The organism is Kitasatospora sp. NPDC023118 (assembly GCF_055560875.1).
Genome location: NZ_JBVHHW010000005.1, coordinates 1 through 53,190, shown reverse-complemented (window position 1 = coordinate 53,190; position 53,190 = coordinate 1). Strand labels below are relative to the sequence as shown.

The following is a 53,190-nucleotide window of genomic DNA, read 5'->3' as shown; positions in this document are numbered from 1 at the left end:
AAGGTGGCGACACCGCCGCGGATCTCGCGCGGCAGGGTGGAGCCGCGCTCGCTGATCCGGAAGTAGCGGTCCAGTGCACCCGTGGGGGGCTGGGGTGCGACGTCGGCGGGCTCGGGCGACTCGGTGGTCGGCTGGACCACTGGCATGGCTGGGCGTCCTCTGTGGGGGAGCTGAGGAGGGGGGACCGCCCGTGGCGACGGTGGCCGGGCGTGGACCTTCAAGTATGGTTTCCGGATCGCACACGCGCTATCTTCGCGCGTAGAGCCCGCAGGGAGTCCCGGAGCGCCCCCAGGGGCCCCGCCGGGCCCGCACCGCACCGTACGCTAGGCCCCATGCCCAAGACGCCGCCGCACCCCTCACCCCCTCCGCTGGAGGCCAACGACGTCGCCATCGTCGGCGGCGGCACGGTGCTGTGGTTCGTCGCCTTCCTCGCCCTGCTCCCCTTCCAGGGCACCCTCTCCGACCACAAGCACGGCAGCTGGCCCTGGATCTGCCTCTCCGGCGGCCTGCTCGGCCTGATCGGCCTCTGGTACTGCCGCGCCCGGCGGGACGCGATCGCCCGCAGCCGCGCCGCCGAGGCCGCCCTGCGCGAGGCCGACGGCGACGGCACCGGCAGCGGCACCGGCGGCGGCACCGGCGACGACATGGGCCCGGCCGCCCAGACGGACTAATAGTCCCTTAGTAACACGCATCGGACATAAGGCGCCCGTAGAGTCGGTGCCATGACGCAGCCTGCCCAACCCCCGGAAGAGCAGCCGGCCGACGGAGACCGCCGCGACGGCGCGCACCCCCTCGGGCTGCTGCCCGGGCGGCGCGGCGGACTGACCACCGCCGAGGTGGCCGAACGCGTCGCGAACGGCCAGGTCAACGACGTCCCGGTGCGGTCCAGCCGGTCCGCCAAGGAGATCGTCCGGGCCAACGTCTTCACCCGGTTCAACGCGATCATCGGCATCATGTTCGGGATCATCCTGATCGTCGGACCGATCCAGGACGGCCTGTTCGGCCTGGTCATCGTGGCCAACACGGCGATCGGCATCCTCCAGGAACTGCGCGCCAAGAAGACCCTGGACAGCCTGGCGCTGATCGGCGAGGCCCGCCCCCAGGTCCGCCGGGACGGCACCGTCCAGCAGATCACCGTCTCCGAGATCGTCCTCGACGACACCGTGCTGCTCGGCATCGGCGACAAGGTGATCGTGGACGGCGACGTCACCGAGGCGGACGGCCTGGAGATCGACGAGTCGCTGCTCACCGGCGAACCCGACCCGGTCCTCAAGCAGCCCGGCGATCCCGTGATGTCCGGCAGCTTCGTGGTGGCCGGCGCGGGCGCCTTCACCGCCACCAAGGTCGGCCGCGAGGCCTACGCGGCCCAGCTGGCCGAGGAGGCCAGCAAGTTCACCCTGGTGAGGTCGGAGCTGCGCAGCGGCATCAACAGCATCCTGCGGTTCATCACCTACCTGCTGATCCCCACCGCGCTCGGCCTGATCATCAGCCAGCTGGCCGTCGAGGACCGGGACTGGCGCGAGGCCGTCCGGCGGATGGTGGCCGGCATCGTGCCGATGGTCCCCGAGGGCCTGGTGCTGCTGACCTCGGTGGCCTTCGCGATCGGCGTGATCCGGCTCGGCCGCAAGCAGTGCCTGGTCCAGGAGCTCCCGGCGATCGAGGGCCTGGCCCGGGTGGACACCGTCTGCCTGGACAAGACCGGCACCCTCACCGAGGGCGGCATGGACGTGATCGACCTGCGGGTAATCTCCGACGGCGACCCCGCCCCGGTCGAGCCGGACACCATCGAGCACGCGCTCGCCGTGATGGCCGGCGCCGACGCCCGCCCCAACCCGTCCATACAGGCCGTGATCGACGCGTACGGGCGCGGCGACGGCGCGGGCCCGGGTGGCAACGGCTGGCGGGTGATCGAGGCGATGCCGTTCTCCTCCGCCCGCAAGTGGAGCGGCGTCCAGCTGCTGGAGCCGCAGGGCGGCGAGGCCAGCTGGCTACTCGGCGCCCCCGACGTGCTGCTGCCCGCCGGGCACCCGGCGCTCGCCGAGGTGGACGAACTGGGCGCCCAGGGCCTGCGGGTGCTGCTGCTCGGCCGTACGCCCGTCCCGCTGGACTCCCCCGACCCGGCGGCCGGCCTCACCCCGCTCGCCCTGGTGGTGCTCCAGCAGCGGCTGCGCGCGGACGCCGCCGACACCCTGCGCTACTTCGAGAGCCAGAACGTCCGGGCCAAGGTGATCTCCGGGGACGCGGCGGTCTCGGTCGGCGCGGTGGCCGGCCACCTCGGCCTGCCCGGCGCGGACCGCCCAATGGACGCCCGCACCCTGCCGGACGACCCCGAGCAGCTCGCCGAGACGGCCGACCGGACCAGCGTCTTCGGCCGGGTCACCCCGCAGCAGAAGCGTCGGCTGGTCGGAGCGCTGCAGTCCCGCGGCCACACCGTGGCGATGACCGGCGACGGCGTCAACGACGTGCTCGCGCTCAAGGACGCCGACATCGGCGTGGCGATGGGCACCGGCTCGGACGCCACCAAGGCGGTCGCCCAGATCGTGCTGCTCAACGACTCCTTCGCGACCATGCCCTCGGTGGTCGCCGAGGGCCGCCGGGTGATCGGCAACATCGAGCGGGTGGCCGGGCTGTTCCTGGTGAAGACGGTCTACTCGGTGCTGCTGGCGCTGCTGGTGATCTTCGCCCACTCGCCGTACCCGTTCCTGCCCCGGCACTCCACCGTGCTGTCCACCCTCACCATCGGCGTGCCGGCGTTCTTCCTGGCCCTGGCCCCCAACAACGAGCGGGCCCGCACCGGCTTCGTGAAGCGCGTCCTGCGCCTGGCGATCCCCGGCGGCGTCATCGCCGGCACCGGCACCTTCGTCGCCTACGCGCTGGCCCGCGCCGACCACGCGACCGACCTCAAGGCCGACACCAGCGTGGCCACCCTGACGCTCTTCCTGATCGCCATCTGGGTGCTCGCCATCGTCGCCCGCCCGTACAACTGGTGGCGGCTGCTGCTGATCGCCACCATGGGCGGCGCGTTCGCCCTGGTCCTGCTGATCCCGACGCTGTCCGACTTCTTCCAGCTTTCCCTGGTCGGCGGGCGCGACCCGTGGACGGGCGTCGGCATCGCGCTGATCTGCGGCGTGGCGCTGGAGTCCGCCTGGCGCTGGATGAAGCGCCGCGGCATGGAATGACCGACCCCTCCGCTTAGCATCTCCCCGAGAGGGGGTGCCGAATGGCGCGCAGGGGTGGGGAGTTGGAGGCGTTCATCGCCTTCCTGGGCGGGCTGCTGGCCGCCGGGCTGACGGCGCTGGCGATGGCGGGCGTCGGCCTGGCGGTCAGGCCCACGCCCGCACTGAAGGCAGCGGCGATGGTGACGCTCGGCGCGGTCTGGCTGACCGCCACCACCACCGTCTACCTGCGGCTCAAGCCGCGCAACGGCTGAAACTCAGCCCTCGAAGTCGCGGGCCGCGGACAGCTCGTACGCCCGGTCCGGCTCGCTGAGCGCGGCCAGCACCTCGAAGCGCCGGTGCCACTGCCCGACCGACCAGGCGAGCCCGGCCGCCAGACCCTCCGGGGTGGCCGCGTGCAGCAGTCCGGGCACCGGCGGGATCTCGAACTCGTCGTCCTCGTCGGCGGCTTCGGCCAGCTCCGGGTCGTACGGCGGCTCCGGCGCGTCCGCCTCCAGGTCCCAGCGCCAGTCCACCGCGGCCTCGTTGCCGTCCGGGCCGACCACCAGGAGCTCCTCGTGCTCCTCGTAGGCGACCGGGCAGCCGGGCAGCAGCTCCCGCACCACGGCCGGCACCCGGTGCAGCACACCCTCGGAGAGCACCCGGCCGCCGGCCACCTCGCTGGCCAGCGACACGTGCAGCCGCTCGGCGAGGTCCGCGGCGAGCGCCGGGGCGACCGGCAACAGCGGGTACGGGTGCAGGAGTTGGACCAGGTCGGGGGCGTCGGCGACGACCGCCTCGGTGGCGTCCACCACCACCGTGCGGGCCGGGCGGCGCCCGGTGTCCGGGTCCAGCGGCGGCAGCGCCCGCACCACGTCCAGCGGTTCGATCCGCTCACGCTCGACCCGGGCCAACGCGCTGTGGATGCCGTGCAGTTGGCGGTGCCCGACCTCGGCGTCCGGGTCGGTGAGCCGGTCCAGCACCTCGTCCGGGCCGTGGGTCTCGGCAAGCAGCGCGGCGAGCGTGGTGCGCACCCCGAGCGCGTGCAGGAACTGCTCGTCCAGAGTGGTGCGCGCCTCGTCGTACAGGCCGCGCAGCAGCGGGTCGGCCCCGGCGGCGCGCAGCCCGGCGGGCTCGCGGCCGGCCAGCACCGGGTGGTCGCGCAGCCACCAGGCGGTGTACGGCGGCAGGTCGGCGTAGGAGCCGTCCGGCAGCAGGGTGCGCACCGGGTTGACCACGGCGTCCCGGTACGGCGGGCGGGCCAGCGCGGCCAGCGCCTCGGGCCAGGCGTCGTCGTCCACCAGGTCGAGGTCGCGCACGGCCAGCAGCTCGGCGGCCACCGGCGGCACGCCGACCACCTCGTCCGCGTGCAGCGTCTCCAGGACGTCCTCGGCCCAGTCGGCGAGCCCGTCCGGCGCCTCGTCCAGCAGGCCGGTGGGGCGGCCGCCGGCCGCCCGGTCGGCCGGCGCGGTCGGGTCGAGGCGCTCCAGGTCGTCCGGGTCGAGCACCACGTCCTCGGCGCGCACCAGCACGAAGTCGGCCAGCACGCCGACGGCCGTGAGCACCTCGGGGCCCCAGCGCTCCAGCACCTCGTCGTCCACCCAGCCGGCGTCCTCCTCGCGCGCGAGGGCGGCGAACGGGCTGCCGGGCAGCACGAGTTCGCCCGCGCGGGCGGGCTCGCCCTCGTCGTCCAGCAGCGCCAGCCGGGCCAGCCACGGGTGCTCGTCGGGCGCCGGGGCGGCGGCCTTCACCAGGGCCAGGACGGCGTCGGCCAGTTCGAGCGCGGCGTCCAGGTCGTCCTCGGCCAGCTCGTACGAGCGGGCGACGGCGGCCCGCACCTCGGGGGTGTCCAGCACCCCGGCGGGCGTGGCGGTGCCGGCCCCGAGCTTGGCCAGCAGCGGGTGGGCGGCCTCCGGGTGGGCCAGCCGCAGGTCCAGCGCGGCGAGCGCGCCGGCCAGCGTCTCGGGGTAGCCGGGGAAGGCCGCCCAGTCGGCGTCCTCGGAGGGCAGCAGCACCCGCCGGGGCCCGGTGACGGTCCGCCCGTCCGCGAGCGGCACGGGCAGCGCGCCGAGCGCCTCCGGGTCGGCCGCGCCGAGCGCCGCGTACAGGTTGCGCCACCAGGCCGGGTCGCGGTCCAGGCCGCCGAGCTGGTCGACCACCTCGGCCAGCGGCACCCGGCGCACGTTCAGCACCCGCAGCTCGGTGCGGCGCTCCAGGCCGGCCGGCAGCAGCCCGGGGAAGATCGGCGCCAGCGCCTCGACCACTGAGCCGTCCGCGCCCTCCAGCAGCGTCGCGTCCCGGGGCCGCAGCGCGGGCGTGCCCTCCTCGACGACGCCGGGGTGCGGCAGGAACGGCGTGCCGGGCAGCCGGGACAGCACGGCCGCGCGCAGCGCGTTGTCCAGCGCGCCCTGCCCGAGCGGGCCCGGCACCAGGCCGAGTGAGCCCAGGTCGGCGCCGCGGGCGCGCAGCAGCTCGGCGTAGCTGTCGGCGGCGCGCTCGGTGAGGAAGTCGGCGAGCGGGCCGGGGGCGAGGTGTCGGCGGGTGGAGTCCAGCGGGTAGGAGGCGATCAGCAGCGCGGGCAGGCCGATCGGCTCGTCGCTGGGGGTGGGCGCGTGCAGCACCGGCTCGATCGCGGGCCGCTGCGGGGCGCCGTCCTCGGCGACCGGGACGGCCCAGGTCACCGTCCAGTACGGGCGGGCGCGCTCCTCGGTGGGCCGGTCGGCGAGCAGCTCGGCGTCCAGCCGGCCGGAGGCGCCGACGGTCTGCCAGACCGTCTGCCGCGACAGCCCGCCCGCGTCGTCGGTGACGGTGACCTCGGTGACGCCGTCCGGGCGCGGCTCGGCGGCGCTGCGGGTGAGCGTCCGGGTGCCGTCCGGGGTCTCCACCACCACCTCGGCCAGGCCGGGCAGGGTGAGCAGCAGCGCGTCGTCGATGCCGGCCAGCAACCGGCGGGTCAGGTCCTCGGCGGCGACGTCCCGCAGCGGCAGCACCACCACGGTGTCGTAGCCCTCAGGGGCCGGGCCCTCGGCGGCGAACGGCAGCCGCAGCAGTGGCACGTGGCCCTCCCGGCGGCGCAGCTCGTCGGTCAGCGCGGGCTGTGCCTCGGCCAGCGCCCGGGCCTCGCCGAGCGACCAGCGCACCCCGCCCGCGGCGCCCAGCACGGCGGGCTCGTCGGTGACGGCGAGGACGGCGGCGAAGCCGACGCCGAACCGGCCGACGGCGGGCGTCTCACCGCGCTTGGAGGAGGCCCGCAGGGTGGACAGCGACTCGACGGCGGCCGCGTCCAGCGGGGCGCCGGTGTTCGCGGCGGCCAGCACGCCGTCGGCCAGGGTCAGCCGCAGCCGCCCGGGGCCGCGCCCGGCCCGCATCGCCGCGTCGGCCGCGTTCTGCGCCAACTCGACGACCAGGCGGTCGCGGTAGCCGCCGAGCGCCAGCTCCTCCTCGGCGTTGGCGTCCTCCCGGAACCGGGCCGGCGAGGCGGCCCAGGCGTCCAGCACCCGACGCCGCAGCGCGGCACTCCCGAACGGGTCCGCGAGGTGCTCGTCCGTGCCGCTGCCGATGATCCGAGGTTCCACTGGACCTGCCGCCTTCCGCCGCCCTGTACGTCGTAGGGGCATTCTTCCCTGCCCCACCGACTGCTCCCGACCACGGCCCGGCCCGGCGGCGCCCGTACCCGAAAGATCCGCAGGTCAACGCCCCCCGACCCGCAGCGGCCGGCGAGGTGGCGGGAGAAGGCGCGGGGCTCTGCCACCCGCGGCACGGGGGAATACCCGCGGGGCGACGGGAACGGTGGGGTCCCACGTCGGGCACCCCCGCTCCCGGGAACGTCGCGGCCCGCCCCACCGGTTCAGTGGGACGGGCCGTCAAGCGACGCGGGCTCAGGAGCGCCCGGGCTCAGGACAGCGCCGGCTCAGGAGTGCCCGAGCTCCTCCGCCGGGGCGTCCGGCTCGACCGAGCCGGAGGCGCGGTCCGGGTGGAGCTGCAGCGGCTCGACCACCAGCTCGTCCAGGATCAGCTCGGACGGCGCCGGCGGGGCCGGGATGACGGCCGCCTCGGAGTGCCCGCCGCAGCCGTACGCGAAGGAGACGATCTGCCCGTCGGCCGGGCCGAACTCGTTGCCGCACACGCCGAAGGCCTGCCCGAGCGAGCCGCCGATCGGGATCAGGAAGCCGCAGCTGCTGCACGCGGCGGGCGCCGCCTGGGCCATCGGGGTCTGCGGGCCGTGGGCCTTCTCCCAGCGGTCGGCGGCCAGGTGCAGCCCGAGCCGGGAGAGCACCCGGCTGCGGCCCATGCCGAGCTCCTCGGCGACGGCGTTGATCTGGGCGCGGGCCGGGGCGGGCTGGACGTGCGGGTCGGTGACGACCACGTCCTCCTCCGCCACGAGGGCGGCGACCACGGAGTTCGGTGCGGGCTCGTCCTCGCCGCTCCAGCCGGGCTCCAGCCGCGCGTCGTCGGCGCCGGTGGGCAGCAGGTCGCCGGGGCCCATGTCGCCCGGGCGCAGTCGCTCGCTCCACGGCACCCACTCCGGGGCCAGCACGGCGTCGGGGCCGGGCAGCAGCACGACCTCGTCGAGGGTGACGTTCTTGGCCCGCGGCGCCCGCGCCACGGTGACCGCCCAGTGCCAGCCGCGGTAGGCGGCGTCCCGGCAGTCGAAGCTGTGGGTGACGACGCGGTCGGCGTCCGCCTGGACGCCCAGGTGCGGGCCGACGGCCTCGGGTCCGACGGCCTCCTCGGCAGCCTGCCGGGCGAGTTCGACGGCCTCGGCACAGAGCCGGTCGGGGGTACGGCTTCGCATCGCAGCACTCACGGCGTCGATTCTCTCCCAGTTCTTCTGTCGCCCACGGCGTGTTGCCTGTTCCGTCGCGGCTCGGTAGTCCCTTATCCATTCTGCGCGACCCGGGGCCGCCGCGGGTACCGACCGCGCCGCTCGACCGGCCTGCCGGCGCCCGGCGCCCCGGCGGGCGGACCTTGGGCAGGCTACCCGCCGGTCGGCACCCCGGCACAGTCCGGGGCGGAGCCGAGCGTTCCGCGACCGCGCCGAGCGGACCGGAATCCCGGGTCGCCACGGCGAATCTGGGGCAGGATGGGCTTGTGGCGGACGACAACCCGTCGCAGCACGCACTGCGCCCCTCGCAGGCCGGCAGTCCCGACGAGGCGGACGCCGCGCCGCGACACCGACCTCCTGTTCCCGCCGCGGGCGAACCGCGGTCGGGGGACGGTACCGAGGCGCCCACCGCCCGGGTCAGCCTGGAGAAGGCCGGCCTGGAGCAGCAGGACGTTCCGGACGACGCCCGCACCCGTCACCTCCACGCCCTCGACGACGACCTGGACGGGGAGTTCCCCGAGCCCCGCCGCCACTTCCTGGTCCGCACCGCCTCCGCCGCCGGCATCCGCACCGGCAAGCTGGTGCACGGCACCGGCCGCCGGATCCGCCGGGCCACCTCCGCCGAGGGCGCCGGCGAGTCCGGCCTCGCCAAGCTGATCGAGCTGCACGCGCTGAACTCCTTCGGCGACATGCTGATCACCATCGCGCTGGCCTCCACCATCTTCTTCTCCGTCCCCACCGGCCAGGCCCGTGGCCGGGTCGCCCTCTACCTGCTGATCACCATGGCCCCGTTCGCCCTGCTGGCCCCGGTGATCGGCCCGCTGCTGGACCGGATCCCGCACGGCCGCCGGGCGGCCATGGCGATGTCGATGCTGGCCCGGGCCGCGCTGGCCTGGACGATGGCCGGGGTGATCTCCGGCGGCGGCATCGCGCTCTACCCGGAGGCGCTGGGCGTGCTGGTGGCGTCCAAGGCGTACGGGGTGGTGCGCAGCGTCGTGGTGCCCCGGCTGCTGCCGAGCCGGCTGTCCCTGGTGAAGGCGAACTCCCGGGTCACCCTGGCCGGGCTGCTGGCCACCGGCGTGGCGGCCGCGGTGGGCGGGCTGCTGCACCTGGTCGGGCCCGGCTGGCCGCTGCGCGGCGCCTTCCTGGTGTTCGTGATCGGCACCCTGATGGCCTTCCACCTGCCGCACGAGGTCGACTCGGCAAAGGGCGAGCAGCGGGCCGTCCTGCACGCCGAGGTGCACGGCGAGGGCTTGCACCTGACCCACCACAAGCCGCCGAAGGTGAAGGCCTCGCTGCGCACCGTCGGCCCCTCGGTGGTACTGGCGCTGCGGGCGATGGCGGCGATGCGCTGGCTGGTCGGCTTCCTGGTGTTCTTCCTGGCCTTCCTGCTGCGCACCGACCCGATCGGCGGCCTGCGGCCGACCCTGGCCCTGGGCCTGGTGGCGCTGGCGGCCGGGGCGGGCAACGCGCTGGGCTCGGTGCTGGGCTCCTGGCTGCGCACCCGGGCCCCGGAGGCGACGGTCACCGCGATGCTGCTGCTGGCGGCCTGTGTGACGGCGGCGGCCGCACTCTGGTACGGCGTGGTGACAGTGGTTCTGGTCGCGGGGCTGTCCGGGATGGCGGCCTCGCTGGGCAAGCTGGCGCTGGACGCGCTGATCCAGCGGGACGTCCCGGAGGCGGTGCGGACCTCGGCGTTCGCCCGTTCGGAGACCCTGATGCAGTTGTCCTGGGTGGGGGGCGGCGGGGTCGGCATCGTGCTGCCGCTGAACGGGGTGCTGGGCCTGTCGATCGCGGCCGCGGTGGTCGGTCTGGCGCTGCTGTGGACGGTCCACTCGCTGCTGCGGCTGGGTCCGCGGCGGCACCCGGCCGCGCCGCGGGTGGCCTGAATCCGACGGCGGGCAACACGCGGTGGCCGACCCCCGCGTAGCGTGATCGGCCCGGCCCGGTAGATTCTGTCGCATGAGCCTCAATTCCCGTGTCATCGCCGCCCTCGGCGCCGTCGTCGTGGTCGGCGCCGCCACGGTGGGCACCTCCGTCGCGATCGCCGCCGACCAGACCGAGCACAACTCCCACCGTGCCACCCTGACGGTCGGCAACTCCTCGATCACCGCTGACCCGCTGTGCTGGAACGGCGGCAGCCCGATCACCGAGGACATGCAGCAGAAGTGCCAGGACGACGCCGCCCAGGCGCTGAAGGAGGGCACCCTCCCGAAGACGGACGCGACCGCGAGCGACCGGATCGGCGTCGGCGTCAGCCCGAACGTGGCCAAGTCCGGCTGGTGGGCCTTCACCAACGGCGGCTCGACCAGCCAGGGCGGCCGCTACAGCCTGTTCTCGTACGCCCAGGGCTCGACCTTCTCCGGCTCCCAGCAGGCCGGCAAGGCGCTGAACGCCAGCGGCAAGACCGTGGTCACCGTGGTCGAGGGCGACAAGAACTCGGACAACCCGATCGCCGTCTGGTACTTCCAGCTGAACACCCAGACCAGCTGACGATCCTGCGATGACCGCGCACGTCACCGACGCGCACCCCGAGCGGTCGGGCCCCGGGCGGGCCCGGCTGCTCGTCGTCGTCGCGGTGCCCGCCGAGGCCGAGGCCGTCCTGCGCGGCCTGCCCGGCGGGGCCGTCGCCCTGCCGCTGCCGGGCGGTGTGCTGCACCGGGCGCAGGGCGCTCCGGTGGACGTGCTGGCCGCCGGGGTCGGCCCGGGCGCCGCTGCGGCGGGCGCCTCTGCCGCGCTGGCCGCCCGTCCGTACGGGCTGGTCTCCTCGGCCGGGATCGCCGGCGGTTTCGCCCCGCACGCCCCGGTCGGCGCCACCGTGGTGGCCGACGCGATCGTGGCCGCCGACCTCGGTGCCGAGACCCCCGAGGGCTTCGCCGACGTCACCGAGCTGGGCTTCGGCACCACCCGGCACACCCCTCCCCCGGCCGCCGTGGCGCTGGCCGCCCGGGCGCTGGGCGCACAGGGCATCGACGTCGTGGCCGGCCCGGTGCTGACCGTCTCCACGGTGACCGGCAGCGCCGGGCGGGCCGACGAGCTGGCCGCCCGCCATCCGGGCGCCGCCGCCGAGGCGATGGAGGGCTTCGGCGTGGCCGAGGCCGCCGCCCGGTACGGCGTGCCCGCCTTCGAACTGCGGACCGTGTCCAACCCGGTGGGCCCGCGCGACCGGGCCGCCTGGCGGATCGGCGAGGCCTTGGCCGCCCTGGAGCGGACCTTCGCCGCGCTGCCCGTCGCCGAACTGATCGAGGAGGCCGGCCGTGGCTGAACGGCTGAGCATCGCGTACTCGCCCTGCCCGAACGACACCTTCGTCTTCCACGCCTGGGCGCACGGCCTGGTGCCCGGGGCGGACGCCCCCGAGGTGACCTTCGCCGACATCGACATCACCAACGGCCTGGCCGAGCGCGGCGAGCTGGACGTGCTGAAGATCAGCTACGGCGCGCTGCCCTGGGTCCTGGAGGAGTACGCCCTGCTGCCCTGCGGCGGCGCGCTCGGGCGCGGCTGCGGCCCGCTGGTGCTCACCCTGCCGGGCGTGGGCTCGCCCGCGGAGCTCGCCGGGAAGACGGTGGCGGTGCCGTCCGAGCGCTCCACCGCCTACCTGCTGTTCCGGCTCTGGGCGGCCGAGGCGGTACCGGGCGGCTTCGGCGAGATCGTGGTGCTGCCGTTCCACGAGATCATGCCCGCCGTCCGGGACGGCCGGGTGGACGCCGGCCTGGTGATCCACGAGGCCCGCTTCACCTACCAGCAGTACGGCCTGCACAGCCTTGCCGACATGGGCGAGGCATGGGAGGAGCGGACCGGCCTGCCGATCCCGCTCGGCGCGATCGTCGCCAAGCGCTCACTGGGCGCCGAGCGGCTGCGCGCCCTCGCCGACACGATCCGCGCCTCCGTCCGGCAGGCCTGGGCGGAGCCGGCGGCCAGCCGCGCGTACGTGCTGGCACACGCCCAGGAGATGGACCCTGCGGTCGCCGACCAGCACATCGGGCTGTACGTGAACGAGTTCACCGCCGACCTCGGCGAGGAGGGCTACGAGGCCGTCCGCGCGCTGCTCACCCGGGCCGCCGCGGAGGGGCTGGTGCCCTCGCTCGACCCGGGTGCGCTCGCGTTCTGAGCCCGGAGGCCGCTGACCGGCCCGGTCAGACGTCGAACTGGTCGGCCACCGCGCGCAGCAGGCCGGCCAGCTTCTGGCCGGTGGGCTTGGCCGGGTAGCGACCGCGCTGGAGGCCGGGCAGCACCGCGTCCAGGGTGGTGATCAGGTCCTGGACGATCGGCGCCATGTCGTCGGCGCTCCTGCGCTGGGCGGCGGCCACCGACGGCAGCGCCTCCAGCAGCTGCACGGCCATCGCCTGGTCCCCGCGATGGCCGGCGACCACGCCGAACTCGACCCGCTGGCCCGGCTTCAGCACGGTGACACCGGCGGGCAGCGCCTTGGTGTGGACGAAGACGTCGCCACCGTCGTCGCGCGACAGGAAGCCGAAGCCCTTCGTCTCGTTGAACCACTTGACCTGGCCGGTGGGCATCTCGAACAGTCCTCGAATGGGTGTGAGGGATCCCGGCCCTGGCCGGGATCACTGGGTGGTGTGGGAAAAAGACGGCCGACCTCGGCTCGACGCCCGTGGGCGCTCACGGTCAGCGCGTTGTCGGGAGCAGACTAACGGTCCGTCACTGCCTCATCCGCGTTCCGCGAAGGAGGCGCGTTCCGAGGCCCGCCCGGAGCGACGGGAGCGCGGGGATCTCGCGGCCACGAAGGACCCGGTCCTGGCACGGCCGGGGCGCTTCTCGGGGCAGTCCATCGGCTCACACCCCCCGGGTCTGAGGACACGGGACGCACCTGCAGCGCCCCTCGGCACCCCCTGCATACCCCCGCCCAGCAGGGATCAAAACGTTCAGCTGCCGGGAAACTGCGCAACGTGACCGACCCGCTCCGGTGGGCCGTCCCGGCGGCCGCTCTGCCAGACTGGGGGCACCCAGCGCGGCCCCGGAGGAGTGAACAGTCGTGAGCAGCCAGAGCGCCGACCCCGGCGACGTGTACGTCAAGGCCGGGACGGTCGTCTTCGCCGTCGGCGCGCTCGCCACCCTGGTCACCTTCGTCCCGCTGTTCCTGCACCTGACGCCGCTGCCGACGGCCATGTACTGGCTGAGCATGCTGATGCCGGCCGGCTTCCTGTCCGCGCTGACCGGGCTGTTCCTGAACGCCCGGGCGCAGCGCCGCCGGACGGAGCCCCAGCAGCCCGCCTAGTCCGCCCCGAGGTGTCGGTCGAGCCACTCCGGGAAGCCGGTGAGGTCCGCGAGCACCACGTCCGCCCCGGCCTCGCGCAGCTCGTCCGCGCCGTACGGGCCGGTGGCCACGCCGACCGCGACCGCCTCCGCCTGCCGGGCGCCCCGGATGTCGCCGAGGTGGTCGCCGACGTAGATGCTCGCGCCGTGCTCGCGCAGCGCCTCGCCCTTGGTCTCCGCCCAGAGGTCGCCGATCACGATGTCCGCCGCCATCCCGGCGTGCTCCAGGTGGAGGTGGGCGTTCGGCTCGTACTTGCCGGTGATCACCGTCACCCGGCCGCCGTGGGCACGGACCGCCTCGACGGCGGCGTGCGCGCCCGGGAGGGGCACGGTCGGGGCGAAGGCGTGGTCGCGGTACAGCTCGCGGTAGCGGGCGGCGGCCCGCTCCGCCTCGTCTTCCGGGAACCAGTTGCGGATCTCGTTCAGCAGCGGCGGGCCGAGCCGGGTGACCACCAGGTCGGCGTCGATGTACGTACCGGTCTCGGCGGAGAGCGCCTGATAGGTGGCGCGAATACCCGGCCGGGTGTCCAGCAGCGTCATGTCGAGGTCGAAGCCGACGGTGAGCGGGGCGGTGGGGATCACGGGCATGCCGCCAGGCTATCCAACGGACACCGGGGTGTAGGCTCCGCGATTCGGTTTCGAATGGGGGTGCCATGACCTGTGGCATCTAGCGAGTCCGCGTGATCTGTCGTGCGGACCAGTCCGCGATCGTGTGTCGAATCCTTCCCGCGGTCCACCGTGCGAGAACTCGGTGGCACGACGACCAGCGCTTGTGTTGAATTCTGGCGTGAGCCACGTCGCCAGCGTCATGATCCCCTGTCGATTCGGACGATCGACCCGCTGCCGAGGAACTGAGCTGGTGGTTGCAGACCTCTGCCCCTCGTCGGGGCTTCGGCCCCGGCACGGTCGGATGGGTCGGCTCGCTCAACGAGACCACCGGTAGCGACACGCAATGGGGCGGCGGCAAGTACCCGAAGTGTGACGTCTGGTCGTTCCGGGCGCTCCGTGGGTGGCGGTGGAGGAAGCGGTGGACGCCTGACGGCGTCCGTGGACTCCTGACATCGTTCGTGGCCGCTTAACGGCGCTTTAGCCACCATTTCGGACATAATCGACGCGCTCCCGCCCGTTGCCGCGCCGCCTACGCCGGAGGACCGCCGATGCCCCGGATCGCCCGCCGTACGTTTTTCGCCGGCCTCGGCGGGGCCACGCTCGCGGCGTGCACGTCCGGGCAGTCGGCCCCGTCGACCACCGACAACCTCGGGGCGGGCGCGACCCCCTCCCCCGCCCCGGCGCCGCCGGTCACGGTGAACGCCGCGACCGGGCCGGTGCTGGTGCCCGGCGAGCCGCTGCGGGTGGTCGTGCTGGACACCGATGTGCTCGACTCCGCGCTGACGCTCGGCATCACCCCGATCGGAGCCGCGCTCCCGGCCGCCGACACCCGCTTCCCGGACTACTGGCCGGCCTCCCGTACGGCGGGCATCCGGATGGTCGGCCCGGCCGGCTCGCCGGACCTCGCAGCCGTACGGGCCCTGCGGCCGGACCTGATCCTCTCCAACCAGGCCCGCGACGGCGACCGGTACGGGCAGCTGAGCGAGCTCGCCCCGACCGTGCTCACCCAGACCACCGGGGCACCGTGGAAGGCGAACTTCCAGCTGCACGCCCAGGCGTTGAGCCGGGTGGCGGCGGCCGCGGCCTTCGTCACCGCGTACCAGAAGCACGCCGGACAGGTGGCGCAGGCGCTGGCGGCGGCGAAGCTGTCGGGGCGCAAGGTGAGCCTGGTGCGGTTCACTCAGGGCGGCGGGATCCGGCTGTTCGGGCGGCAGAGCTTCCCCGGGAGCGTGCTCGCCGAAGCCGGGGTCGGGCGGCCGGATCCGCAGAACGTCGACCAGTCGGACTTCGAGATCCCGCCGGACCAGATCGGCAAGGCCGACGGCGACCTGCTGCTGTACGCGACCTACGGCGATCCGGAGCGGGCGGGCACCAACGCGACGCTGGCGAGCCCGGGTTGGCAGGCGCTGGGGGCGGTGAAGGCGCACCGGGCGTTCCCGGTGGACGACCAGCTGTGGTTCCAGGGGATCGGGTGCACGGGCGCCAACTTCATGCTGGACGAGCTGCAGCGTTTCCTCGGCTTCCCCGGGGCTTAGTCCGTCCACTGACGACAAGTCGACTCAGTCGGAGTTGTGCGGCCGACCGGCGCTTCCGCCACAATGGGCCGCCATCGTCACATCCGACCCGGGGGAAACACCATGTCAACTGCGATAGCCCCGTCCGCTCCCGACCGCAAGGGGAAGGCCGCCGCACTCGGCTGGCTGATCAGCATCGCGTTCAACGTGGTCGCGCCGGTCATGATCTACAACCAGCTGCACGACCACGGCTACAGCGAGTCCACCGCCATCCTCCTCTCCGGCCTCGGCCCGGTGGTCGACACCGCGATCTACCTGGCCTGGCACCGCCGGATCGACGAGTTCGCCATCGTCTCGCTGGTCTTCGTCGCCCTGAGCCTGGTGGTCGCGCTGATCGGCCCGACCGACCCGAAGATGCTGCTGGCCAAGGACTCCTTCGTCTCCGGCCTGCTCGGCGTGCTCTACCTGGTGTCGCTGGCCGCGCCGAAGCCGATCATGTTCTTCTTCGGGCGCAAGTTCGCCACGGACGGCACGCCCGAGATGGTCGCCTGGTGGAACTCCATGTGGCAGTACGAGAACTTCCGGCGGGTCCAGCGCAACCTGACCATCGTGTGGGGCGTCGCCTTCATCCTGGAGGCCGCGCTGCGGATCGTGTTCGTCTACTCCCTCTCGCACGGCACGGTCGTGGCGATCAACAACATCCTCCCGTTCGTGGTGCTCGGCGGGCTGGTGTACTTCACCATGGTCTACGCCAAGCGTTCCAGCGCGCGGGGCCGGGCCGCCGCCGAGGCGGCCGCGGCCATCGCCTGATTCAGCGCGAACTCGCGTAGCGGGCCGGGGAGATGCCGACCGCTGCGGTGAAGTCCCGGGTGAGGTGGGCCTGGTCGGCGTAGCCGAGTTCCACGGCCAGCGCCGCCAGGTCCACCTCTCTTTCTGTCGCCGCCCGTTCGGCGGCCTCGTGCAGCCGGGCGCGGCGCAGCACCCACTTCGGGGAGGCGCCGACGTACTCGGCGAACAGCCGCTGGAGGCTGCGGACGGTCACGCCCAGCTCGCGGGCCAGGTCGTCCACCCGGAACAGGTCCGGGGAGCCGGTGATCCGGTCCACCACGGCGGCGACCTCCTCGGCGACCGGGTCGGGCGCGGGGAGGCGGGGCAGCAGGAAGGCATCGGCCCGCTCGGCGCTCGGTTCGTCGAGGATCCGGGCGTTGCACCGGTCCGCCTCCGGACCGAAGTACTCGGCGGCCGGGACGGACCGGTCGGCGAGGGCGCTCACCGGGTGCCCCGCGAAGGGCCGGAAGGCACCCGGGCGGAACTTCACGCCCAGCACGTGCCCGGCACCCTCCAGGCGGCGGACGAAGAGCGAGCGGTCCACCCCGTACACGCGGGCCTGCGGGGCCTCGAAGACCAGGTGGACGTTGGGGTGGGCGAGCACCTTCTGCTCGTACGGGGGCAGGCCGGTCAGGTCCCAGCGCACCAGCCAGTAGAACTCCACGAAGCGCGCCACGGCGGGCGCGGGCGCGAGCCGCTCCACACTGATCAGCTCGGCGGCTTTGGCGGGGTGGAGCACGCCTCGGCCGAGATCGGGTTCGGGAGAGTCCATGGCGGCCAGGCTAGTCGTCGCGTTTCTTCAAGACCTCGCGGTGCGGCCCGACGCAGGATCGGGGCATGAACGCTCACCCGATGCACCCGTTCCTGGCCCGCGCCGCCTCCGCTGCGGCCGGTGTCGCCGCCGCCGTCCCGGCCGGGCAGCGGCTGGACGCGCCGACGCCGTGCGGGGAGTTCGACACGCGCGCGCTGATCAACCACTGGGTGCTCTACACCTCGCACGGCCTGGAGCACCGGGCCCGGCGGGCCGAGCTGCCCGAGGAGCTGATCGCCCGGGACTTCACCGTCGACGCCGACTGGCGATCCGCCTACGCGGCGCAGCTGGAGCGGGCCGTCGCAGCCTGGGGCGAGCCGGCCGTCTGGGAGGGGGACGTCGACCTCGGCGGATCGCCGGTTCCGGCGGTGGGGATCGCCCGGATGCTGATCCTGGAGCTGCTGCTGCACGGGTGGGACGTCGCACGGGCGGTCGGCGGGGAGATCTCGGTCGACGAGGAACTCGCTCTGGTGGCCCTGGAGATCGTCGAGGAGAACGCCGAGCTGTACCGGCAGTACGCGGGCTTCGCCGAGGTCGTGGCGGTGCCGGACGACGCCTCGGCGTGGGACCGCGCACTGGCCGCCTCCGGGCGCGATCCGCGCTGGAAGGTCTGACGGGGGAAGGACCTCCTGCCGGGAAGGACGGGCAGGCTACGTCTCGGCGCGCCGGGTGACCTGGGCACTGGTCCGGTCGCCGAGGAACTCGTACCAGCATCTTTGCAGCGCCGGGTAGTTCGCGTCCGCCTCGACGAGACCGAGGAATGCCTTCACGGTGGCGGCGAGCCGATCCTGCAGTTCGGTGTCGTGCAGGTCGCCGCTGTCGCCGAACGCCTGGTGGGCCCTGGCCAGGCTGAACATGTCCGGATAGACACGGGCCCCGAGATGTTCCAGCGGAACGCGGAGCGCCCACAGTCCCCGGTTTCCTCCGATCATGGAGGGAGAAGCCGAGACCAGCAGGGCGTGCTTGTCCTTGAACGGCTGCGGGCGGAAGCGTGACAGCCAGTCGATCGCGTTCTTCACCACGCCAGGGACCGATGCGTTGTACTCCGGCGAGGCGAGCACGAACGCCTGCGCCGCCCGAAGGCGATCGCGCAGGGCGACGGAGCTCTGTGGCTGGCCCTGGACGGTCTCGACGTCCCCGTCGTACGACGGCATGTCGAAGTCCCGCAAGTGGGCGAGATCGACGGCGGCGCCGTTCTCGGACAGCAGCTTGGCCGTCAGCACGGCCAGCTGCTTGTTGAACGATCCCGTCCGAAAGGACCCGGACAGCACCAGCACGCGCAGCGGCTCACCGTGGCCGTCGCCCGGAACCGGCTGGACGGCATCCCGCAGTGCGCCCTCCGTACGGGGGGAGGCCGGAATGGCTGGATTCGCACTCACATGCGCCACCCTGCCACGCGACCGCCCGCCTCGCCGCCCGCGCTGGTCCGAACGCGCGCGGCTGATCGCGCGCCAGCGAGCGAAGCGCTAGGAACTCGCCAGCGCCTTTCGCAGTTTGGCACGCAGGAGGCGGACGGCCGGGGACTGCTGGTCGCGGCGGGCGATGAGCCCGAGGCGGGCGTGCGTGGCGGCGTCGGCGAGCGGGACGGCCCGCAGGCCGGCGCCCTGCGCGGAGGAGGCGCTGAGGACGGCGACCCCTGCGCCGCGCTCGGCGAGGCGGAGCAGGGCCACCGGGGAGCTGGCGTCGATGTCCACGCGGGCGTCGAGACCGAGGTGGGCGCAGGAGCGCTCGTAGGCGGCGCGGATGCCGGTACCGGCGGAGAGGCAGAGGATCTTCTCGCCGCGCAGGTCTCGCAGCTTCAACTCGGCTCGGTCGAGGGGGTGTCCGGCCGGGACGACGGCGGCGAGCGGCTCGTCGATGACGACGGTGGCCTCCAGGCCCGGGGAGACCTCGCCCGCGTAGCCGATCAGGGCCAGGTCGAGGGCGCCGGACAGGACCTGCGACTGGAGCAGGTCGGAGTGGCCCTCGTGCAGACTCAGCTCGATGCCGGGGTGAGTACGACCGAGGTCGGCGACGGTGTCCAGGAAGGGCGGGATGGAGCAGCCCGTGATCATGCCGAGGCGGACCCGGCCGCGCACGGCGTCGGCGAACTCGGCGGCGGTGTGCTGGATGGCGTCGAGGGTGGCGAGGACGTTCTTGGCGAGCGGGAGGACGGCCTCGCCGGCGGGGGTGAGCTGGACTCGACGGCCGGATCGGTAGAGGAGTTGCTGACCCAACTCGCGTTCCAGTTTGGCCACTTGGGTGCTGACACCGGACTGGCTGACGTGCAGGTGGTTGGCGGCCGCCGTGAAGGAGCCTTCGTCGACGACGGCGGCGAAGTAGCGCAGCTGGTGCATCTCCATAACCACTGATGATAGCTGGCATCTGATCTATCTGTTGGACGGATGGATAGAGGGTCGGGAGGATGGAGGCATGACGACGACGAAGACTGCGCGCGAGCTGGCCGAGACCTACTTCACCGCCTGGGAGGCGGGCGACTTCGACACCATTCGGGGCCTGCTGGCCGACGACGTGGACTTCGTCGGGGCGCTCGGCACGGCGTCGGGGATCGAGGAGGCGCTGGGCGGGCTGAAGGGCCTCGGGCGGGTGCTGGAGAAGATCGACGTGAAGGTGCGGGTAGCGGATGGCGATGAGGTGATCACCTGGTTCGAGCTGTGCACCACGGTTGCGCCGCCGGCGCCGACGGCGAACTGGATGCACGTGGAGAACGGGAAGATCGCGCGGATCCGTGTGACCTTCGACCCGCGCGGGCTGCTGGCGGGTTTCGAGAAGAACTGATTCGTACGGAACAGGAGGGCCGTGATCGCCGGGGGCGGTGACGGCCCTCTTCGGCTGTTCGCGCTCAGGCGTCCTCGTCGGGCGGGGTCACCCTGAGGGCGGTGATGACGCCCAGGGCGACCGTGGCGATCGCGAGGGCGAGGAGGACGGCGAAGGCCGCCCCGATCAGGAATCGCACACGGTGTCCCGCTCGGCGTCGAGGAGCAGGGTGAGGAGGTTCAACAAGGTCGAGGCCGGGGCCGTGTTGAAGCGGACGAGGACGCGGCCGTCGATGGTCTTGTCGGTGTCGGCCGAGGGCCAGATGAGGCCGAACTTCTTACCACGCTCCTGGAGTTCGGCGAGGAGCGTGCGGATGTGCTCGTCGGTGTAGTACCGGATCCGGGGGTCGGTCGGCTTCATGGGGTGGCGGCGGATGGTCATCAGGCGGCGTCCAGCTCGAACCAGATGCTCTTGCCGCGCTCCTGCGGGTCGACGCCCCAGCGGTCGGTGAGGCCGGCGACGAGCTGGAGCCCCCGGCCGGACTCGGCGAGGAGGGCGGGAGCCTGGAGGCCGGGGAGGACGGGGCTCTCGTCGGAGACGGAGACCCGGAGGACCTTGTGGAGGAAGAGGATCTGGACGATCGGCGCGGGCGTGCGCCCGTGCCGCCAGGCGTTCACGAGCAGCTCACCGAGGGCGAGTTTGGCGTCGAAGGTGGCGGAGGGGTGCCAGCCGGAGCGGATCATCGCGTCGCGGAGGGACTGGCGGGTGAGGGCGAAGGAGGGCGTGTTGAGGTGACGCATGGGAGTTCTCCCGGGCGTGGTGTGGTGTGGAGATCCGGCGGACACACGTCGCCGTGAGCCAGGCCAGGCAAATGGGCATGGCTGCTCTGCGGCGCCCGCTAGCAGGCGTTACTGACGATCCATCGGATCGATGTGAGAACGACCATAGCGCACGCGGTCTTTCGCTTAAGACCTTCGCGGAAAACTTCCCTCTAACGTGGGGCACACTGGTCTCATCACCCGCAGAGAGGACGCCATGGCCCTTCGACCGAATCCCACTCTGCGCCAACGGCGGGTGGGAGCTGAGCTGCGGAGGATGCGGGAGCAGGCTGGCCTCGGCGGCAGCCAGCTGGCTGGCCAACTCGGCATCCACGCCGCCCAGGTCACCCAGATGGAGAGCGGGAAGAGCGGGATCAGCGTCGAGCGACTTCGGACCATCGCCGCCGCGTGCATGTGCACCAACCAGCCCCTGATCGACTCCCTCGCAGAGATGACTGCCGAACGCCGACAAGGCTGGTGGCAGGACTATCGCGGCACTGTCTCCGCCGACCTGCTCGATCTCGCAGAGCTCGAAGGAACCGCGAAGAGTCTCACCATCTACACGATTACGTTCGTCCATGGACTGTTTCAGACCAAGGCGTACGCGAGCTCAGTCTTCGCGCGGGCAATCCCGCCATTGCCCCACCACGAACTTGATGTCCGGCTCGACTTCCGCATGAAGCGACAACACGTCGTCCGCCCGAGCGCTACGCCGATTCAGGCGTTCATCCACGAGGCGGCACTCCGCATGCAGTTCAGCGGTCCGAAGATCCTCGCCGAACAGCTCGACGAGCTAATCAAGCACTCGGAAAGCCCGAACATTGCTATTCGCGCGGTGCCGTTCGATGTTGAGTCCCTGCCGGGCCCGAGCGAGAACTTCACCTACGCAGCAGGCCTCGTGACAGAGCTGGATACGCTCCAGATCGACACTACTCACAACCTCCTGATCTCCGACTCTCCTGCCCAGCTCGCGGTCTACCGCGAGATGCTCGCGCGGATGGCATCCGTTGCACTCTCGGAGGAGGAGTCACGCGACTTCATCCGACGTATCAAGAAAGAGATCGAGAGCAAGCATGGATAGCTCCGCCTGGCAGAAGTCCAGCTACTCCGGCGCAAGCAACGCGTGCGTGGAGCTCCGTACCGTGGACGGGATGGTCGAACTCCGCGAGTCCGACGAGGGCCACCTCATCATCCGCACCACCCCCACCGCCCTGGCCGCCTTCCTCCACGGCATCAAGGCTGGCGAATTCGACCACCACGCCTAACCAACCCCTCCACCGGGGCGTGTTTGAGCTCCTGGACTCCTCCGCCCTCTCCGAGGCCAAGTCATGGGAGTTCATTCGATCCATTGGGGATGAAATGCGAGGAAAGTATGCGTAACACCAAGTGGCAGAAGTCGAGCTACAGCGCCGCCAACAACGAATGCGTTGAGGTCCGCGCCCTCGATGGTGTTGTCGAACTCCGTGAGTCCGACCAGGCCCACCTCATCATCCGCACCACCCTCACCGCCCTCGCTGCCATCCTCCACGGCATCAAAGCCGGCGAATTCGACCACCACGCCTAACCAACCCCTCCACCGGAGTGGGAAGTCGGCATCGCCGACTTCCCACTCCGCAGAACAACCGCTCAGGAGGGTGCGACCTCACAGGGCCGATCCGCATGTTCCGAGCCATGCCCGGTATCCGGGTGGGATGGGTTCCACAGTCGGTCGGCTTGGCCTCGGGCGAGATGGTCCTCGTAGATCCGCACCTTTTGCCGCATCACGTCCAGCGTTCCCTGCAGCTCCCGGATCTGCGCCTCCACGTGGTTCTGGTGTTCGCGCAGCAGCTCAAGCCGCTCCTGTTCATTGCCCGTTCCCTGGCGGGCCAGCTCGATGTACTGCCGGATCACCGCCAAGGACATGCCGGAGGAACGCAGCTTCGTGCAGATCGCCAGCCACTCCAGATCTTCCTCGTGATAGATCCGGCGGCCGTTGGACAGCCGGCGTACCGGGTTGGCGAACAGGCCCTCCCGCTCGTAGAACCGCAACGCGTGCACGCTCAGCCCACTGCGCTGCGCCACCTCCCCGATGCTCAGGTCCATGAGCGCCCCTCCCTCACACGGCTGTTGATCTAGACCCGACTCTAGGACCTAGCGTCGAGCCATCCGCCCATCGGAACAGGAGAGAACATGAGCGTTTGGTTTGTCACCGGGGCGTCGCGGGGGCTCGGCGCGGAGATCACCCGTGCGGCACTGGATCGAGGGCACCGCGTGATCGCTACCGCGAGGGACGCGTCGGCAGTGCTCAGGGCGTACCCGCACAAGCCGGATGAACTACTGGCGGTGAACGCGGACGTGACCGAACCGAAGCAGCTGACGGCCGCTGTGGAGGCCGGGCTGGCCAGGTTCGGCCGGATCGACGTCGTGGCCAACAACGCCGGTTACGGTCTCGTCGGCGCGATCGAGGAGATCTCGGACGAGGCTGCTCGGGCCCTGTTCGACGTCAACGTGTTCGGCGTGCTCAACACGTTGCGGGCGACTCTGCCGACACTGCGAGCCCAGCGATCCGGGCATGTCCTGAACATCGGCTCCGTAGGCGGTTTCGCCACCGCACCGGCGACGGGCCTGTACGGCGCCTCGAAATTCGCCCTCGAAGGCATCTCCGAAGCTCTGCACGGCGAACTGGCCCCCCTCGGAGTCCGCGTCACGATCATCGAGCCGGGCGGCTTCCGTACGGACTTCCTGAGCAACTCCAGCCTTCAAACCGAGCCGGCCGCCATCGCCGACTACACCACCGCCACGGAACCGGTGCGCGAGGCGCTGGCCTACTACGACGGCCGCCAGCCGGGCGACCCGGTGAAAGCCGCCAAGGCCATCGTCGACGTCACCGAGACCGCCGAGCCGCCACTGCGCCTGCAGTTGGGCGCGGACGCCGTCGAGCGCGTCGAGGCGAAACTGGATCTGGTACGGCGCGAACTCGACCAGTGGCGCCACGTCGCACTCTCCACCTCCATCTGACAGACGTCAGGCGCTTCACCCTCGACTCCCAACCGATGCCATCCTGAGCGCCATGAAGATCGCTGCTGCCCAACTGACCTGCGCCCCCGCCGACGTCCCCGCCAACGTCCGGCAGCTCGTCGCCCTCGCCGACCAGGCCCGCTCGCAGGACGCCGAGCTGATCGTCTTCCCCGAGTTCGCGCTGACCGGCTACGAACTCGAAGCCCTGGCCGCCGATCCCCACCTCTGGGCGGCCCCGGACGACCCCCGCCTCGACGCCCTCCGCTCCACCGGGATCGCCACCGTCGTCAACTGCGCCGTCCCCACCGACGGGCCCCGGCCCGCCATCGGAACGTACGTCTACGGCAGCGACGGCGAGCTGATCACCACCTATCTCAAGCAGCACCTCTACGAGAACGAGCAGGGCATCTTCATCGCAGGCGACCAGGACGGCCGCTTCGAACTCAACGGCCTCCGCTTCGCGCTCGCCACCTGCTTCGACAACCACTTCCCGGACCTCACCGCCCGTGGCGCCGCCGACGGCTGCCACGTCCACCTCGCCAGCTCCCTCTACGGCACGGGCAACGGCATCCACGAGCGGGCGACCGTCTACCCGGGCATCGCCAAGGACACGGACATGCACGTCGTCCTCGCCAACCACGTCGGCCCGTCGGGCCCGTGGACCGGCTGCGGCGGCGCCGCCCTGTGGGCCTCGGGCGGCGTCCTCTTGGCCGAGGCCGACGACCACACCACCACGGTGGCCGTCGCCGACATCGCCTAGCCGGGCCGGAGCAGGAAGTCGACCCCGCCGACTTCCTGCTCCGTGCGCGCCGTCCGCCTCGGATCGGCGAGTCCCAGCCGGGCCCGCGCTCGATCGCCGTCCAGCCCCGTCCGGCCCCGGCATCGTCCGCGCCTGCGAACCGGTGGCCACATCCAGCTGACAGCAGGACCGCCCTCAGCTGCGCGAGGTGGCGCGCAGGCGCAAGCCGACAGGTGTGAGACCTCCGAAGGTGGTGAGCTGGTAGCTGGGTTCCGGTCCGGGCGGCTCGCTCACGTGGTAGCGGCGGGCGGTCTGCGCGGTCAGGAGCGTCAGCATCGCCATGGCCAGAGCGGCGCCCTCGCAGCCGTGCGGGCCGGTACCGAAGGAGAGGAAGACCCCGGGTTTCGCCGGCGAGCCCGCGTCATCGAGCCAGCGTTCGGGCTGGAACCGGTCCGGCTCGGAGTGTTCCCGTGCGTCGCGCTGGGCGGTGTAGGGGCAGACGAGAACGGTGGAACCGGCGTCGATGGTGTAGTCGGCGAGCTGAGTCCGTCGCGTGGCGCGCCTGGTCAGCAGCCAGCTCGGGGGGTGCAGTCGGAGCACCTCGCGTACCAGTGCCTGGGTGTATCGCAGGCTGTCGAGGTGCGCGCTGGTCGTCTCGGCCGGGTCCACCGGCAGCACGGCGGCTTCGGCCGCGACGCGGGCCGCTGCCCGGGGGTACCGGGCCAGGTGGAGCAGGATCCATCCGGCCGCCCGGGAAGGTGTCTCGAAGGTGGCGACGGTGATTCCGGGGAGACTGTCGAAGACGGCCTCTTCCGGCAACAGGCCGTAGCGGGAGGAGGGCCGGAGCATCTGCCCCAGCACGTCGTCACCGAGGTGGCCCGATGAACGGCGCCGGCGGACGACGGACCGCAAAGCGTTGGTGAAGGCGACTTGCTGCCGGGTGCGGAACCGCCGTGCCGGTGTGGGGACCCAGCGCGGCCATACCCAGCGTGAGGGGCGTACGACCACCTCCCGGGCCAGGAAGAGCTGTGAGGCGAAGGGCAGCAGGGTGGGAGCGTCTTCGGAGAAGAGGTAGCGCACGCCGATCTCCGCCAGGGCGTGCCGGATCGGGGGCAGAACCTCGACGTCCTGGCCCGTGGGCCATTGGTCGGCGAATCGAGCGGTCCCGGCCGCGATCTCACCGATCCTGGCCGCAACCGCCTGCGGGCGCAGTCCGCGCATGCGGGCGGCGTGAGCGTGCGCCCGTTCCTCAGGCGGCGGTGCTCCGCTCGACCGCTTCAACGGCGGGAAGAGGGGCGAGGGCGGCTTGGGGAAGTCCTGCGCGCGGTGCAGGACTTCTTCACACGGGCCGGCCGTAGCAGTGACGTAGACACCTGGCTCCAGCTGCCAGACGTCCCCGCATTCCTCAGCGCCACGGCGCGCCAGTGCCAGCCGGTCGCGGCTCCAGGCCGCGAAGCCACCTCCGGGCAACCGCGGCGGCTCATTCATCCGTCCCATGAGACCGTCCCCGGCCCTCGCACCTGTCAGGCCGATACCGTCGGCAGCGTGGCCAGGAGCCGGCGGGCGCCCGGGGGCGCCCACCGACAGTGCGTCAGGCCCAGTCGTGCTCGCCGTACGCACCGTAGTCGCGGGTGAAGGACAGCTTGCCGAGCAGCTTGGCGATCATGATGCGCTCCTCTCGCCAGTCTTCAGCACCAAGTGCCATATATTCCATGTTTCCACACAGTCCATATATGTCATATCCAGATCATCGGCTGCGCGCATGGATACAAAACCGACCGGCAAATGGATCGCTTGAGACGGCGTGCAGGGGGGCCAGGGCGCGCCCGGACAGGCCACTCTCGGTACGAAGTTCACGCATCCGGACACCGAGAGCAACCCGTGCCTGTTGAACGTCGGTGCTCACACGGGGGAAGGTACCTGAGCCCGGAACTCCGCGTAGCGGGATGCGTGCTGCCAGGCAGCACCACAGGCCTGGCAGGCGCGGAGCACCTCCAGCGGGTCAGCGACCACTCCGCGCCCCCCCTCAGCCGCCGGAGCGGATCGGCTCGCCCGTCCGGTGCAGGTGGCCGAGGATCTCGCGGTACGAGCGGAGCAGGCCCGTCTCGTAGTACGGGATGCCCTTCTCCGCGCAGAACTCCCGGGTGATCCGGGCGGCCCGCCCGAGTGCCGGGGTGGGCATGCTGGGGAAGAGGTGGTGCTCCACCTGGTAGTTGAGGCCGCCCATCACCGAGTCGAGGACCGGGCCGCCGCGGACGTTGCGCGAGGTGAGCACCTGGCGGCGCAGGAAGTCGAGCCTCATCTCCGGAGTCACCATCAGCATGCCCTTGTGGTTCGGGGCGAAGACGCAGCCCAGGTAGACGCCCAGCAGCGCCTGGTGCACGGCGAGGAAGGCGATCGCCTTGCCGACCGGCAGAACAGCGAAGACGAGGCCGAAGTAGGCCGCGAAGTGGACGACCAGCAGGGCGCCCTCCACCAGCGGCCGCTTCATCACCGGGCTGCGCAGCGCGCGGAAGCTGTTGAAGCTGAGGTTGAGGCCCTCCAGCAGGAGCAGCGGGAAGAACAGGTACGCCTGCCGGCGGCCGATGAACCGGGCGAGTCCGCTCGCCTGCCGGGCCTGCCGCTGGGACCACACGACGAGGTCGGGCGAGACGTCCGGGTCCCGTTCCTCGTGGTTCGGGTTGGCGTGGTGGCGGGTGTGCTTGTTCATCCACCAGCCGTAGCTCATGCCCATCAGCAGGTTGGCGGCGATCCGGCCGCCGATCTCGCTCGGCAGGCGCCGGTTGAACACCTGGCGGTGCGCCAGATCGTGTGAGAGCAGGCCGATCTGGGCGAAGACGACGGACATCGCCGCCGCCAGGCCGAGCTGCCACCAGGTGTCGCCCAGCGCGAAGAGTGCCCACCAGCCGCCGAGGAACGCGGCGAGCACCAGGCCGGCGCGGACGGCGTAGTAGCCGGGGCGCCGGTCGAGCAGGCCCTCGGCGGCTATCCGACGGCTCAACCGGGCGAAGTCGCTGCCGCCGCCCTCCGGCTGTGGGGCGGGGACGGCCTCGGGAGCCTTGGTCATCGTCACGGACTGTGTGGGCATGTCCCGAGTCTGGTTCCACGGGCGTCTGCGAAGAACGGGGAAAGCACCCGTCCCGTACGGGTGTTAACCCCCCGCGTCCGAGGGTGGCCACCGGGAAGGGGCGACACGCCGCATTCGGTGGAACGTCCGAGCTTGCCCCGGTCGGCGGGGCCAGGCTGTGCCCGTCGACCGCAGCTCCTCCCCGGATGACCGGATGACCGGATGACCGGATGACCGGATGACCGGCCGACGACCGACTCACCCGACAAGGAAGCACGCCATGCCCGCTGTGACGACGCGCGACGGTGTCGAGATCTACTACAAGGACTGGGGCAGCGGACGCCCGGTCGTCTTCATCCACGGCTGGCCGCTGAACGCGGACGCCTGGGAGGACCAGATGAAGCTGGTCGCCGACAACGGTTTCCGAGGCATCGCCCACGACCGCCGGGGCCACGGGCGATCCGGTCAGCCCTGGGGCGGCTACGACTTCGACACCTTCGCCGACGACCTGAACGACCTGATCACCGCGCTCGACCTGCGGGACGTGACGCTGGTGGGCCACTCCATGGGCGGCGGCGAACTCGCCCGGTACATCGGCCGCCACGGCACCGGCCGGATCGGCAAGGCGCTCCTGCTGTCGGCGATCCCTCCCCTGATGCTCAAGACCGACGGCAACCCCGAGGGCGTGCCGGGCGAGGTGTTCGACAGCATCCGGGGCGGCATCCTCAAGGAGCGCTCGCAGTTCTGGAAGGACTTCGCTCCGGCGTTCTTCGGCGCCAACCGCTCGGGAAGCAGCGTCACGCAGGGCAACCTGGACACCTACTGGCTCCTGGCCATGCAGCAGAGCATCAAAGCGGGCGTGGACTGCGTGACGGCGTTCGCGGAGACGGACTTCACCGAGGACCTGAAGAAGTTCGACGTCCCCACCCTCGTCGTGCACGGCGACGACGACCAGATCGTGCCGATCGACGCCACCGGCCGCAAGGCCGCGCAGATCATCCCCGACGCGGTCCTCAAGGTCTACGAGGGCGCCGGGCACGGCATCGCCGCCGTGCCCGGGCAGAAGGAACGGTTCAACCGGGATCTCCTCGACTTCCTCCAGAGCTGACCTCTCTGCGCACCGGCCCCGCATCGAGCGCCGCCGGGAAGTCGGGACCGGAGGGACCGGAGTGGCGGTCGAGATCGTGCCCGACGCGGGGCACTCGCTGCCGACCGACGACCGGGCGGCCGTCACCGAGGGGATCCCCGGCATGGCGGCGCGGCAGGTCGGTTGAGCCCCTCAGCGTCGCAGAACGGACTCAGGCCCGTCGCCGCCCCCGAGAACGGGAGTTCGACGACGGGCCCGGGGCCCACGCCACCGTCACGCCGCCTGACGCCGCGCCACCTGGCGGCGGACCGCCCAGACCGCTCCGCCGAGGACGAAGCCGTAGACGGACACCAGCCCGTGGCCGTTCTCCTGGGCGAGCCACATCGCCAGGCCCAGCGCCGGGACGCCGGCCGCCAGGGCGAGCTCCTTGGGCAGGCGGGTGCGGGTGAGGAAGGCGAGGGCGAGGGTGGCGCCGAGGAAGTAGGTGGCGCCGGAGCTGCCGGCGAAGTTGCGGGGGTCGGTGCTGGGGCCGCCACCGAAGCCGAGCAGGCTGTCGATCCGGCCGGGCAGCAGGATGCCGGCCAGGAAGAAGCCGAGGGTGAGCGGGCCGCCCCAGTACCACTGGGCGAGCGCGGCGACGGCGGCGAGGGTGACGAGGTTCCACAGGCCGCCGAAGAGGCCGCCGTTCTGCATGAAGACCGAGGTGAACTCGCGCCACCAGCCGGACTTGGCGGGGTCCGCGTCCAGCGCGTCCATGGCGCCGGACCAGACCAGCTGGAGCAGGACGCCACCGACGGCGACCGCGGTCAGGGCGACCGCCGCCCACGGGACCGGCCGCCCGCGCAGGGTGTTGCGACCGACCACGCCGAGCCCGCAGTTGACCATCATGACCATCAGCGCGGCCGTGGTCACGTTGAAGAGGATCGCCCCCATGCCTGCCACTCCCCCGGACTCCGGCGTTTTCCAACACCGTTCGAAATCTTCTGGCGCAAAGCTATCACAGTTTTCGAACGCTGTTTGAAAGCGATGTACGGTGGGCCCATGAAGCTCACCAAGGAGCGCATCGTCGACGCGGGCATGGCCGTATTCGCCGAGGTCGGCTACCAGAACCTGTCCATGCGCCAGGTCGCCGACCGACTCGACGCCCACGCCGGCAGCCTCTACTACCACGTACGCGACAAGGACGAACTGCTCGCCCTGATGGCCGACCGGGTCTGCCGCCGGGCCCACGACGCGGGCACCGAAGCCCTGGCCGCCCTCCCGCCCACCGCCACCTGGCAGGACCGCGTCGAGGCCCAGGCCACCGCCCTGCGCCTCGAAATCAAGCAGCACCCCGGCGGCGCCCAGCTCCTCGCCGAGAGCCCCGGCGCACTCAGCACCGGCGGCCTCGCCCTGATGGAACGCCTGCTGCGCACCCTCCTCGACGCCGGACTGCCCCCCGCCCACTGCGGCATCGCCGCCGACACCCTGCTCAGCCACGTCACCGGCTTCGTGCTCCAGGAACAGAACCCGCCGGCCGCCGCGCCCACCGTCACCGCCGAGCTCTACGCCGAACTCTGCGAGCGGTTCCCCCTGGTCATGGGCGAGTTGATCCCACGGCTGAGCCAGGACGAGAAGTTCGCGCGCAGCATCCGCCTGCTCTGTACGGGCTTCGCGGCGCTCTGCTAGCCGACGAAGACCGGCCAGACGGAATGGATCGGTAGATGTCGCCCGGGACACCACGGCGCCACTCCTGGAACCGGTCGAACCGGCGGATCCAGTCCGCGCGCCGGCCGCCCTCGGCCATGGTCTGGTGGCGTCGCCGCCGGGCCTGACCGCGCTCCGCAGCCGCTCGCTCCACAGCCGTACGACCGGCCCCGCGCCCTCCCGGTGCGGGGCCGGTCCCGTGCTCAGCCCTGCTGCGGCGGGCGGCGGCGCAGGCTGAGCAGCAGCAGGACCACCGCCGTCAGCACCGCCGAGGTCCGCAGCACGCCCGGGGCCATCGACCAGCTGAACTGGCCCAGCGGGGAGCCGGGTTGGACGGTGCCGCCACTCTGCTTGGCGTGATTCATCGCGAACAGGGTGGACGCGCTCATCGTGACCAGCGGGATGCCGAGGATCACGAACTTGCGCATCGCGTCGGAGATCTGACGGGTCAGATAGCCGAGCCCCCAGCCCGCCAGCATGGCCGGGAAGAAGCCGGACACCGCGCCGCCGACCAGCAGTCCGCAGGAGAGCAGGATCAGCGGGGACGGCTTGCGGGCGCCCTTGCCCGGGGCCTTGCCGACGGCGGGGGCGGCCTTCGCCTTCCTCTGCTTCCTCGGCTTCGTCCCGGCCTGTTCGGCGGCCGCGGCCGCGGCCGCCCGCGCGGCCTCCTCCTCCGCCCGCTGCTCGGGGACCGGCTTCGGCGCGGGCTGCGGCGTGTCCGAGAAGTCGAGCATCGTCATGGTCCACGGGCTCGAACTCTGCACCATCGGCGGCGGGATCACCTCCGAACCGGTCTCGGGCCCGGCGACACCCGGCAGGTCCAGCGACACGTTCGGGATGCCGCCGGTCGCGGCGGGAGCGGCCGACGGGCCGTACACACTGTCCTCGGACGCAACGCCGGGAACACCCGGGGCCGCGGCACCGTCACCGGACGAACCAGATGAACCGGATGAACCGGATGAACCGGATGAACCGGATGAACCGGACGAGTCCGCCGCCCCCGCCCGCTCACTCCAAGGCCCGCTCTTGCGCCACCACTCGCCGTCCGTCATCACCGACACCCCGCCTCGCCCGGCTCGCCCATTGAGAGCGCGGCCGCCCACCGAACCGCCCTCGGCCGTGACGCTACCCACCGTGCCCCGCCCGCGCGAGTCCGCCGCGATCACCCGTACGCATGGCTCCCCCGCAAGGGCGCCCGGCCGCACGAGGGGACCCCGTCGTCCGCCCACCCGACTAACCTAGGTCGAATGACCACACAGCAGGGCCCTCAACGCCAGGGCAGGACGCCCGCCGGCCCCCGCACCCTCGCCGAGGAACTGCGGGCACGCCCCGACGACGCGCTCGCCGCCCTGCTCCGCTCCCGCCCCGACCTGCTGAACCCCGTCCCCGGCGACCTCACCCAGCTGTCCGCCCGGCTGTCCTCGCGCGCCTCCGCGCTGCGCGCCCTGGAGCGGCTCGACCGCTTCACCCTGCAGGTCGCCGAGGCTCTGGCCACCGCCCCGGACGGCACCAGCCTGGCCACCGTGCGGACCCTGCTGACCGGCCCGAGCAAGGTCAAGCCACACCCCGGCGCGACCCCGCTCACCCCGGCCGACCGGTCCGCCGTCGCCACCGCGCTCCCCCGCGCGATCGCCACCCTGCGCGACCGGGCGCTGCTCTGGGGCCCGGACAACGGCCTGCGACTGGTCCTCGCCGTGCGCGAGGCGCTCGCCCCCACCGCCGCCAACCCCGGCCGCACCGGCCTCGGCCCGACCCTCGCCGAGGCCACCATCGGCATGTCCCCGGCCCGGCTGCAGCAGCTGCTCGCCTCGGCCGGGCAGCCGGCCACCCCGGACCCGGTCACCGCCGTCGCCGCCCTGACCTCCCTGCTCACCGACCGCACCCGCTGCGCCGCGCTGCTCGACACCGCCCCCGAGCCCGCGCTGCGGCTGCTGGAGCGGCTGGTCTGGGGCCCGCCCACCGGCACCGTCCCGGACGCCACCCGCCCGGTCACCGCCGAGGACGCGCAGAGCCCGGTCGAGTGGCTGCTCGCCCGCGGCCTGCTGCTGCCCACCAGCCCGGGCAGCGTCGTGCTGCCGCGCGAGCTGGCGCTGCACCTGCGCGGCGGCCGCACCCACCGCACCGTCGAACCGGTGCAGCCCGAGCCCGCGCCCGCCGCCGCCCCGCGCGATCCACAGGCCGTGGACGGCGTCGCGGCCGGCCAGGCGCACACCGCCGTGAAGACCGTCGAGGAACTGCTGGACGCCTGGGGCCTCACCCCACCGCCCACCCTGCGGGCCGGCGGCCTCGGCGTACGGGACCTCAAGCGCACCGCCCAGACCCTGGAGACCACCGAGCGGCTGGCCGCCTTCTGGCTCGAACTCGCCTACACGGCGGGCCTGCTGGCCCCCGACGGCGAGGCCGACGAGTGCTGGGCGCCGACCCCCGGGTACGACAGCTGGCTGCAGCTGGACACCGCCGAGCGCTGGTCCGTGCTGGCCACCGCCTGGCTCACCGCCACCCGGGTGTCCGCCCTCACCGGCACCCCGGACGGCAAGGGCAAGCCGCGCGCCGCCCTCGGCCCCGAACTGGACCGCACCCTCGCCCCGTCCGTCCGCCGCGCCACCCTCGCCCTGCTCGCCGAACTGCCGCCCGGCACCCCGGCCACCGCCGAGGAGCTGCTGCCCACCCTGCGCTGGCAGCGCCCACTGCGCGGCGGCCCGACCGGCCCGGACGGCCGCGAGCTGCGCGACGACCTCACCACCTGGACCCTCGCCGAGGCCGAACTCCTCGGCATCACCGGCCGCGGCGCCCTCGCCGCCCCCGGCCGCGCGCTGCTCACCGCCGAGTCCGACCCGGCCGAGGTGCTGGCCCCGCTGCTGCCGCAGCCGCTGGACCACGTGATCCTGCAGCCCGACCTCACCGCGATCGCCCCCGGCCCGCTGCTCACCCCGCTCGCCCAGGCGCTCGCGCTCTGCGCCGACATCGAGTCCAAGGGCGGCGCCACCGTCTACCGGTTCACCCCGGGCTCCGTCCGCCGCGCCCTGGACGCCGGACGCACCGCCGCCGACCTGCAGACCTTCCTGGCGCAGCACAGCCGTACACCCGTCCCGCAGCCGCTCAGCTACCTGATCGACGACGTCGCCCGCCGCCACGGCGTCCTGCGGGTCGGCGCCGCCTCCTCCTACCTGCGCTGCGACGACCCGTCGCTGCTCGGCGAGGTGCTCGCCGACCGCCGCGCCGCCGACCTGCGGCTGCGGCTGCTCGCCCCCACCGTCCTCGCCTCCCAGGCCGCCCCGGACGTGCTGCTCGCCGCCCTGCGCACGATGGGCTACGCCCCGGCCGCCGAGTCCGCCGAGGGCGACGTGCTGATCACCCGCCCGGACAGCCACCGCACCCCGCCCCGGACGGCACCCACGCCCGTCCCCGACGGCCCGCCCAGCCCGGACGACACCCTGCTCGCCGCCGCCATCAAGGCCATCCGGGCCGGCGACCGCGCCGCCACCGCCTCCCGCCGCGAGCCCACCCCCGACCCGCGCCAGCTCCCCCGCACCGCCGCCGCCGAGACCCTGGCCGCCCTGCAGACGGCCGTCCTGCTCGGCGAGCGGATGTGGATCGGCTACCTCAACGCCGAGGGCATCGCCAGCCAGCGCATCATCGACCCGGTCAAGGTCGAAGGCGGCTTCGTCACCGCCTTCGACCACCACGCCGACGAACTGCGCACCTTCGCCCTCCACCGCATCACCGGCGTCGCCGAGCTGGACGAATAAGGAAAGGGTGGCGGGGCGTCAGTGCCCCTGCCCCTCCTTCATCTTCTCCTTGACGGCCTGGTCCGCCAGGCTGCCGATCTGCCCCTGCCCGACCGGCAGTTCACCCCCGCTGACCACGTCCGCCAGCAGGAACCCGGGCGCGGCGAGCGGCCCGCCCGGCCCCTCCCCGATCCCTGCGAGGGCGTGCGCCGAGCCGGCGGAGGAGGCGGTGGCCGCGAAGGCCGTGCCCATCAGGGCGAGGGCGGCGAAAACGCGCTTCGAGTTCTTCATGACCAGCTCAACGAGCGAGTACGGACGGTGGTCACTCGACGGCGTCGTGGGCGTCTTCGAGTACGACACCGACGCCGGCGGCAAGGCCACCGGCAAGCTCCACGAGTGGAAGTGGCCCCACACGTTCCGCGCGAAATGAGCGACACTGAAGGGTCTGCGTCAATCCAGCCTGTCAGCCAGTGGAGGGCTCCCCCGCGTGAACGACGGACCGCTCATCGTCCAGAGCGACAAAACTCTTCTCCTGGAGATCGACCACCCCAAGGCCGCCGACTGCCGCCGCGCCATCGCGCCGTTCGCCGAGTTGGAGCGGGCGCCCGAGCACGTGCACACGTATCGGGTGACCCCGCTCGGGCTGTGGAACGCGCGGGCGGCCGGGCACGACGCCGAGCAGGTGGTGGACGCCCTGGTGACGTACTCGCGCTACCCGGTGCCGCACGCGCTGCTGGTGGACGTGGCCGACACCATGGGGCGCTACGGCCGGCTCCAGCTGGTCAAGCACCCGACGCACGGGCTGGTGCTCACCACCACCGACCGGCCGGTGCTGGAGGAGGTGCTGCGCTCCAAGAAGATCGTGCCGCTGGTCGGCGCCCGGGTCGACCCGGACACCGTGGTGGTGCACCCCTCCGAGCGCGGGCAGATCAAGCAGGTGCTGCTCAAACTCGGCTGGCCCGCCGAGGACTTCGCCGGGTACGTGGACGGCGAGGCGCACCCGATCGACCTGGACGAGGACGGCTGGCAGCTGCGCCCGTACCAGGCGCAGGCCGTCGAGGGCTTCTGGCACGGCGGCTCGGGCGTGGTGGTGCTGCCCTGCGGCGCCGGCAAGACGCTGGTCGGCGCGGCCGCGATGGCGCACGCCAAGTCGACGACGCTGATCCTGGTCACCAACACCGTCTCGGCCCGCCAGTGGAAGCACGAACTGGTCAAGCGCACCTCGCTCACCGAGGACGAGATCGGCGAGTACAGCGGGACGAGGAAGGAGATCCGCCCGGTCACCATCGCCACCTACCAGGTGATGACGACCAAGCGGAAGGGCGTCTACGCGCACCTGGAGCTGTTCGACGCCCGCAACTGGGGCCTGGTGGTCTACGACGAGGTGCACCTGCTGCCCGCGCCGGTGTTCAAGTTCACCGCCGACCTGCAGGCCCGCCGCCGGCTCGGCCTGACCGCCACGCTGGTGCGCGAGGACGGCCGCGAGGGCGACGTGTTCAGCCTGATCGGCCCGAAGCGCTTCGACGCCCCGTGGAAGGAGATCGAGGCGCAGGGCTACATCGCTCCCGCCGACTGCTGCGAGGTGCGGGTCACCCTGACCGACTCCGAGCGGCTCGCCTACGCCACCGCCGAGCCGGAGGAGCGCTACCGCTTCTGCGCCACCACGGCGACCAAGCGGCGGGTGGTGGAGGCGCTGGTCAAGAAGCACGAGAAGGACCAGACGCTGATCATCGGCCAGTACATCGACCAGCTGGACGAGCTCGGGGAGGTCCTGGACGCCCCCGTGATCAAGGGCGAGACCAGCAACGCCCAGCGCGAGAAGCTCTTCGACGCGTTCCGCAACAAGGAGATCAGCGTCCTGGTGGTGTCCAAGGTCGCGAACTTCTCGATCGACCTGCCCGAGGCCACCGTGGCCATCCAGGTCTCCGGGACCTTCGGCTCCCGCCAGGAGGAGGCCCAGCGCCTCGGCCGCGTCCTGCGCCCCAAGGCGGACGGGCATGGGGCGCACTTCTACTCGGTGGTCGCCCGGGACACCGTGGACCAGGACTTCGCCGCCCACCGGCAGCGCTTCCTGGCGGAGCAGGGGTACGCGTACCGCATCATCGACGCGGACGACGTGCTGTAACCGTAGGAACGTTCAGTAGCGGACACCGTCGCGCCCGAGGAAGATCACGCGCGCGGCGGTGTCCAGGGCGATACCGACGTTGCGGACGACGGCGCTCAGCGGGTTGCGGTGGCGGCCCTGGACGGCGGTCGCGCCGGCCGGACCCGAACGGGAGGTGCTGTTCTGGGTGCTCATGTCTTCAACGGTAGGCACCCGACCGGCCCCCGGCATCACTCCAAAGGCCGTATCCACCAGGACGGCGGTCGTCCTCCAGGTGTAGGGCACCCCCTGAGACCTGCAGGGCTGGAACCCTGAGACGGACGGGTCTAAGATCGTCCGCCTGCCCCCTCCCGAACCGTGGTACCTGGCGGTGTCCCGCAGGCAGCCGGGGGAGGTGCCGACCGCACGGCAACCGGTCGGCTGTACTCACCGTGAGCTCCATCGATCCGCTGCGCCCGCGACCGGGGCAGCCGGGAAGGTTCGCTGTGCCCGCCACCCCCACCACCGACCCCCTCCAGCGCGAACGCGACCACCTGGCCGCGTCCCGGTCCGCGCTGCGAGCGATGCGCGAGGACGTCCAGTCGCTCGACCTGCGCGACGTGACCGGCACCTGGGTGTCCGCCGTCATCCTCCAGAACCAGATCGAGGCCAGGATCGCCGCCCTGGCCGACCTCTCCGACACCCCGCTGTTCTTCGGCCGCCTCGACTACCTCCACGCGATCAGCGAGGAGCTCAGCGAGGGCGGCGGAGGGGAGAGCTTCTACATCGGCCGCCGCCACGTCCACGACGCCGACGGCGACCCGATGGTGATCGACTGGCGCGCGCCGGTCTCCCAGCCGTTCTACCGGGCCAGCCGCGCCGAGCCGATGGACGTCGAGCGCCGCCGCCGCTTCGGCTACACCGGCGGCGAACTCACCGCCTACGAGGACGAGCACCTCACCGACCCCGCCGCAGAGACATTTTCCGGCTCCGCCGGGGGCTCGACCACCTCCGCCCTGCTCGCCGCCGAGATCGAGAAGCCCCGCGTCGGCCCGATGCGCGACATCGTCGCCACCATCCAGCCCGAACAGGACGAGATCGTCCGCTCCGACGTCACGGGCACCATCTGCGTCCAGGGGGCGCCCGGCACCGGGAAGACCGCCGTCGGCCTGCACCGTGTCGCCTACCTGCTGTACGCGCACCGCGAGCGCCTGGCCCGGACCGGCACCCTGGTGATCGGCCCGAACACCGCCTTCCTCTCCTACATCGAGCAGGTGCTCCCGGCCCTCGGCGAGCTGGACGTCGCCCAGGCCACCGTGCAGCAGCTGGTCGCGCACGTCGAGGTGAAGGGCGAGGACGACCCGGAGGCGGCCCGGCTGAAGGGCGACGCCCGGATGGCCGAGGTGCTGCGCCGGGCGGTGCGGGCGGGCATCACGCTGCCCACCGAGCCCTGCGTGGTGGTCCGCGGCTCCCGCCGCTGGCGCGTCCCGGTGTACGAACTGGTCGAGATCATCGAGGAGTTGAAGGGCCGCGAGGTCCGCTACGGCGCCGCCAGGGACGCCCTGCCGCAGCGCATCGCGCACGCCGTGCTGCTGAAGATGGAGCAGGGCGGCGAGGCCCCGGACGACCGGGTGCAGGACGCGGTGGCCCGCAACAGCGCGGTCAAGGCCGTGGTCAAGGAGTGCTGGCCGGCCGTCGACCCGGCCAAGCTGGTGCTGAGGCTGCTCTCCGAGCCGGAGTTCCTGGCCGAGTGCGCCGAGGGCGTGCTCACCCCCGAGGAGCAGCGGGCGCTGCTGTGGCCCAAGCCCGGCCGCTCGGTGAAGACCGCTCGCTGGACGCCGGCCGACGCCGTCCTGGTGGACGAGGCGACGGACCTGGTGCAGCGCACGCCCTCGCTCGGGCACGTGGTGCTGGACGAGGCCCAGGACCTCTCCCCGATGCAGTACCGCGCGGTCGGCCGCCGCTGCACCACCGGCTCGGCGACCGTCCTCGGCGACCTCGCCCAGGGCACCACCCCGTGGGCGACGGCGAGTTGGCCGGACGCCCTGCACCACCTGGGCAAGCCGGAGGCGCACGTCGAGGAGCTGACCAAGGGCTTCCGGGTGCCGGAGGAGGTCATCGCGTACGCCTCCCGGCTGCTCCCGGCGATCGCCCCGGGCCTGGCCCCGGCGACCTCGGTCCGCGACACCCCCGGCTCGCTGGTGATCCGCCGGATCACCGAGTGGGAACAGGCCGTCCTGGACGCCTGCCGGGAGGCGCTGGAGCACGAGGGCTCGACCGGCCTGATCGCCGCCGACGCCCGGATCCCGCAGCTCGCCGAGCTGCTCGCCGCAGCCGGGCTGCCGTACCTCTCCCCCGGCACCGAGACCAGCACCGAGGCCCGGCTGACCCTCGTGCCGGCCTCGCTGGCCAAGGGTCTGGAGTACGACTACGTGGTGCTGGACGAGCCGGCCGCGGTGATCGCCGGCGAGCCGGACGAGCGGACCGGCCTGCGCCGGCTGTACGTGGCGCTCACCCGTGCGGTCTCCGGCCTGACGGTGCTGCACAGCGAGCCGCTGCCCGAGCAGCTCCGGTAGCGCGGAACGGGGCCGGCCCGGCGAACCGGACCGGCCCCACGTGCGCTCAGGCGTCGATCAGCGCCCGCCACTCGGCGACCTTGGCCGCGTCGACGGGCGTCCGCCAGCCGTCGGCCCGCACCGCGCCGCCGACGTGGAAGGCGTCGAAGTCCTCCGCCCGCAGCTCTTTGAGGTGCTCGGCCCGCAGACCGCCGCCGATCAGGATCCGCTGGGTGTACCCGGGCCCGCCCGCGCGGGCCAGCTCGGCGACCAGCACCTCCCGCCCGGCGTCCACCCCGGCGGCCGCGCCGGAGGTGAGGAAGGTGTCCAGCCCGGGCAGCGCGCCGACGGCGGCGCGCAGGGCGGCCCGGTCGGCGCTGTGGTCGATCGCCCGGTGGAAGGTCCAGCGGCAGCCGGCGATCGCCTCGGCGACGGCCGTGGTGGCGGCCAGGTCGACGGCGCCGTCGGGGTCCAGGAAGCCGAGGACGAACTCCTCGGCCCCCTCGGCCCGCAGGGCGGCGGCCCGGGCGCACAGCTCGTCCAGGTCGCCGGGGGCGAAGCCGTCCCGGATCCGCAGCATGACGCGCAGCGGGATGCCGACGGCGGCCCGGATCCGGGCGAAGTCCTCGACGGACGGGGTGAGTCCGTCGGCGGCCATGTCGGTGACCAGTTCGAGCCGGTCGGCGCCGCCCGACTCGGCAGCCTGGGCGTCCTGGGGCGTCAGCGCGATGACTTCGAGAATTGGTCTAGACATGTGAGACAGCCTGCCACATCCGGCCGCCCCCGGCGACCCCACCACCCGAACGCTCAAGCCAGTTGGCGCCCGCCCGGGCCCTTCCGAGGGCCGACCACGGCCAGCGCGACCGCCACCGCGACCGTCAACCCGGCCATCGGCAGCAGCTTCCAGGCCCCGCCCTCCTGCTGCCAAAGCCCGTGCAGGTTGACACTGAACGCCCACGGCAGGGCGGCGAGCCCAGGAACGGCCACCAGGTACCAGCCGCGCACCGCCGTCAGCGCCATCAGCAGCGGGACGACGATCATCAACGCGCGCCACTGCGGGTCTAGCTGGTACCAGCTGGTGTAGACGTTGTCCGCGAACGCCGCCACCGGGGTCAGCACCGCCGCGGCCAGCAGCAGGCCCCGCTCCCGCCAGGTCGGCACCGGCAGCGCGTCCTTCGGCGCGGCCACCAGCAGCAGGGCCCAGAGCACGAACGGGCCGTCCCACTGGAAGGCGTAGAGGAAGTACCAGAGCGGCTGGAGGACGTGCGGACTGCTCACCGACCACACCAGGTCGGCCACGGCCGCCAGCGCCGACACCCCGGCCAGCAGCTTCGCCGCCGTCCACCGCCCGAGCAGCGCGGCGACGGCGGAGAGCATCGCCGCCCCCAGCAGCGCCCAGTAGGGCAGGAGGTGCAGCGACCCCCAATACCCGTGCGCCACACCGGACTGCAGGTAGCTCAGCAGCGCCTGGCCCGCCGCCAGACCACCGGCAGCCCCGGCCACCAGCGGCGCGGTCAGCGCCGCCAGCCGCCCGCCCGGCGAGGTCGAGGTCAGCCCGGTCCGCATCCGCAGCCCGTACGCGCCCAGGTCGAAGAGCTCCCGGATCTTGGCGAACGTGCCCGCCTCCGCCGTGGTGTCGGCGAAGACGACGGCCAGCTCGTCGCCGCGCTCGCGGCGGTAGCGGCCCGGGTAGAGCGCCAGCGCGGTCCGCACGGCAACAGTCGATTCATTCACGCGAAGGCCCCCCTGACCCTCGGACTGACAACGGCGACGGAGAGTCGGCGCTCCGCCTCGGTGGCCACGGCGCGCAGCCGCTCGGCCTCGGTGGCCAGCGCGCCCCGACCGGTGTCGGTCAGCGCGTAGGTACGCCGGGCACGGCCGTCCACGACCTCCTCGGCGGCGACCTCGATCAGGCCCTGGCCCAGCAGCCGGTCGAGCGCGCCGTAGAGCGTGCCGGTACGCATCTTGACCCGGCCGTCCGAGATCGCGGCGATTTCCTGGATGAGCGCGTAGCCGTGCCTCGGGGCGTCGGCCAGCGCGGTGAGCAGAAGCAGCGTCGGCTCCTGCATGGAGCGTTCTGTCATGTGTCTACATATATCGCTGCCCGGCATATCCCGTCCACCGGAACCAGCCGCCAGAATGGGCCGCATGCCCACCGCGACCGAAGACCTGCTCCCCGCCTGGACCGCCCTGCTGCACCGCCGCGGTGCCACCGACGACCCCGAACCGTACGGACGGGAGCTGCTGCGCCGCTGGTCAGAGCCGCAGCGCCGCTACCACACCCCCGAGCACCTGCGCGCGGTCCTACGGCACGTCGACGAGCTCGCCGGGCACGCCGCCGACCCGGACGCCGTCCGGCTCGCCGCCTGGTTCCACGACGCCGTCTACCGGCCCGACCGCACCGAGAACGAGGAGCGCAGCGCCGCCCTGGCCGTCCGCGCGCTGACCGCCGCCGGCCTGCCCGCCGGGCAGGTCGCCGAGGTCGAGCGGCTCGTCCTGCTCACCGTCACCCACGACCCCGCCCCGGGCGACCGCGACGGCGAGGTGCTCTGCGACGCGGACCTCGCCGTCCTCGGCGGCTCCCCCGGGGCGTACGCGGCGTACGCGGCCGCCGTCCGGGAGGAGTACGCCTTCGTCCCGGAGCCGGACTTCCGCGCGGGCCGGGCCGCCGTGCTGCGCCAACTCCTCGCGCTCCCGGCGCTCTACCGCACCCCCACCGCCCGCGAGCGCTTCACCGCGACCGCCCGCACCAACCTGACGGCCGAGCTCAAGGGGCTCGAAAACTAGACCAGCTTGCCCACCGGCGCCACCACCGCGCCCCGCTTGCCGCACACCCAGTGCGGCTCCGGCCCCAACTCCGGCTCCACGCCGAGCGCGTGCGGGTCCCCGTCGGCCGCGCAGTCGGTGCACAGCGGCCACCGCCCGTACGCCTCCAGCAGCGCGTCCTGGACGTCCTGGGCAACCAGCCCGAGCACGTACTCGGTGCCGTCCGGCCACTGCTCCAACCACCAGCGGCGGTGCGTGACGGCCTGCTCCACCAGCGAGACGACGGCGGCGTCCGCCACGTCGCGCGCGGTGAGGTCGGCCAGGATCAGTGCCCGCGCGTTGTGCAGGGCGGTCTCGATGTCGTCGGAAGCCATCCGTCCATCCTCCCCCGAAACTCCCACTGCCCGAAACGCCGCGTGGGCGGCCCCCCGAAGGGAGCCGCCCACGCGGACGGGGAATCAACCGATCCGATCGAAGCGATCAGGATCAGAAGTCCATGTCACCGCCCGGCATGCCGCCGCCGGCGGCCGCGGCGGCCTTCTCCGGCTTGTCGGCGATGACGGCCTCGGTGGTGAGGAACAGCGCCGCGATGGAGGCGGCGTTCTGCAGCGCGGAGCGGGTGACCTTGGCCGGGTCGATGATGCCCGCGGCGACCAGGTCGACGTACTCGTTGGTGGCGGCGTTCAGGCCGTGACCGGCGGGGAGGTTGCGCACCTTCTCCACCACGACGCCACCCTCCAGGCCGGCGTTGGTCGCGATCTGCTTGATCGGGGCCTCCAGCGCGACCTTGACGATGTTGGCACCGGTGGCCTCGTCGCCGTCCAGCTCCAGCTTGTCGAAGGCGACACCGGCCTGCAGCAGGGCGACGCCACCACCGGCGACGATGCCCTCCTCGACGGCGGCCTTGGCGTTGCGGACGGCGTCCTCGATGCGGTGCTTGCGCTCCTTGAGCTCCACCTCGGTGGCCGCGCCGGCCTTGATGACGGCCACGCCGCCGGCCAGCTTGGCGAGGCGCTCCTGGAGCTTCTCGCGGTCGTAGTCCGAGTCGCTGTTCTCGATCTCGGCGCGGATCTGGTTCACGCGACCGGCGACCTGCTCGCTGTCGCCGCCACCGTCGACGATGGTGGTCTCGTCCTTGGTGATGACCACCTTGCGGGCGGTGCCCAGCAGGTCGATACCGGCGTTCTCCAGCTTGAGGCCGACCTCCTCGGAGATCACGGTGCCGCCGGTGAGGATGGCGATGTCGCCGAGCATGGCCTTGCGGCGGTCGCCGAAGCCCGGGGCCTTGACGGCGACGGACTTGAAGGTGCCGCGGATCTTGTTCACGACCAGGGTCGACAGGGCCTCGCCCTCGACGTCCTCGGCGATGATGACGAGCGGCTTGCCGCTCTGCATGACCTTCTCCAGCAGCGGGAGCAGGTCCTTGACCGAGCCGATCTTGGAGTTGGCGATGAGGATGTACGGGTCCTCGAAGGTCGCCTCCATGCGCTCCAGGTCGGTGGCGAAGTAGGCGGAGATGTAGCCCTTGTCGAAGCGCATGCCCTCGGTGAGCTCGAGCTCCAGGCCGAAGGTGTTGCTCTCCTCGACGGTGATGACGCCTTCCTTGCCGACCTTGTCCATGGCCTCGGCGATGAGCTCGCCGATCTGGGTGTCAGCGGCGGAGATGGAGGCGGTGGAGGCGATCTGCTCCTTGGTCTCCACGTCCTTGGCCTGGGCCAGCAGCTGGTCCGAGACGGCGGCGACGGCCTTCTCGATGCCGCGCTTCAGGGCCATCGGGTTGGCGCCGGCGGCGACGTTGCGCAGACCCTCGCGGACCAGGGCCTGGGCCAGCACGGTGGCGGTGGTGGTGCCGTCACCCGCGACGTCGTCGGTCTTCTTGGCGACCTCCTTGACGAGCTCGGCGCCGATCTTCTCGTACGGGTCCTCGAGCTCGATCTCCTTGGCGATGGAGACACCGTCGTTGGTGATCGTGGGGGCGCCCCACTTCTTCTCCAGCACGACGTTGCGACCCTTGGGGCCGAGCGTGACCTTCACTGCGTCGGCGAGCTGGTTCATGCCACGCTCAAGGCCGCGGCGAGCTTCCTCATCAAAGGCGATGATCTTGGCCATCTGAAGTGGTCCTCCGGGACACGGTCGACTGCTCGGACCAAGGGGTGCCCGCGACGGACGGCCCTGGTGTGCGGGGGTCCATTCCCCTACCGCTCCCGGGGGCCTCACCGACCCGGTCCGCTGTCACTCTCACGCTGTGAGTGCTAACGCCAATGATTAGCACTCCGGGTGGTCGAGTGCAAGCCCAATCGGCAACCCGCGAGCCGCCGTCGAGCCCCGTCCGCGCTCGCGGACGGGGACGCGAACGGGCCCGCACGACGCGTGTCGTGCGGGCCCGTCGAGAAGCAGGAGGTCCACCAGCGGTGGGCCGTGCCGAGCTCCTGGAGTCGGAAGGGGTCAGACCGCCGCGCGAACCATGTCCGCCTGCGGGCCCTTCTGTCCCTGAGAGATCTCGAACTCGACCCGCTGGCCCTCCTCGAGGGTGCGGTAGCCGTCCATCTGGATCGCGCTGTAGTGGACGAAGACGTCCGCACCACCGTCGACCGCGATGAAGCCGTAGCCCTTCTCCGCGTTGAACCACTTGACGGTGCCCTGAGCCATTCCGAACTCCCCTAGTGCTGTGCTGGCCCTTCACGTGCCCGCAGGTCGCGGGCCCGGGTCTGGTTGAAGGCCGGCCCGGGGAACCCCCCCTGAGCGCAGCCGTGCACGCCGCAATCCTCCGCACAGAAAGCCGAACGGCTTCCGATGGGCGGTCGATTACGCCGACCGCCGCTGAATGTATCCGGATCGACGCCCTCTGCAACAGGGCCAGCCGCCAGGAATTCCATGGGCCCGTCGAGAGACAAGGCCGAACAAACCGGGATGAAATCGGCATTTCATGCCGGACATAGCGGACGAATTACCCAAACCCCCGCAGGAATTCTGACATCTGCCTGACATGTTTCACGGCCCGGGACGCGAGCCGGTCTCAGCGTCCGGACGACCTCCGGCCAAGCACTGCGCGAGTCGGAAGGGGAGCCCCGTTCCCAGCAGAGCCACACTCTACTCCGACTTGACCCGGAAATATTCCCGCCGAAATGCCAGCGACCGCCCGCACATACGGAGAGTCGAATTCCGTACGTACGGGCGGCCGGGAAGCGGGATGCGACGGCTCAGCAGCCGCCGGCCACCGCCGGAATGATCGAGACGTTCGCGCCGTCCTTGATCTCGGTCGCCAGGCCCTCGGCGAACCGCACGTCGTCGTCGTTCACGTACACGTTGACGAAGCGGCGCAGCTTTCCGGTGTCGTCCAGGATCCGGGCGGAGATGCCCGCGTGGTTCTGCTCCAGGTCGGCGATGACCTCGGCCAAGCTGGCCCCCTCGGCGGTCACCTCGGCCGCGCCGCCGGTGTAGGCGCGCAGGATGGTGGGGATGCGGACTTTGGCGCTCATGGCTCTCCTAGCGGGGGTGGGGGTGGTTCAGACGGACGCGAGACCGGCGGAGCGGAAGGACTCCAGCGTCGGGCGGATGACGGCGGTCATCCCGGCGTCGGAGACGGCGTCCAGCGTCTTCAGGCCGTCGCCGGTGTTGATCGCGACGGTCTCCTTGGCCGGGTCCAGCTGACCGGTCTCGACCAGCTTCTTCAGCACGCCGACGGTCACCCCGCCCGCGGTCTCCGCGAAGATCCCCTCGGTCCGGGCCAGCAGCCGGATCGCCGCCACGACCTCTTCGTCCGTGACGTCCTCGACCGCCCCGCCGGTCCGGCGGGCGATGTCCAGCACGTACGGGCCGTCCGCCGGGTTGCCGATCGCCAGCGACTTGGCGATGGTGTCCGGCTTGACCGGCTTGATCACGTCCCGGCCCGCCTTGAACGCGGCCGACACCGGCGAGCAGCCCTCGGCCTGGGCGCCGAAGATCCGGTACGGCCGGTCCTCCACCAGGCCGAGCTTGATCAGCTCCTGCAGCCCCTTGTCGATCTTCGTCAGCTGCGAGCCCGAGGCGATCGGGATGACGACCTGCTCCGGCAGCCGCCAGCCGAGCTGCTCGCAGATCTCGTACGCCAGCGTCTTGGAGCCCTCGCCGTAGTACGGACGCAGGTTGACGTTCACGAAACCCCAGCCCTCGCCGGCCGGGTCCCCGATCAGCTCCGAGCAGAAGCGGTTCACGTCGTCGTAGTTGCCGTCGATGCCCACCAGCTCGCCGCCGTACACCCCGGCCATCACGACCTTGCCCTGCTCCAGGTCGTGCGGGATGAAGACGCAGGACCTGAACCCGGCCCGAGCCGCCGCCGCGCCCACCGCGCCGGCCAGGTTGCCGGTCGAGGAGCAGGACAGCGTGGTGTACCCGAACGCCCGGGCCGCCTCGATGGCGCAGGCCACCACCCGGTCCTTGAAGGAGTGCGTCGGGTTCCCGGAGTCGTCCTTCACGTGCAGCGGAGCGGTGAACCCGAGCTCCCGGCCCAGGTTGTCCGCCTTCACCAGCGGGGTCCACCCCGGGTTCAGGTTCGGCTTGGCCGCCACGTCGGCCGGGACCGGCAGCAGCGGCGCGTAGCGCCAGATGGACGCCGGACCGGCCTCGATCCGCTTGCGCAGCTCCTCGGCGCGCTCGCTCCCGAACTCGTACGCGATCTCCAGCGGCCCGAAGCACTCCAGGCAGGCGAAGCTGGGGCCGAGCGGGAAGCGGGTGCCGCACTCCCGACAGGACAGGGCGGCGGCGGGGCCGAGGTCAACGGGTGGGGGTCCCCCCGGCCGAAGGCTGGGGGAGGGTGCGGCAGTGTCGACAGCCATGATGGCGGAGGCCTCTCTCCTCATCTTCCCCGTGACGCGGTCGCGCCACAGGCCGGAATTGGCACCTGTCCCGCCGGGGCCTGTGGACAGCCGAGCGAGAAGGTTGCCGGGACGTCAACGGGCCGTTCCCTCAGTCCCTCTGGATGAGCTTGTGAAGTTGTGGTTCAGCGGCGACCCCGGCGTGCGAGGGTCCGACCGCTGTACGAAGACTGTATCCGAAGGCGTCAGCCCTGAAAGGGACCGTCCGCCACGCGAGACGGCCTGTTCCACCCGACCCCGCCGAGGAGATTCACCGTGCCCGCCGAACCGACCCCCGCACTCCTCCCGCAGGCGGAGTCCTGGCTGCGCCGCCGCTCGTGGAGCGCGGCCGACCGGCCGGTTCACACCCTGCTGGAGGCCAAGCGGCGCACCCGGCAGACCGTCAGCGTCGTCCTCCCCGCACTCGACGAGGAGGCCACCGTCGGCGACATCGTCCGCACCGTCCGGCGCGAACTGATGGACCGGCTTCCTCTGGTCGACGAACTGGTCGTACTCGACTCCGGCTCCACCGACGCCACCGCCACCGTCGCCGCCGAGGCCGGCGCCCGGGTGGAACAACGGGACGCCATCCTGCCCCGGCTGCCCGCCGTCCCCGGCAAGGGCGAAGTGCTCTGGCGCTCGCTGCTGGTCACCCACGGCGACATCGTCTGCTTCGTCGACGCCGACCTGCGCGAGTTCGACCCCGCCTTCGTCTCCGGCATCCTCGGCCCCCTGCTCACCGAACCCGACATCCACCTGGTCAAGGCCATGTACGACCGCCCCCTCGAAACAGAGTCCGGCGCGATCGTCCCCGCCGGCGGTGGCCGGGTCACCGAACTCGTCGCCCGCCCCCTGCTCAACCTCCACTGGCCGGAACTCGCCGGTTTCGTCCAGCCCCTCGGCGGCGAGTACGCGGCTCGCCGCTCACTGCTCGAACGGCTGCCCTTCCCCACCGGCTACGGCGTCGAACTCGGCCTCCTGGTCGACGCGTTGGAGCTGGTCGGCCTGGACGCCCTGGCCCAGGTCGACGTCGGCGTCCGACACCACCGCCACCAGGACGGCCAGGCCCTCGGCCGGATGGCCGCCACCATCTACCGCACCGCCCTGGAACGCCTCGACCGCACCCACCGCCTCAAGGCCTCCGCCGACCTGGTCCACCCCCACCTCACCCAGTTCACCCGCGACCCGGAAACCCGCGCCTTCACCGCCCACAGCCACCCGGTGACCGCCCTGGAACGCCCCCCGATGCACACCGTGCCCGAATACGCGACCCGGCACTGAAACGTTTGCCGACCCAAGCCCCCGGCAAGATGCCAACCATGGGCGATCTCACGACCGAACGTTCGAGCGCGACCGGCACCGCCCCCGTCCTGGTGGCCTCCAACCGGGGACCGGTGTCGTTCAGCACCGCCGACGACGGCACGCTGACCCTGCGCCGCGGCGGCGGAGGCCTCGTCTCCGGCCTCTCCGCGATCGACGACCCGAACGCCGTCTGGGTGTGCGCCGCCCTCAGCGACGCCGACCGCCGAGCCGCGAGAGAAGCCCCCGACGGCCGCCTCGACCAGGCCGGCCACGACGTCGGCGGCCAGGCCGTACGGATGCTGGACATCGACCCGGAGACCTTCGCCCACGCCTACAACGGCGTCGCCAACTCCACCCTCTGGTTCATCCACCACCTGCTCTACGCGACGCCCACCGCGCCCTCCTTCGACGCGGGCTTTCGCACCGAATGGGCCGCCTACCAGGCCTACAACACGGCCTTCGCCGAGGCCCTGGCCGCCGAAGCCGCCCCGAACGCCGCGGTCCTCGTCCAGGACTACCACCTCTCCCTGGCCCCGGCCCTGCTCCGCGCGGCCCGCCCCGACCTGCGGATCGGCCACTTCTCCCACACCCCCTGGGCCCCGCCCGAGTACTACCGGATACTCCCCGACGACGCCGCCCGCGCCGTCCTCACCGGCATCCTCGGTGCCGACCGGGCCGGCTTCCTCACCGAACGCTGGGCCCGCGCCTTCGCCGCCTGTTGCGAGGACCTGCTCGGCGCGACGGTCGACCACGACACGCTCACCGTCACCCACGCAGGCCGCACCACCCGGCTGGGCGTGCACGCCCTGGGCGCCGACGCCGACTTCCTCCGCGAACGCGCCCACCGTCCCGACGTGGACGAGCGCCTCGCCGCCCTCCGCACCACCGTCGGCGACCGCCGCACCATCGTCCGGGTCGACCGCACCGAGCTGAGCAAGAACATCGTCCGCGGCCTCCAGGCCTACCGGCACCTGCTCCGCACCCATCCCGAGTGGCACGACCGGGTGGTGCACATCGCCTTCGCCTACCCCTCCCGCACCGACCTGGCCGAATACCGCGACTACACGGCGTCGGTGCGACACCTCGCCGACGCCATCAACACCGAATTCGCCACCCCCACCTGGCAACCCCTGATCCTGCACGTCAACGACGACTTCCCGCGCTCCCTCGCCGCCTACCGCCTGGCCGACGTCGCCCTCGTCAACCCCATCCGGGACGGCATGAACCTGGTCGCCAAGGAAGTTCCGGTCGTCTCCGACAACGGCTGCGCCCTCGTCCTCTCCCGCGAGGCCGGCGCCCACACCGAACTCAAGGACGACGCCCTCACCGTCAACCCCTACGACGTCATCGCCACCGCCGAGGCCCTCCACACCGGCCTCACCATGAGCCCGGAGGAGCGCGCCGACCGCACCAAGCGCCTCGCCGCCGCAGCCACCGCGCTCCCCCCGCAGCAGTGGTTCCTCGACCAGCTCAACGCCCTCTGACCGCCTCCCCCAAAGCGCCCAGCAGCTCCACCACCCCCTCGGGCCCGTCGACCACCACATCCGCCCGGTCGGCGAGTTCGCGCACCGGCGCGTCCCCCACCGCGCCGGCGCACACCAGCAGCCCCGCCACCCCCTGCCCGCGCAGCTCCTCCACCGCCGCGAAGGCCGCCAGGTCCCCCAGGTCGTCCCCCGCGAAGAGCACCGCCCGCGCCCCCCGCTCCCGCAGGAACCCGGTCAGCGCCGCCCCCTTGTCCACCCCCGGCGGCCGCAGCTCCAACACCAGCCGCCCGGGCTCCACCACCAGCCCGTACTCGGCGGCCAACTCCCCCACCGGCGCCCGCAACAACTCCAACGTCTCCTCCGGCGCCCCCGTCCGCCGGGTGTGCACCGCCACCGAGCGCCCCTTGTCCTCCACCCACGTCCCCTCGGGCGCCCCCACCCGCTCCAACAACTCCGGCAACGCCGCCCGCACCCCCGCAACCCCCGGGTGCACCTCGGGCGCCGTCACCACACCCCCCTCCCACCGCTCGGCCCCGTAGTGCCCCAGCACCACCAGCCCCGGCACCCCGTCGAACCCCCCGTACTCGGCCGCCAACCCAGCCGGCCGCCCCGTCACCACCACCACGGCCCTCACCACGGACCCCAACCCCCGCAACGCCCCCACCACCCCCGGATGCGCCCGCGCCCGCGCCGGATCCGCCACGATCGGCGCCAAGGTCCCGTCGAAGTCCAGGGCGACCACCGCATCCCCCGGCGCCGCCAGAATCGCCCGCAACCCGTCCCGCCCGGCATCAGTGACCGGCACAACCATCTCTTCAAGGCCCATACACCAGCCCATACCCCCACCCCCAACCCCCGTACCCCGGAGTGCCTCCCCCACAACAGACACCCCCTCAACGAGCCCCCCGCCGCGCCTCCCGAACCCGCCGCAACCGATTCACCAGCACCGGCGCGGCCGCCAACGCCTCCTCCCGGTCCAACAGCCCGTTCAGCAGCTGGTAGTACCGCGTGGAGGAGAGCCCCAGCTCCTCCCGGATCGCCCGCTCCTTGGCCCCCGCCGTCCGCCACTGCCGCCCCTCCAGCGCCAGCACCGCCCGGTCCCGCTCACTCAGCTCGCCCACCGAGGACACCTCCGCCCATCGCTACGGAGTGTCATTCTCCCGCCGAACCCCGACACACACTGCGGGACGACCACGCCCCGCCACACGACTACCGTCGACCCATGATCAGCTTCGCCGTGCACATCCCCACCACCGAGCTCGCCCCCGAGCCCCTCGACCCGTCCCAGATCGTCTCCGGCACCCCCGAGGTCACCGGAAAGGTCCTCTCCGAGTCCCCCGACGGCCGCCAGCTGCGCGGCATCTGGCAGATCACCCCGGGCGTGGTCACCGACGTCGAGGCCGACGAGATGTTCGTGGTGCTCAGCGGCCGGGCCACCATCGAGATCGAGGGCGGCCCGACCCTGCGGGTCGGCCCCGGCGACTGCGCCGTCCTGCGCGAGGGCGACCGCACCACCTGGACCGTCCACGAGACCCTCCGCAAGGCCTACGCGATCACGCTCCCCAGCTGAGACCGGGCAGCCCCGGGTCCTACTGCTTGCGGATCCGGGCCGCCTCCTTCACCGCCGCGTCCTGGAGCCCGCCGAGCACCTGCTTCGGGTCCCCCGTGACCGCCTGCCCGATCCCGGCCTTGATCCGGTTGCTGACCTCGCCCCAGGCCGGGTCCCCGAACGGGTAGAAGCTCGCGTTGGTCAGCCCGACCGCGAACTGCTTGAGGTCCTCGTGCTTGGGATCGGACGACATCTGGTTGAACGCGTCCTGCGTCACCGGCAGCAGGTTGTACTGCTCGTCGAACTTCAGCTGGTAGTCGCGGGAGTAGACGAAGGACAGGAACTTCTTGATCTCGTTCTTGTGCCCGTTGGCCTTGAACGCCATCATCCAGTCCGCGACCCCGAGGCTCCCGGTCTTCCCCACCCCGTCCTTCTTCGGAATCGGCGCCGTCCCGAAGTCGATCTTCCCGGCGGACGCCATCCGCAGCAGCGTCGGGTGCCCGTTCAGCATCGCGACCTTGCCCGACGCGAAGTCCTGGAACACCGGCGTGCGGTTCATCTTGCCCGGGTCGGCGTAGGTCAGCCCGGTGCTCACCAGGTTGTTCTTCAGCCAGCTGAACGTGGCCTGGTTCTGGTCGCTGTCGATGGTGTAGTTGCCGACGTCGTCCGAGATGCTCCCGCCGCCGCTCAGCGTCCACAGCATCGACTCGGCCGGCGCCTCCTCCGGCCCCAGCGGAAGCCCGTACGGGGTCACTCCCGGCACCTTGGCCTTGATCTTCTCGGCCGCGGCCCGCAGCTCGTTCCAGGTGGTCGGCGGCTGCGTGACGCCGGCCTGCTTGAAGATCGCCTTGTTGTAGAAGAGCACCCGCGACGACGACACGAACGGGATCCCGTACTGGGTCCCCAGCACCTGTCCGGCGTGCGCGAAGTTGTCCATGAACTTCGCCTGGGTGTCCATCGAGAGCACGTCCGCCGCCGGGTACAGCCGGTCCGCCGCGACCTGGTCGGCGAACCCGCCCGTCTGCAGCAGGTCGGGCGACTTCCCGGCCGCGATCATGTCGTCGACCTTCTTGCCGATGTCGGTCCAGCTGTCGACCTCGACCTGGACCTTGATGCCCGGGTTGGCGGCCTCGAAGGCCTTGGAGACGTCGTCCCAGTAGTGCTTGGAGCTGGTCTCGACGTTCTCCCCGTAGTCCGCGGCGACCAGCTTGAGCGTGACCGGCCCGTCGCCCTGCCCGCCGCACGCGCTGACCGCGGTGAGCACCAGTGCTCCGGCCATCGCACTACCGAGCACACGGGTGGGAACGTGGGCGCGCCTGTTCAACGCGGGTACCGCCTTCAGAGGATGAACTGCGGCCGGATGAGGGAATCCGGCAGGGGGAGGCGCCACACTGCCAAACTCGCTGTCCACTGGTCCACACCACTCGGCCCCACCCGCCGAGTAGTTACCGAAGTGCCCGGCTTCATTGCACGATGCGCAACAGCCGACCAACACCCAGCCGGCACCGACAGCCGGCACCCGACAGCCGGGACCCGGCGGACGCCCCCCGCACCCGAGACAAAGCTCACCCAGTATGGACCAGACCAATCCGGCAACTGGACTAGACCTCTTCGCCCCGACCAAGGGAAACTGTCCTCCGTGAAGCACGTCATCGCACTCGATGTAGGCGGCACCGGCATGAAGGCCGCGCTGCTCGCCCAGGACGGCTCCGTGCTGTTCGAAGCACGCCGACCGACCGGGCGGGAACACGGCCCCGACGCCGTCGTCGCCGCCATCCTCGACTTCGCCGCCGATCTGGCGGACGAGGGCCGCAGTCGCTTCGGCGTCGCCCCGCTCGCGGCCGGCGTGGCCGTCCCCGGCACGATCGACGAGAAGAACGGGATCGCGGTCTTCTCCGCGAACCTCGGCTGGCGCGACCTCCCGCTGCGCACACTGCTCGGCGAGCGCCTGGCCGCCCCCGGCGGCCCCGCGATGCCGGTGGCCCTCGGCCACGACGTGCGCTCGGGCGGCCTGGCCGAGGGCCGGCTCGGTGCCGGCCGGGGCGTGGACCGCTTCCTGTTCATCGCCCTGGGCACCGGCATCGCCGGCGCCATCGGCATCGGCGGCCGGATCGAGGCCGGCGCCCACGGCTACGGCGGCGAGATCGGCCACGTCGTGGTCCGCCCGGGCGGACCGCAGTGCGGCTGCGGCGCCCGCGGCTGCCTGGAGACGCTGGCCTCCGCCTCCGCCGTCTCCCGCGCCTGGGCCGAGGCCAGCGGCGACCCCGACGCCGACGCGGCATCCTGCGCCGCCGCGGTGGACGCCGGGGACGACCGCGCGCTCGCCGTCTGGCAGCGGGCCGTCGACGCCCTGGCCGACGGCATCGTGCTCGCCCAGAGCCTGCTCGACCCGTCGACGGTGATCGTCGGCGGCGGGCTGGCCGAGGCCGGCGACACGCTCTTCACTCCGCTGCGCGCGGCGGTCACCGAGCGACTGACCTTCCAGATGCCCCCGCAGGTCGTACCCGCCATGCTCAAAGACACCGCCGCGTCCCTGGGTGCGGGCCTGCTCGCCTGGGATCTGCTCTCGATGGAGGTGACCGCGTGACCACCGCGGACCGTGACCGTACTTCCCTGGCCGGCGCCCGACTGGTCCTGCCCGGCGGCGTCGTCGAGGGCGACCGGATCGCCGTCCAGGGCGAGCGCATCGCCGGCTTCGGTGGTGCGACCGAGCCCGGCGACCT

56 protein-coding genes and 1 riboswitch (1 of these 57 only partly in view) are annotated in these 53,190 nt (G+C 72.3%); of the genes, 28 read left to right on the top strand and 28 right to left on the bottom strand.

Annotated elements, in window-relative coordinates; translation table 11 throughout:
• On the bottom strand, positions 1 to 146 hold the beginning of the coding sequence (locus ACZ3UD_RS08315; protein WP_465583816.1) for an NCS2 family permease. It extends 1,315 nt beyond the left edge of the window; 146 of the gene's 1,461 nt are visible here — the first part of the coding sequence; it begins with the start codon at positions 144 to 146; its stop codon lies beyond the left edge, outside the window.
• Between the two features lie 186 nt (positions 147 to 332).
• Between ACZ3UD_RS08315 and ACZ3UD_RS08310 the strand changes: the two genes are divergently transcribed.
• The 3 genes from ACZ3UD_RS08310 to ACZ3UD_RS08300 are packed head-to-tail and all read left to right on the top strand — an operon-like array spanning position 333 to position 3,430.
• A complete protein-coding gene (locus ACZ3UD_RS08310; protein WP_465583813.1) occupies positions 333 to 671 on the top strand; it encodes a DUF2530 domain-containing protein in 339 nt (112 codons plus the stop codon).
• A 51-nt stretch (positions 672 to 722) separates the two neighbouring features.
• Positions 723 to 3,179: an HAD-IC family P-type ATPase gene (locus tag ACZ3UD_RS08305; RefSeq protein WP_465583810.1), complete on the top strand. Its 2,457-nt coding sequence runs from the start codon at positions 723 to 725 to the stop codon at positions 3,177 to 3,179.
• Between the two features lie 41 nt (positions 3,180 to 3,220).
• The gene (locus ACZ3UD_RS08300) at positions 3,221 to 3,430 is read left to right on the top strand and encodes a hypothetical protein (protein WP_465583807.1); all 210 of its coding nucleotides are present in this window, start codon (positions 3,221 to 3,223) and stop codon (positions 3,428 to 3,430) included.
• A gap of 3 nt (positions 3,431 to 3,433) precedes the next feature.
• Here ACZ3UD_RS08300 and ACZ3UD_RS08295 read toward each other — a convergent pair whose 3' ends face one another.
• Both ACZ3UD_RS08295 and ACZ3UD_RS08290 read right to left on the bottom strand, forming a co-directional pair.
• A complete protein-coding gene (locus ACZ3UD_RS08295; RefSeq protein WP_465583804.1) occupies positions 3,434 to 6,730 on the bottom strand; it encodes a sacsin N-terminal ATP-binding-like domain-containing protein in 3,297 nt (1,098 codons plus the stop codon).
• A gap of 335 nt (positions 6,731 to 7,065) precedes the next feature.
• On the bottom strand, positions 7,066 to 7,950 hold the full coding sequence (locus ACZ3UD_RS08290) for a DUF3027 domain-containing protein (protein WP_465584330.1): 885 nt from the start codon (positions 7,948 to 7,950) through the stop codon (positions 7,066 to 7,068).
• A 566-nt stretch (positions 7,951 to 8,516) separates the two neighbouring features.
• Here ACZ3UD_RS08290 and ACZ3UD_RS08285 point away from each other — a divergent pair.
• The 4 genes from ACZ3UD_RS08285 (at position 8,517) to ACZ3UD_RS08270 (ending at position 12,089) form a co-directional block, all read left to right on the top strand.
• Entirely contained in the window at positions 8,517 to 9,869 is a 1,353-nt protein-coding gene (locus tag ACZ3UD_RS08285; RefSeq protein WP_465584328.1) for an MFS transporter, read from the top strand.
• Between the two features lie 73 nt (positions 9,870 to 9,942).
• Positions 9,943 to 10,473 (top strand): hypothetical protein, encoded by a 531-nt coding sequence (locus tag ACZ3UD_RS08280; protein ID WP_465583801.1) that lies wholly within the window; start codon positions 9,943 to 9,945, stop codon positions 10,471 to 10,473.
• 10 nt (positions 10,474 to 10,483) lie between these two features.
• Positions 10,484 to 11,245 carry a futalosine hydrolase gene (locus tag ACZ3UD_RS08275; RefSeq protein ID WP_465583799.1) on the top strand — a complete coding sequence of 254 codons (762 nt, stop codon included), beginning with the start codon at positions 10,484 to 10,486 and terminating at the stop codon, positions 11,243 to 11,245.
• On the top strand, positions 11,238 to 12,089 hold the full coding sequence (locus ACZ3UD_RS08270; RefSeq protein ID WP_465583797.1) for a 1,4-dihydroxy-6-naphthoate synthase: 852 nt from the start codon (positions 11,238 to 11,240) through the stop codon (positions 12,087 to 12,089). The genes ACZ3UD_RS08275 and ACZ3UD_RS08270 overlap by 8 nt, the downstream gene beginning before the upstream one ends.
• 25 nt (positions 12,090 to 12,114) lie before the next feature.
• On the opposite strand, the gene ACZ3UD_RS08265 is transcribed toward ACZ3UD_RS08270, so the two are convergent.
• Positions 12,115 to 12,498, bottom strand: coding sequence for a cold-shock protein (locus tag ACZ3UD_RS08265; protein ID WP_270144901.1), 384 nt, complete (start codon positions 12,496 to 12,498; stop codon positions 12,115 to 12,117).
• A 476-nt stretch (positions 12,499 to 12,974) separates the two neighbouring features.
• Here ACZ3UD_RS08265 and ACZ3UD_RS08260 point away from each other — a divergent pair, with 476 nt between their 5' ends.
• Complete coding sequence (locus ACZ3UD_RS08260; RefSeq protein ID WP_465583793.1) at positions 12,975 to 13,217, top strand: hypothetical protein; 243 nt, start codon at positions 12,975 to 12,977, stop codon at positions 13,215 to 13,217.
• Here the strand turns inward: ACZ3UD_RS08260 and ACZ3UD_RS08255 are convergent.
• A complete protein-coding gene (locus ACZ3UD_RS08255) occupies positions 13,214 to 13,843 on the bottom strand; it encodes an HAD family hydrolase (protein ID WP_465583790.1) in 630 nt (209 codons plus the stop codon). The genes ACZ3UD_RS08260 and ACZ3UD_RS08255 overlap by 4 nt on opposite strands.
• A 569-nt stretch (positions 13,844 to 14,412) precedes the next feature.
• On the opposite strand from ACZ3UD_RS08255, the gene ACZ3UD_RS08250 reads away from it, so the two are divergent.
• Positions 14,413 to 15,399 carry an ABC transporter substrate-binding protein gene (locus tag ACZ3UD_RS08250; RefSeq protein ID WP_465583787.1) on the top strand — a complete coding sequence of 329 codons (987 nt, stop codon included), beginning with the start codon at positions 14,413 to 14,415 and terminating at the stop codon, positions 15,397 to 15,399.
• A 102-nt stretch (positions 15,400 to 15,501) separates the two neighbouring features.
• Positions 15,502 to 16,188, top strand: coding sequence for a VC0807 family protein (locus tag ACZ3UD_RS08245; protein WP_465583784.1), 687 nt, complete (start codon positions 15,502 to 15,504; stop codon positions 16,186 to 16,188).
• 1 nt (position 16,189) lies between these two features.
• On the opposite strand, the gene ACZ3UD_RS08240 is transcribed toward ACZ3UD_RS08245, so the two are convergent.
• Positions 16,190 to 16,978, bottom strand: coding sequence for an AraC family transcriptional regulator (locus ACZ3UD_RS08240; protein ID WP_465583781.1), 789 nt, complete (start codon positions 16,976 to 16,978; stop codon positions 16,190 to 16,192).
• A 65-nt stretch (positions 16,979 to 17,043) separates the two neighbouring features.
• On the opposite strand from ACZ3UD_RS08240, the gene ACZ3UD_RS08235 reads away from it, so the two are divergent.
• The gene (locus ACZ3UD_RS08235) at positions 17,044 to 17,631 is read left to right on the top strand and encodes a TIGR03086 family metal-binding protein (RefSeq protein ID WP_465583778.1); all 588 of its coding nucleotides are present in this window, start codon (positions 17,044 to 17,046) and stop codon (positions 17,629 to 17,631) included.
• A gap of 36 nt (positions 17,632 to 17,667) precedes the next feature.
• Here ACZ3UD_RS08235 and ACZ3UD_RS08230 read toward each other — a convergent pair whose 3' ends face one another.
• Both ACZ3UD_RS08230 and ACZ3UD_RS08225 read right to left on the bottom strand, forming a co-directional pair.
• Positions 17,668 to 18,396: an NADPH-dependent FMN reductase gene (locus ACZ3UD_RS08230; protein ID WP_465583775.1), complete on the bottom strand. Its 729-nt coding sequence runs from the start codon at positions 18,394 to 18,396 to the stop codon at positions 17,668 to 17,670.
• 87 nt (positions 18,397 to 18,483) lie between these two features.
• A complete protein-coding gene (locus tag ACZ3UD_RS08225) occupies positions 18,484 to 19,359 on the bottom strand; it encodes a LysR family transcriptional regulator (protein WP_465583772.1) in 876 nt (291 codons plus the stop codon).
• 70 nt (positions 19,360 to 19,429) lie between these two features.
• Between ACZ3UD_RS08225 and ACZ3UD_RS08220 the strand changes: the two genes are divergently transcribed.
• Positions 19,430 to 19,795: a nuclear transport factor 2 family protein gene (locus ACZ3UD_RS08220; RefSeq protein WP_465583769.1), complete on the top strand. Its 366-nt coding sequence runs from the start codon at positions 19,430 to 19,432 to the stop codon at positions 19,793 to 19,795.
• A gap of 165 nt (positions 19,796 to 19,960) precedes the next feature.
• Here the strand turns inward: ACZ3UD_RS08220 and ACZ3UD_RS08215 are convergent, their stop codons facing one another.
• Together ACZ3UD_RS08215 and ACZ3UD_RS08210 are read right to left on the bottom strand one after the other, a co-directional pair.
• Positions 19,961 to 20,215, bottom strand: coding sequence for a hypothetical protein (locus tag ACZ3UD_RS08215; RefSeq protein WP_465583766.1), 255 nt, complete (start codon positions 20,213 to 20,215; stop codon positions 19,961 to 19,963).
• Complete coding sequence (locus ACZ3UD_RS08210) at positions 20,215 to 20,574, bottom strand: ATP-binding protein (protein ID WP_465583764.1); 360 nt, start codon at positions 20,572 to 20,574, stop codon at positions 20,215 to 20,217. The genes ACZ3UD_RS08215 and ACZ3UD_RS08210 overlap by 1 nt, the downstream gene beginning before the upstream one ends.
• Before the next feature lie 235 nt (positions 20,575 to 20,809).
• Here ACZ3UD_RS08210 and ACZ3UD_RS08205 point away from each other — a divergent pair, with 235 nt between their 5' ends.
• The 3 genes from ACZ3UD_RS08205 (at position 20,810) to ACZ3UD_RS08195 (ending at position 22,156) form a co-directional block, all read left to right on the top strand.
• Positions 20,810 to 21,673, top strand: a complete 864-nt coding sequence (locus ACZ3UD_RS08205; RefSeq protein ID WP_465583761.1) for a helix-turn-helix domain-containing protein — start codon at positions 20,810 to 20,812, stop codon at positions 21,671 to 21,673.
• On the top strand, positions 21,666 to 21,857 hold the full coding sequence (locus tag ACZ3UD_RS08200) for a DUF397 domain-containing protein (RefSeq protein WP_465583758.1): 192 nt from the start codon (positions 21,666 to 21,668) through the stop codon (positions 21,855 to 21,857). The genes ACZ3UD_RS08205 and ACZ3UD_RS08200 overlap by 8 nt, the downstream gene beginning before the upstream one ends.
• Positions 21,858 to 21,964: 107 nt before the next feature.
• Positions 21,965 to 22,156 carry a DUF397 domain-containing protein gene (locus ACZ3UD_RS08195; RefSeq protein ID WP_465583756.1) on the top strand — a complete coding sequence of 64 codons (192 nt, stop codon included), beginning with the start codon at positions 21,965 to 21,967 and terminating at the stop codon, positions 22,154 to 22,156.
• A 62-nt stretch (positions 22,157 to 22,218) separates the two neighbouring features.
• Here ACZ3UD_RS08195 and ACZ3UD_RS08190 read toward each other — a convergent pair whose 3' ends face one another.
• Positions 22,219 to 22,674, bottom strand: a complete 456-nt coding sequence (locus tag ACZ3UD_RS08190) for a MerR family transcriptional regulator (protein WP_465583754.1) — start codon at positions 22,672 to 22,674, stop codon at positions 22,219 to 22,221.
• A gap of 87 nt (positions 22,675 to 22,761) precedes the next feature.
• Between ACZ3UD_RS08190 and ACZ3UD_RS08185 the strand changes: the two genes are divergently transcribed.
• Complete coding sequence (locus ACZ3UD_RS08185) at positions 22,762 to 23,589, top strand: oxidoreductase (protein ID WP_465583751.1); 828 nt, start codon at positions 22,762 to 22,764, stop codon at positions 23,587 to 23,589.
• 52 nt (positions 23,590 to 23,641) lie between these two features.
• A complete protein-coding gene (locus tag ACZ3UD_RS08180; protein WP_465583748.1) occupies positions 23,642 to 24,349 on the top strand; it encodes a carbon-nitrogen hydrolase family protein in 708 nt (235 codons plus the stop codon).
• 174 nt (positions 24,350 to 24,523) lie between these two features.
• Here the strand turns inward: ACZ3UD_RS08180 and ACZ3UD_RS08175 are convergent, their stop codons facing one another.
• Positions 24,524 to 25,549 carry a cytochrome P450 gene (locus tag ACZ3UD_RS08175; RefSeq protein WP_465583745.1) on the bottom strand — a complete coding sequence of 342 codons (1,026 nt, stop codon included), beginning with the start codon at positions 25,547 to 25,549 and terminating at the stop codon, positions 24,524 to 24,526.
• A gap of 805 nt (positions 25,550 to 26,354) precedes the next feature.
• Positions 26,355 to 27,416, bottom strand: coding sequence for a fatty acid desaturase family protein (locus ACZ3UD_RS08170; RefSeq protein ID WP_465583742.1), 1,062 nt, complete (start codon positions 27,414 to 27,416; stop codon positions 26,355 to 26,357).
• A gap of 259 nt (positions 27,417 to 27,675) precedes the next feature.
• Here ACZ3UD_RS08170 and ACZ3UD_RS08165 point away from each other — a divergent pair, with 259 nt between their 5' ends.
• Positions 27,676 to 28,503, top strand: a complete 828-nt coding sequence (locus tag ACZ3UD_RS08165; RefSeq protein ID WP_465583740.1) for an alpha/beta fold hydrolase — start codon at positions 27,676 to 27,678, stop codon at positions 28,501 to 28,503.
• 252 nt (positions 28,504 to 28,755) lie between these two features.
• Here the strand turns inward: ACZ3UD_RS08165 and ACZ3UD_RS08160 are convergent, their stop codons facing one another.
• Positions 28,756 to 29,415: a hypothetical protein gene (locus ACZ3UD_RS08160; RefSeq protein ID WP_465583737.1), complete on the bottom strand. Its 660-nt coding sequence runs from the start codon at positions 29,413 to 29,415 to the stop codon at positions 28,756 to 28,758.
• A 108-nt stretch (positions 29,416 to 29,523) separates the two neighbouring features.
• Between ACZ3UD_RS08160 and ACZ3UD_RS08155 the strand changes: the two genes are divergently transcribed.
• Positions 29,524 to 30,150 carry a TetR/AcrR family transcriptional regulator gene (locus ACZ3UD_RS08155; RefSeq protein ID WP_465583734.1) on the top strand — a complete coding sequence of 209 codons (627 nt, stop codon included), beginning with the start codon at positions 29,524 to 29,526 and terminating at the stop codon, positions 30,148 to 30,150.
• A 221-nt stretch (positions 30,151 to 30,371) separates the two neighbouring features.
• Here ACZ3UD_RS08155 and ACZ3UD_RS08150 read toward each other — a convergent pair whose 3' ends face one another.
• Positions 30,372 to 31,046: a hypothetical protein gene (locus ACZ3UD_RS08150; protein WP_465583732.1), complete on the bottom strand. Its 675-nt coding sequence runs from the start codon at positions 31,044 to 31,046 to the stop codon at positions 30,372 to 30,374.
• A gap of 369 nt (positions 31,047 to 31,415) precedes the next feature.
• On the opposite strand from ACZ3UD_RS08150, the gene ACZ3UD_RS08145 reads away from it, so the two are divergent.
• Positions 31,416 to 33,917 carry a helicase-associated domain-containing protein gene (locus ACZ3UD_RS08145; RefSeq protein WP_465583729.1) on the top strand — a complete coding sequence of 834 codons (2,502 nt, stop codon included), beginning with the start codon at positions 31,416 to 31,418 and terminating at the stop codon, positions 33,915 to 33,917.
• A gap of 18 nt (positions 33,918 to 33,935) precedes the next feature.
• On the opposite strand, the gene ACZ3UD_RS08140 is transcribed toward ACZ3UD_RS08145, so the two are convergent.
• Positions 33,936 to 34,187: a hypothetical protein gene (locus tag ACZ3UD_RS08140; RefSeq protein WP_465583726.1), complete on the bottom strand. Its 252-nt coding sequence runs from the start codon at positions 34,185 to 34,187 to the stop codon at positions 33,936 to 33,938.
• On the opposite strand from ACZ3UD_RS08140, the gene ACZ3UD_RS08135 reads away from it, so the two are divergent.
• Both ACZ3UD_RS08135 and ACZ3UD_RS08130 read left to right on the top strand, forming a co-directional pair.
• Positions 34,186 to 34,326: a hypothetical protein gene (locus ACZ3UD_RS08135; protein ID WP_465583723.1), complete on the top strand. Its 141-nt coding sequence runs from the start codon at positions 34,186 to 34,188 to the stop codon at positions 34,324 to 34,326. The two genes, ACZ3UD_RS08140 and ACZ3UD_RS08135, sit on opposite strands and share 2 nt — an antisense overlap.
• Before the next feature lie 57 nt (positions 34,327 to 34,383).
• On the top strand, positions 34,384 to 36,021 hold the full coding sequence (locus tag ACZ3UD_RS08130; protein ID WP_465583720.1) for a DNA repair helicase XPB: 1,638 nt from the start codon (positions 34,384 to 34,386) through the stop codon (positions 36,019 to 36,021).
• Between the two features lie 12 nt (positions 36,022 to 36,033).
• On the opposite strand, the gene ACZ3UD_RS08125 is transcribed toward ACZ3UD_RS08130, so the two are convergent.
• Positions 36,034 to 36,195 (bottom strand): hypothetical protein, encoded by a 162-nt coding sequence (locus tag ACZ3UD_RS08125; protein ID WP_380613236.1) that lies wholly within the window; start codon positions 36,193 to 36,195, stop codon positions 36,034 to 36,036.
• A 290-nt stretch (positions 36,196 to 36,485) separates the two neighbouring features.
• Between ACZ3UD_RS08125 and ACZ3UD_RS08120 the strand changes: the two genes are divergently transcribed.
• Positions 36,486 to 38,555, top strand: a complete 2,070-nt coding sequence (locus tag ACZ3UD_RS08120) for a HelD family protein (protein ID WP_465583717.1) — start codon at positions 36,486 to 36,488, stop codon at positions 38,553 to 38,555.
• 46 nt (positions 38,556 to 38,601) lie between these two features.
• Here the strand turns inward: ACZ3UD_RS08120 and ACZ3UD_RS08115 are convergent, their stop codons facing one another.
• Genes ACZ3UD_RS08115 through ACZ3UD_RS08105 form a run of 3 tightly spaced genes read right to left on the bottom strand, consistent with a single transcriptional unit; the run spans position 38,602 to position 40,618 of the window.
• Entirely contained in the window at positions 38,602 to 39,288 is a 687-nt protein-coding gene (locus ACZ3UD_RS08115; RefSeq protein WP_465583714.1) for a copper homeostasis protein CutC, read from the bottom strand.
• 53 nt (positions 39,289 to 39,341) lie between these two features.
• A complete protein-coding gene (locus ACZ3UD_RS08110) occupies positions 39,342 to 40,247 on the bottom strand; it encodes a hypothetical protein (protein WP_465583711.1) in 906 nt (301 codons plus the stop codon).
• Positions 40,248 to 40,264: 17 nt separating this feature from the next.
• Positions 40,265 to 40,618: a PadR family transcriptional regulator gene (locus tag ACZ3UD_RS08105; RefSeq protein ID WP_465583708.1), complete on the bottom strand. Its 354-nt coding sequence runs from the start codon at positions 40,616 to 40,618 to the stop codon at positions 40,265 to 40,267.
• A gap of 64 nt (positions 40,619 to 40,682) precedes the next feature.
• Between ACZ3UD_RS08105 and ACZ3UD_RS08100 the strand changes: the two genes are divergently transcribed.
• Positions 40,683 to 41,321 carry an HD domain-containing protein gene (locus tag ACZ3UD_RS08100; protein ID WP_465583705.1) on the top strand — a complete coding sequence of 213 codons (639 nt, stop codon included), beginning with the start codon at positions 40,683 to 40,685 and terminating at the stop codon, positions 41,319 to 41,321.
• On the opposite strand, the gene ACZ3UD_RS08095 is transcribed toward ACZ3UD_RS08100, so the two are convergent.
• From ACZ3UD_RS08095 to thrC, 5 genes are all read right to left on the bottom strand, one after another.
• Entirely contained in the window at positions 41,318 to 41,674 is a 357-nt protein-coding gene (locus ACZ3UD_RS08095) for a hypothetical protein (RefSeq protein ID WP_380613230.1), read from the bottom strand. The two genes, ACZ3UD_RS08100 and ACZ3UD_RS08095, sit on opposite strands and share 4 nt — an antisense overlap.
• 112 nt (positions 41,675 to 41,786) lie before the next feature.
• Positions 41,787 to 43,409: a chaperonin GroEL gene (groL, locus tag ACZ3UD_RS08090; RefSeq protein ID WP_045692318.1), complete on the bottom strand. Its 1,623-nt coding sequence runs from the start codon at positions 43,407 to 43,409 to the stop codon at positions 41,787 to 41,789.
• 336 nt (positions 43,410 to 43,745) lie between these two features.
• Positions 43,746 to 43,949: a cold-shock protein gene (locus ACZ3UD_RS08085; RefSeq protein ID WP_030289665.1), complete on the bottom strand. Its 204-nt coding sequence runs from the start codon at positions 43,947 to 43,949 to the stop codon at positions 43,746 to 43,748.
• A gap of 551 nt (positions 43,950 to 44,500) precedes the next feature.
• Positions 44,501 to 44,779, bottom strand: a complete 279-nt coding sequence (locus tag ACZ3UD_RS08080) for a MoaD/ThiS family protein (protein WP_465583701.1) — start codon at positions 44,777 to 44,779, stop codon at positions 44,501 to 44,503.
• A gap of 27 nt (positions 44,780 to 44,806) precedes the next feature.
• The gene (gene thrC, locus ACZ3UD_RS08075; protein WP_465583698.1) at positions 44,807 to 46,114 is read right to left on the bottom strand and encodes a threonine synthase; all 1,308 of its coding nucleotides are present in this window, start codon (positions 46,112 to 46,114) and stop codon (positions 44,807 to 44,809) included.
• A gap of 17 nt (positions 46,115 to 46,131) precedes the next feature.
• A riboswitch (SAM riboswitch) is annotated at positions 46,132 to 46,264 on the bottom strand.
• Between the two features lie 144 nt (positions 46,265 to 46,408).
• Between thrC and ACZ3UD_RS08070 the strand changes: the two genes are divergently transcribed.
• Positions 46,409 to 47,413: a glucosyl-3-phosphoglycerate synthase gene (locus tag ACZ3UD_RS08070; protein ID WP_465583695.1), complete on the top strand. Its 1,005-nt coding sequence runs from the start codon at positions 46,409 to 46,411 to the stop codon at positions 47,411 to 47,413.
• A 38-nt stretch (positions 47,414 to 47,451) separates the two neighbouring features.
• Positions 47,452 to 48,918 carry an alpha,alpha-trehalose-phosphate synthase (UDP-forming) gene (locus ACZ3UD_RS08065; RefSeq protein WP_465583692.1) on the top strand — a complete coding sequence of 489 codons (1,467 nt, stop codon included), beginning with the start codon at positions 47,452 to 47,454 and terminating at the stop codon, positions 48,916 to 48,918.
• Here ACZ3UD_RS08065 and otsB read toward each other — a convergent pair.
• Both otsB and ACZ3UD_RS08055 read right to left on the bottom strand, forming a co-directional pair.
• On the bottom strand, positions 48,905 to 49,729 hold the full coding sequence (otsB, locus tag ACZ3UD_RS08060; protein ID WP_465583689.1) for a trehalose-phosphatase: 825 nt from the start codon (positions 49,727 to 49,729) through the stop codon (positions 48,905 to 48,907). The two genes, ACZ3UD_RS08065 and otsB, sit on opposite strands and share 14 nt — an antisense overlap.
• 82 nt (positions 49,730 to 49,811) lie before the next feature.
• Positions 49,812 to 50,039, bottom strand: a complete 228-nt coding sequence (locus ACZ3UD_RS08055) for a DUF3263 domain-containing protein (protein ID WP_387617682.1) — start codon at positions 50,037 to 50,039, stop codon at positions 49,812 to 49,814.
• Positions 50,040 to 50,140: 101 nt separating this feature from the next.
• Here ACZ3UD_RS08055 and ACZ3UD_RS08050 point away from each other — a divergent pair, with 101 nt between their 5' ends.
• A complete protein-coding gene (locus tag ACZ3UD_RS08050) occupies positions 50,141 to 50,488 on the top strand; it encodes a cupin domain-containing protein (protein ID WP_465583685.1) in 348 nt (115 codons plus the stop codon).
• Positions 50,489 to 50,507: 19 nt separating this feature from the next.
• Here ACZ3UD_RS08050 and ACZ3UD_RS08045 read toward each other — a convergent pair whose 3' ends face one another.
• Positions 50,508 to 51,746 (bottom strand): extracellular solute-binding protein, encoded by a 1,239-nt coding sequence (locus ACZ3UD_RS08045; RefSeq protein WP_465583682.1) that lies wholly within the window; start codon positions 51,744 to 51,746, stop codon positions 50,508 to 50,510.
• Between the two features lie 360 nt (positions 51,747 to 52,106).
• On the opposite strand from ACZ3UD_RS08045, the gene ACZ3UD_RS08040 reads away from it, so the two are divergent.
• Positions 52,107 to 53,054: an ROK family protein gene (locus ACZ3UD_RS08040; protein ID WP_465583679.1), complete on the top strand. Its 948-nt coding sequence runs from the start codon at positions 52,107 to 52,109 to the stop codon at positions 53,052 to 53,054.
• Positions 53,055 to 53,190: the final 136 nt, after the last annotated feature.

What these genes read in the sequence shown, in the direction of transcription:
- ACZ3UD_RS08310 (WP_465583813.1), top strand. Translation starts at nt 333, where the DNA reads ATGCCCAAGACGCCGCCGCACCCCTCACCCCCTCCGCTGGAGGCCAAC.
- ACZ3UD_RS08305 (WP_465583810.1), top strand. Translation starts at nt 723, where the DNA reads ATGACGCAGCCTGCCCAACCCCCGGAAGAGCAGCCGGCCGACGGAGAC.
- ACZ3UD_RS08300 (WP_465583807.1), top strand. Translation starts at nt 3,221, where the DNA reads ATGGCGCGCAGGGGTGGGGAGTTGGAGGCGTTCATCGCCTTCCTGGGC.
- ACZ3UD_RS08290 (WP_465584330.1), bottom strand. Translation starts at nt 7,950, where the DNA reads ATGCGAAGCCGTACCCCCGACCGGCTCTGTGCCGAGGCCGTCGAACTC.
- ACZ3UD_RS08280 (WP_465583801.1), top strand. Translation starts at nt 9,943, where the DNA reads ATGAGCCTCAATTCCCGTGTCATCGCCGCCCTCGGCGCCGTCGTCGTG.
- ACZ3UD_RS08275 (WP_465583799.1), top strand. Translation starts at nt 10,484, where the DNA reads ATGACCGCGCACGTCACCGACGCGCACCCCGAGCGGTCGGGCCCCGGG.
- ACZ3UD_RS08265 (WP_270144901.1), bottom strand. Translation starts at nt 12,498, where the DNA reads ATGCCCACCGGCCAGGTCAAGTGGTTCAACGAGACGAAGGGCTTCGGC.
- ACZ3UD_RS08255 (WP_465583790.1), bottom strand. Translation starts at nt 13,843, where the DNA reads ATGCCCGTGATCCCCACCGCCCCGCTCACCGTCGGCTTCGACCTCGAC.
- ACZ3UD_RS08250 (WP_465583787.1), top strand. Translation starts at nt 14,413, where the DNA reads ATGCCCCGGATCGCCCGCCGTACGTTTTTCGCCGGCCTCGGCGGGGCC.
- ACZ3UD_RS08245 (WP_465583784.1), top strand. Translation starts at nt 15,502, where the DNA reads ATGTCAACTGCGATAGCCCCGTCCGCTCCCGACCGCAAGGGGAAGGCC.
- ACZ3UD_RS08240 (WP_465583781.1), bottom strand. Translation starts at nt 16,978, where the DNA reads ATGGACTCTCCCGAACCCGATCTCGGCCGAGGCGTGCTCCACCCCGCC.
- ACZ3UD_RS08235 (WP_465583778.1), top strand. Translation starts at nt 17,044, where the DNA reads ATGAACGCTCACCCGATGCACCCGTTCCTGGCCCGCGCCGCCTCCGCT.
- ACZ3UD_RS08225 (WP_465583772.1), bottom strand. Translation starts at nt 19,359, where the DNA reads ATGGAGATGCACCAGCTGCGCTACTTCGCCGCCGTCGTCGACGAAGGC.
- ACZ3UD_RS08220 (WP_465583769.1), top strand. Translation starts at nt 19,430, where the DNA reads ATGACGACGACGAAGACTGCGCGCGAGCTGGCCGAGACCTACTTCACC.
- ACZ3UD_RS08215 (WP_465583766.1), bottom strand. Translation starts at nt 20,215, where the DNA reads ATGACCATCCGCCGCCACCCCATGAAGCCGACCGACCCCCGGATCCGG.
- ACZ3UD_RS08210 (WP_465583764.1), bottom strand. Translation starts at nt 20,574, where the DNA reads ATGCGTCACCTCAACACGCCCTCCTTCGCCCTCACCCGCCAGTCCCTC.
- ACZ3UD_RS08205 (WP_465583761.1), top strand. Translation starts at nt 20,810, where the DNA reads ATGGCCCTTCGACCGAATCCCACTCTGCGCCAACGGCGGGTGGGAGCT.
- ACZ3UD_RS08200 (WP_465583758.1), top strand. Translation starts at nt 21,666, where the DNA reads ATGGATAGCTCCGCCTGGCAGAAGTCCAGCTACTCCGGCGCAAGCAAC.
- ACZ3UD_RS08195 (WP_465583756.1), top strand. Translation starts at nt 21,965, where the DNA reads ATGCGTAACACCAAGTGGCAGAAGTCGAGCTACAGCGCCGCCAACAAC.
- ACZ3UD_RS08190 (WP_465583754.1), bottom strand. Translation starts at nt 22,674, where the DNA reads ATGGACCTGAGCATCGGGGAGGTGGCGCAGCGCAGTGGGCTGAGCGTG.
- ACZ3UD_RS08185 (WP_465583751.1), top strand. Translation starts at nt 22,762, where the DNA reads ATGAGCGTTTGGTTTGTCACCGGGGCGTCGCGGGGGCTCGGCGCGGAG.
- ACZ3UD_RS08180 (WP_465583748.1), top strand. Translation starts at nt 23,642, where the DNA reads ATGAAGATCGCTGCTGCCCAACTGACCTGCGCCCCCGCCGACGTCCCC.
- ACZ3UD_RS08175 (WP_465583745.1), bottom strand. Translation starts at nt 25,549, where the DNA reads ATGCGCGGACTGCGCCCGCAGGCGGTTGCGGCCAGGATCGGTGAGATC.
- ACZ3UD_RS08170 (WP_465583742.1), bottom strand. Translation starts at nt 27,416, where the DNA reads ATGCCCACACAGTCCGTGACGATGACCAAGGCTCCCGAGGCCGTCCCC.
- ACZ3UD_RS08165 (WP_465583740.1), top strand. Translation starts at nt 27,676, where the DNA reads ATGCCCGCTGTGACGACGCGCGACGGTGTCGAGATCTACTACAAGGAC.
- ACZ3UD_RS08160 (WP_465583737.1), bottom strand. Translation starts at nt 29,415, where the DNA reads ATGGGGGCGATCCTCTTCAACGTGACCACGGCCGCGCTGATGGTCATG.
- ACZ3UD_RS08155 (WP_465583734.1), top strand. Translation starts at nt 29,524, where the DNA reads ATGAAGCTCACCAAGGAGCGCATCGTCGACGCGGGCATGGCCGTATTC.
- ACZ3UD_RS08145 (WP_465583729.1), top strand. Translation starts at nt 31,416, where the DNA reads ATGACCACACAGCAGGGCCCTCAACGCCAGGGCAGGACGCCCGCCGGC.
- ACZ3UD_RS08135 (WP_465583723.1), top strand. Translation starts at nt 34,186, where the DNA reads ATGACCAGCTCAACGAGCGAGTACGGACGGTGGTCACTCGACGGCGTC.
- ACZ3UD_RS08140 (WP_465583726.1), bottom strand. Translation starts at nt 34,187, where the DNA reads ATGAAGAACTCGAAGCGCGTTTTCGCCGCCCTCGCCCTGATGGGCACG.
- ACZ3UD_RS08125 (WP_380613236.1), bottom strand. Translation starts at nt 36,195, where the DNA reads ATGAGCACCCAGAACAGCACCTCCCGTTCGGGTCCGGCCGGCGCGACC.
- ACZ3UD_RS08115 (WP_465583714.1), bottom strand. Translation starts at nt 39,288, where the DNA reads ATGTCTAGACCAATTCTCGAAGTCATCGCGCTGACGCCCCAGGACGCC.
- ACZ3UD_RS08105 (WP_465583708.1), bottom strand. Translation starts at nt 40,618, where the DNA reads ATGACAGAACGCTCCATGCAGGAGCCGACGCTGCTTCTGCTCACCGCG.
- ACZ3UD_RS08100 (WP_465583705.1), top strand. Translation starts at nt 40,683, where the DNA reads ATGCCCACCGCGACCGAAGACCTGCTCCCCGCCTGGACCGCCCTGCTG.
- ACZ3UD_RS08095 (WP_380613230.1), bottom strand. Translation starts at nt 41,674, where the DNA reads ATGGCTTCCGACGACATCGAGACCGCCCTGCACAACGCGCGGGCACTG.
- groL (WP_045692318.1), bottom strand. Translation starts at nt 43,409, where the DNA reads ATGGCCAAGATCATCGCCTTTGATGAGGAAGCTCGCCGCGGCCTTGAG.
- ACZ3UD_RS08085 (WP_030289665.1), bottom strand. Translation starts at nt 43,949, where the DNA reads ATGGCTCAGGGCACCGTCAAGTGGTTCAACGCGGAGAAGGGCTACGGC.
- ACZ3UD_RS08080 (WP_465583701.1), bottom strand. Translation starts at nt 44,779, where the DNA reads ATGAGCGCCAAAGTCCGCATCCCCACCATCCTGCGCGCCTACACCGGC.
- thrC (WP_465583698.1), bottom strand. Translation starts at nt 46,114, where the DNA reads ATGGCTGTCGACACTGCCGCACCCTCCCCCAGCCTTCGGCCGGGGGGA.
- ACZ3UD_RS08065 (WP_465583692.1), top strand. Translation starts at nt 47,452, where the DNA reads ATGGGCGATCTCACGACCGAACGTTCGAGCGCGACCGGCACCGCCCCC.
- otsB (WP_465583689.1), bottom strand. Translation starts at nt 49,729, where the DNA reads ATGGTTGTGCCGGTCACTGATGCCGGGCGGGACGGGTTGCGGGCGATT.
- ACZ3UD_RS08050 (WP_465583685.1), top strand. Translation starts at nt 50,141, where the DNA reads ATGATCAGCTTCGCCGTGCACATCCCCACCACCGAGCTCGCCCCCGAG.
- ACZ3UD_RS08045 (WP_465583682.1), bottom strand. Translation starts at nt 51,746, where the DNA reads ATGGCCGGAGCACTGGTGCTCACCGCGGTCAGCGCGTGCGGCGGGCAG.